Source organism: Nocardia sp. NPDC127526 (assembly GCF_042672265.1).
Taxonomy (GTDB): Bacteria; Actinomycetota; Actinomycetes; order Mycobacteriales; family Mycobacteriaceae; genus Nocardia.
The window spans coordinates 392,140-449,810 of sequence record NZ_JBHXVO010000002.1 but is presented as its reverse complement, the minus strand read 5'-3'; the positions used below and the strand labels follow the sequence as shown (position 1 = coordinate 449,810).

Here is a 57,671-nt window from a genome sequence, read left to right as displayed (position 1 = left end):
CTCGCTGTCCGAGGCGGCGGCCGCGCCGCTCACCGCCGTGGTGCTCTCCGGTCCGGCCGACCACATTCCGGAGCTGGCGACGCGCGCGCACGAACTGCTCGATCTCGTGCGCGCCCTGGACCGTTCACCCGGGGTCTACCGCATGGCGGATCTGGCGGTCGAGTATCAGCTGACCACGCCCGGCCCCGCCCGTGATCACCTGGCGGGGCTGCTCACCCCGATCCAGGCGGCTCCGCGCCTGTTCAGCACGCTGCGCGCCTTCCTGGCCAGCGGCCTGGACCGCATGGAGACCGCGCGCCGGCTCGGCGTGCACCCCAATAGCGTCACGCACCGCCTGCGCCGCATCCACCGGCTCACCGGACTGGATCTCGGCTGCCCCGAAGGGATCTCCCTGGCCCGCGCGGCCCTGCTGATGCGCACGCTCGACCTTCCCGGAGCCTGATCCGGCGCCAACCTTGCGACAGCGGCGGGGGGTCGCCGCGAAACTCATTTCGGCGCTTGCGTAGCCGAAGAGATTGCGCCCCGGTCGGCAAGATACTGGTTATTGTCGCGTCCTTTCGGCGTAGTCGGTCAATGATCGATCGGATTTGCCGACGGTCCGGGTTGTTCATTCTCGGCTCTGTATTTCTCACCGTATGCCCGAGGCGAATTGGTTAGGTCTGCCAGAGTCCCCGGACCTCGGCCTCGAGCCACGCGCCCATCATCTGTGCGGTCATGGCGATGGCCTCCCGGCGTTCCGGATCGCCGACCTCCGGCACCGAAGCCCGCAGCACCGCGGCGAAGCCGGTATTGACCAGCACGAAGGTCATCATGTCGTAGCGATGATCGTCTCCGGGGCCGAGGATCTGGATGAGCAGGACCTTGACCAGCAGCCGCAGCCGCGGCTCGAATTCGGGGATGCCGCTGCTGTAGAACTGCACGCCCGCGATCAGCGCGCGCACCAGCTTCGCATTGGCGACCAGTTCCTCGGTGAACACCTCCAAGATCTCGGTGACCAGCTCCGGCACCCGGTCGAGCAATTCCGGGATCGATTGCTGCGGGCGGGTCGACATCCAGTGGGTGAAGCGCTGTTCGGCGCTGACCAGCATGCGTTCGAGCAGTTCGTCCACAATGACCGCGCGGTCCGGGAAATACCGGTAGACCGTGCCGATGCTCACGCCCGCCTCGGCCGCGATCCGGTTGGTGGAGGTCTCGGCGATGCCGCGCTCGCCGAACACCCGGGCCGCGGTGTCGAGGACGTGGTCGCGGGTCGCCTGCGCGCGCTGCTGGGTCGGGCGACGGCGGCGCGTTCTCGGCGGCATCACGGCCTCCTGCGGTGAAACGAGCGGTGCGAATCTGAGGTGCCGACGATCGTCGCACTGCCGCGTGTCGCCGCGCCACGGAATACGGGCGGAGCCGCGTATGGTCGCTGGCCGGGCCGCCCGCCGTCGGCCATGCGGCCGCGCCGCCGGTCCGCGCATCGACCCCGGCGAGCGGCCGCATTCGCCGTGACCGCGGCGACGGGCGCCGCGGCCGCGACTGTCTGTGCCGCCCGCCTGATTCGAGCAGCCTCGACGACGATCGATCGTAATTGTCCCGCAAGGGATTTCGATCAACGGGAGCGAAGACTCGCACCTTCCACAAACGCGGGCCCGCGCGCCTGTGAAGCTCACCAAATCGTGCTATCCGGCCAGCAGCGCCGCGGCGAGTGTGATCGCGCCGGGCAGGGCCTGCGCCACCAGAATCCGGCGGCTCGCGGTCGCCGCGCCGTACAACCCGGCGACCACCACGCACGCGGAGAAGAAGATCTGCGCGGCGCGGCCGACCGGATCGGCGGCGATCAAACCCCAGATCAGGCCCGCCGCGAGAAATCCGTTGTAGAGGCCCTGATTGGCCGCCATCGTCTTGGACTCCTCGGCGAATTCCACCGTGGTGCCGAAGGTGGCCCGCACCCGCGGCGTGGTCCACAGGAACATCTCCATCACCAGGATGTAGAGGTGAAGCGCGGCAAGCAGCCCGACCAGTATTTCGGCAACGACTCGCATGATCGCGCACCTTTCGTCTCGGCCCGGCTCGCAGGGCCGCTGGTTGATCTCGACAGCTTGGCCGATTGGTCCGCGGATCGCAGTCAGGCGCGCGGGGAGTAGGGGCGCGCGGGGCAGAGTGGAGGCGCGGAGCGGGCGGCTCAGCGTTTTCAATCAATGATTGAATCATTGATTAGGGCGTGGTTCACTGAACGGCATGCCGGACCGGATCTCCCTCGATACCCGTGAGCGGCTGCTGGCCGCGGCCGAGCGGCTGCTGCTGACGCGCTCCTACGACGAGGTCTCGGTGCGCGGCGTGTGCACCGAGGCCGGGGCGAATCCCGCTGCGGTGCACTATCACTTCGGGTCGAAGGATGCCCTGGTCGGCGCCCTGCTGGAGGACCGCCTCGGACCGCTGTGGGCCGAGCGGCTCGCGGCGGTGACGACCGAGCGGGCGGGGGTGCCCGCGCTCGTCGACGCGGTGATCGAACCGTTCGTGGAACTGGCCGGCGACCCGATCGGGCGGCTGCATCTGCGGCTGCTGGCCGGTTTCGTGCTCGGCCGGCACGCGACCACCTGGCAGCAGCCGTGGTTCCGCATGGCTTCCTGGGTGCCGCTGCTGCCGGAGCTGAGCAAACAGGAGAGCCGGCGGCGCTGGCAGCTGGCCTTCGACCTGATCATCATGCGGTTCGGCGGCGCCGGCACCGCGGAGCGGGAGCTGTCGGAGCACGCGGTCGAATCGCTGAAGGCGTTCGTGATCGCCGGTCTCTCCGCGCCCGAACGAGAGTAGGAAACCCATGAACGACGATGTCTTCGCACCCGCGCGGCTGGGCCCGATCACCTTGCGCAACAGGGTGATCAAGGCGGCGACCTTCGAAGGCCGCACTCCCGGCGCACTGGTCACCGAGGAGCTCATTCACTTCCACCGCGAGGTGGCGGCGGGCGGCGTCGGCATGACCACGCTGGCCTACTGCGCCGTCGCCCCCGGCGGCCGCACCGACCGCCATCAAATCTGGATGCGCCCGGAAGTCGTACCGGGACTGCGCAAACTGACCGACGCCGTGCACGCCGAAGGCGCGGCCGCCAGCGCCCAGATCGGCCATGCCGGACCGGTCGCCAACGCGGCCTCCAATCGTCTTCCCGCCCTTGCCCCGAGCCGCATGTTCAGCCCACTCGGCCTGCGCCCCATGCGAGTTCCCACCGAACCCGAAATCGCCGGCCTCGTCGAAGCGCACGCCGAGGCCGCCCGCCTGGCCGCCGACAGCGGCTTCGACGCCATCGAAATCCATTTCGGCCACAACTATCTGGCCAGCTCGTTCCTGAGCCCGCTGCTCAACCGCCGCACCGACGGCTACGGCGGCTCACCCGCCGCCCGCGCCCGCTTTCCCCGCGAAATCGCCCGCGCCGTCCGCGACGCGGTAGGGGACCGCCTGGCGGTCATCGCGAAACTCAATATGGAAGACGGCATCCGAGGCGGCCTGACCATCCCCGAATCCCTGCGCGTAGCCGCCTGGCTGGAGTCCGACGGCGCCCTCGACGCCCTCGAACTCACCGCCGGCAGCTCCCTGCTCAACCCGATGCTGCTCTTCCACGGCGACGCCCCCCGCCGCGAATTCGCGAAAGTCCTTCCCCCCGCGGCCCGCTGGGGCTTCCGCGCCGCCGGCCGCGCCTTCCTGAAGGAATACCCCTACCGCGACGCCTACCTCCTCGAGCGCGCCCGCCACTTCCGCCGCGAACTATCCATGCCCCTGATCCTCCTCGGCGGCATCACCGATCTGGACGGCATGCGCCTGGCCCGCACCGAAGGTTTCGACTTCGTAGCCATGGGCCGCGCCCTCCTCCGCGAACCGAACCTCCTGCACCGCATCCGATCCGACGCGACCACGCGCTCCGCCTGCGTCCACTGCAACCGGTGCATGCCCACCATCTACACCGGCACCCGCTGCGTCTTCCGCCTGGATCAAATGCCCCCCGTGGCCAGCAGCCCACCATCCACCCGCACCGTCTCCCCGGTAATCCACGCCGCCGCGTCCGAAGCCAAGAACCCCACCAACGCCGCCACATCCTCCGGCGACCCCAACCGCTTCATCGGATAAGCATTCGCCGCCGCCTCCTCATCCGCCGAATAGAGCGCATCCGCGAACTTGGTCTTGATAACCCCCGGCGCCACAGCATTGACCCGGATCGTGGGCCCCAACTGCCAGGCAAGCTCCTCGGTCAGCCGAATAAGCGCAGCCTTCGACGCACCATAGGCGGCAATCACCCCCGTGGACCGAATCCCCGCAACGCTGGCCAGATTGACGACGGCCCCACCGTTATCCCGCATCCAAGCCTTGTAAGCCTCCTGGATATACCCCAGTGCCGCAACAACATTCACATCAAAGATTTTCCGAACCGCATCCAGATCGGCATCCATCAACGACCCGTAGACCGGATTGATCCCCGTGTTGTTGATCAAAATATCCAACGACCCGAACTCCGCCACCGCCGTCCCCACCTGCTCGGCCCGAGCCCCCGCATCCCCCGAATTCCCCGCCACCGCGACGACCTTCCCCGCATGCCCCAGCCCCCGCAGCCGCTCAGCCGCCTCCTCCAACGGCTCCGCCTTCCGGGCGGTAATCAACACACTGGCCCCCCGTCCCAGCAGCTCCGCCGCCACCGCAAACCCGATACCCCGGCTCGCCCCACTGACCAGCGCACCCTTGCCCTTCAGATCATCGCTCATGTGACGGCACACTACTTCAGTCACCTGAGCTGCGCGAATCTGATCTGTTTGGGGGTTCATGCCGTCACAGTAGCCCGCCGCTGCAATCACATGGAAGACCGCGATCGGTGCGGTCACATGCGACTTTGGTGCAGTCACATCAGTGGGGTGAAACCGCGTGGCAACCCGGGTGGCGAGTGGTCCTGGCGAGGGGATGGGGCTGGTCCGTGATGGCCGTCAGAGCTTCGGCCACTTCGGGCAGCGTCGCTCGAACATAGGGGTAGGTGGCGCCGTCCGACCGTGCGGGTTCGCTGTGCCCGGCATAGGCGCGGGCGACCGCGTAGCCGAATTCGCGCTCGACAAAGGTGAGCGTGGTGTAGCGGAGCCAGTGCGCGCTCACCTGCATCACCGCCGCCCACAGCAGGTGCTCGCGGATGCGTTCGGTCAGATAGTCGTACCGCCTGCGGCCGACCGGGTCTTCCATCGTGATAGCGGAGGACCTGAGTGGTTGCCTCGACTCCTCCGTGCCTGCGGACATGTTCGACGAGCCTGGCCATCAGCAGCGGAGACACCGGCTGCCAGCGTTTGGTCCCTCCCTTCTCACAGGCGTCTATGCCATGGGAGCTTGCTGATTGTTGTCGGAGGCGGGTAGGGGATCTTAACGCTCGGATTGCTGTGTGGCGCGGCTCGAGTCGTTTATCCGATGCTTATCGGATTCAAATTCGTGCAGCTCGTTCGACGGTACCCTCGCTCGGTACGGAAGGAAGCACGGTGAAGAAGGCGTGGGCGATTCTGCGGGCGATACTGCTTGCGATCGTGGAGTTATTCCGGAACCGGTTCCGAATCCCGTGGCAGGGACCGGTTTTCTGGTTGGTGTACCGCTGCACTCCACAGTGGAGTTGGCGTTGCGTGCCGCTGGGGCGCAGACCGCGCCGCGGCCGGTCGACACCCAGCACCTATTGGTCACGCTGATGCGAGCAGATTCTTCTGGTCAGTGGTATCGGTTGTGGTTGCACGCCGGTGGCATCAAGACGATCACGGGGAAGATCGTGCTGGATCCCAGCAATTACACCGCGGCAACCTGGGAGGGCGTTCCGCTCACCTATGCGTGCGCCCGAGCCCTCGACATCGGCGCCCGCCTCTCCCGCCGCTACGATATCTGGCCTCTCACCGTCGGCGTCCTCACCATCGCACTGGTGGCGGACCAATCATCCGGAGCAGCACAAGCCCTCGCTGATGGAATAGATCGCGACACTCTGCTCGACATTCTGCAGACGGACGTTTTGGGAGTCGGCCTCGGCAGCCTCGCCGACACCCTGAATGCCGTACTGTCCGAGACTGCATCGTGACCGTACCAACCCGGCATGGTATGTCCCGTATGAGATTGTCGGCCGCTCGGCTGGCAGAATTGAGCTCGTTGAACAGCCGGTAGTGAATTCAGCGGTGGGGCTTCCGCAGGAGATCGCCCAGGTTCTTCATTGCCTCGGTGTCACCCGCATCCGCTGCTAGGCGGAACCATCGCTCAGCTGCGGCAGTATCACCGCGACAGAGCATGATGAGGCCGTTCTGATTCATTGCCCAGGTGTTTCCGGCTTCGGCCGCCCTAGCATGGTCGCGGGGACGACGGCTAGTTGGCCTGCGCTGTATGCAGTTCCGTTTATCCGCCATTTATTCCGCGGCGTCGCAGCCTCCGTCTCGGGAGGTACTGTCGACCGGTGACGTACGGCTTCAACCAATCGACGCAGGCAGCGGGTGCTTCTGAATCCGACGAAGACCGGTGTCGTCGTGACGCTGTTGCCGGCAAGGTCGATGCGATGCTCGAACTCGGCCGTAACCTGTTGGAGCGGGGCGACCTCATAGAGGCCGAGCATTGGTATCGCCTCGCATGTGACCACGGAATGATCACAGCGGCAACCAATCTCGGAAATATTCTGGTCGGCAAGGGAGAGCTGACCGAAGCCGAGACCTGGTACCGGCGCGCCATCGCAGCAGGGGACACGACAGCTCTGGTCTGTTTGGGTGTGTTACTCGAAAAGCACGGAAAGTTGACGGAGGCCGAGACTTGTTACCGTCGTGCCGCTGCGGGCGGACATGTCACCGGAATGCTGAATCTGGGCACGATTCTCGTCAAGCTTGGGGATACAGCTGAGGCGGAGAAGTGGTTTCGGAGCGCCGCGGCGGCGGGTGAGGCCGCAGCGATGCACAATCTCGGCAGCCTCCTGTCCGAACGTGAACTGTGGGACGAGGCAGAATCCTGGTGGCAAAGAGCCGCTGATGCAGGTGAAGCCCTGGCGATCGGCACACTCCAGCGATGGAATGCGGCGAAAGCAGAGTTGGTCGAGGCCGAAAAACGGTACCGCACTGCCGCTTCGGCTGGCGACGTCGACGCCATGTGCGAATTCGGTGTTTATCTTCGAGGGAAGGGGCTCCTCGCCGAAGCAGAAGTGTGGCTACGCCGTGCGGCGGAATCCGGCCGCCTGGATGCCATGAACGACTTGTCCACTCTGCTCTCGCGGTCGGGTCAGGACAACGAGGCCGAGATCTGGCTATGGCGAGCCGCCGACAAAGGGCTGGCAGCGGCGATGTTCAACCTTGGCGTGACATTCTACGATCGTGACCAGATAGCAGAAGCCGAAACCTGGTTTCGGCGAGCCGCCGAACACGGCATGCCTCAGGCGATGGCTGCACTCCACGAACTGCTGGATAAGCGAGGCGACAAGGCGGAGGCCGAGAGTTGGTGTAGGCAAGCCGCAGAAGGCGGTCACACCGATTCCATGGTCCGTCTCGGTTCGATGCTCGCAGTCCATGGCAGCGACGCGGAATCCGAGGAATCGGAGCGTTGGTTTCGCAGGGCTGCGGATGCGGGCGATACGACAGGGATGCATCGACTCGGCGTGGCGCTGCGCGATCGCAATGAATTGACCGAGGCCGAGACCTGGTTCCGGAAGGCGGCCGCCGACGGCGAGGTCGGTGCGATGAACGATCTGGGAGTCCTGCTCTATTTCTTGGGTGAGCGAGTCGAAGCCGAGGTCTGGTATCGAAAGGCAGCGGCCCGCGGCCTGCCCATTGCGATGTGGAATCTAGCTCGCGCACAACGGGATCGAGGTGAGTTGAGCGAAGCTGAAACCTGGTTCCGGCGAAGCGCCGAGCGCGGCAACCCGCACGCGCTACGGGACCTCAATGACTTGTTGCAGCAGCGCTGCGTCCATCCGGGAAGCCTGCTCGTGTCCTCACCCGACCTCACCGAGCCCGAGTTCCTGAACACGGTCCTCTACATCATCGCTCACAACGACGCCGGCACCCTGGGCGTCGTGCTCAACAGACCGGGCGACGTCGCCGTGCAGGAAGTGTTGCCGCAATGGGCCGATCTGGTGGCCTCGCCTCGAGTGTTCTTCCATGGCGGCCCGGTGAAACGAGAGTCCGCTCTGTGCTTGGCCATCCTCCGAAGCGGCGCCAACATCGAAGGCATCCCAGGGTTGCGCCACGTCGACGGGCGCGTCGCAGTCCTCGATCTCGACGCCGATCCCGAATCGATCGCCCCAGCAGTAGAGACGATCCGCATCTTCCTCGGCTACTCCGGATGGCAGCCCCAGGCGCTCAACATCGAACTCGAGCGAAACGACTGGACCGTCCAATGCCTCTCGGCCACCGACCTCGTCGCCACCGTACCCGCCGAACAGTGGGGTCGGCTCGCGCAATCCGGCACGCCGGCTGAGACCGAGCAGCGGTACCGGACTGCGGCCGCAGACGGGAGCGTCGCCGCCATGGCGATGCTGGCCGGCTTGCTCGACCAGAGGGGTGACCAGGCCGAAAGCGACCATTGGTACCGCAGGGCAACCCTCGACACCCCTGCATAAGAGCTCCAGTCGGCGGAACCCTGTTAATCCCTTAACGTGCCGCGGATCGTGGGCGCTGCTGCTAGTGTCGCCCAATTGCCGGCACTCTCCGGCGCCCAATTGCCGGTCTCCTCGCACTCCGCACTGGTGATGCTCGGCGCAACCCCCACAGGCACAGTTGCGAGAAACCCTGAGACCAGGGCGGATGCGATCCACCGCAAACGATGGCGGCGCTGTGTGTACGGTCGACCCCGAAACGGCACCGCCGATCGACGCTCATGTCTGCGGGGACCCGGTTACGATGCTGCTCCTGAATTACGGCCGTGTCGGCCAATGGCGCCCGGCGTTGACCGGACAAGTCCTGGTCTGGGGCCGAAAGCCCTGGCTTGCCTTCAACTTCAGACAACGTTTTCTGTCGGCGTGACCAATCCGACGAGCAGGGTTGAGAGACATTGGTGCGTGCGAGGATTGGAGGGTGAGTCCTTCCGGCCCCTCGGTTATTCGGTATCTGCTGCACGATGCTCTGGTCCTGCTGGGTGCCGACGCTGCGGTTCAGGCAGCCTGGCTCGACAAGCACAGTGTCTCGGCGGACGAGATCGCTTTGGTCTTCGACGACGCATTCCGTCTGGTGCAGGATCGGGATATCGACAAGGGCATCACGACCACGTTGCGTGAGATCGATACGCTGCTCGGTGAAATGAGCGGCCAGGAACACGCCGAGCGGTGGACCCGGGCTGGGCTCGCTGTTGACGAGGGGTGGAGCCGAGCCCGGCAGCTGGCCCGTGAAGCCCTAGTGGAGCTGACTGGCAGTTGGGACGATCCCCCCGCCGAGCATCCAGCCGACTCGCCACGATAGACGGGTTCGGCGACGAGGTCCCGCTGGTGATGTTCGACGGGACCAGTGCATACGCTCCGATCGTGCACGTGGAACCTTCCTGGGAGTACTGATCGTTCACGACGATGACCGCGCAGATGCTCGGCCACGATCTGCGGCCGCGCGGATTCAACCGCGACACCTACGCTTGCCGCGACGGCGTGCCAGGGAATGCGAGGTCCGGAGACTCCCGTAGTGCATGAGTGGTCAACAGGTCACTCGCTTGGGGTCCAACGATCAGACGAACCGCCGCCGGGTGCGCTGTGGCCGGCAAAAGCGCGGGCCACCGCGTAACCGAACTCTCGCTCAACGAATGTGAGGGTTGTGTGGCGTATCCGGCGTGAGATGCGCGACCTGCACACTCTCGGCGGTTACATCCGCCGCGCCGGACGAGAGCGTTGGATGCCGGTGGTGATAGATCGATCCGACGCTCGCACCGCTGCGGTGGCGAATCTCTTCGATGGACGTCGACGCGCCGCAATGTTCTTCGTGGTTCCGGCCGCGCAGAACAGCGCGCACGCGAGTGCGACCGCACCCGCGACATACCAGTTCAGGCCCGGAATTCCGGCCCGCAGCGCCACTTCGAACAGCAGCCCGGCGGTCAGGCTGCCGACCATATTGCCGAAGCTGCGGAAGAAGTGCATTGCGCCCATGGCCTTCGCGAGGCGTTCGGCGGCCATCTTTCCCGACACCCACACGTCGAACGACGGGGTGAACAAGATGTCGCCGAGAACCACCACGATCGCGCCGATGACCACCCACAGGGCGGTTCGCCCCGCACCGAAGAGCAGGTCGGCGACGCATATCGCACCGAATCCGATGGCCATGAGCAGGGCGGGCGCGAATCGCCGATTCATGAATCCGAACAGGGGATATTGCAGGATCAGCAGCGTGAGACCGGCGATCCAGAACGGCACGGATGGCGACCAGTGCGGCACGTATGCCGCCATGTGCAGCGGCATGCTCACGAAGAAGGTGGCCGCGAGCATCCAGTACACGCTGGACAGCAGAAAGTATCGAGTACCTCCGCCGATCCGGAGACCCCGGAGCACGGCGATGCTGAAAAGCGGTGTGCCCGTGCGGGGAATGCGCTCGGCCGGATCCGCGGGGATCAACGAGAAGGCCACCAGGCAGTAGCCCAGGAACAGAGCGAACACCACGGAGAACAACACGCGCAGGTCGACGCCGACGAACAGGCCGCCGAGCATGGCGCCGCCGAGCAGGCCGAGCTGATAGGCCATTTGGAAGGAGGAGAAGGCTTTCGGCCGGTCCTGCTCCGGGAATTTGCCGAGGATGTTCTTCAGCCCGGGAAACGACATTCCGGAGCCGAACCCCACGAAGAAGGCCAGGACGCTGAATATCGGTATGCCCGAGGCGAATCCCATCAGGCCGATCGCGACGGCCTCGACGAGTACTCCGGCGATCACGGTATTGCGATTGGCGAACCGTGCGATGAGGCCCTCGTAGAAGAATGTCGACAGCAAGCGCCCGACGTAGGTCAGGAAGATCACGAATCCTGCCCAGAAACCGCCGAAATCGGCGCCCAGGATGGGAATCAGAATGGGGAGGTAGATATAGCTGCCGATCTGAGCCAGCGTGATCCCGGCATTGACGCCGATCAGCGTCGTTCCGTCGCGGCCGGTCATAGCGACACCTTTCCTTTGGACTCGGAGGAACGAAGGGCGCCGATGCCGCGTTCGATCGCCGCGCGGTCGAGCGAGACTCCGTTGACGACAGTCGTTTCGGGCAACGCGGACAGTGGCGCGCCCGGGGCGGCGGGGGTCAGCAGGTTGAAGGTCGCCGGATTGCCGATGGCGATGGGGTGCCCGTCGCCGGCGCGCCCGGAGAGTTTCTGGAAGAAACGCCAGCCGTCCACGGTTGCCGCGTGCCGAAGCCGCGGCGGCAGGTCGGACGGGCCGGTGCCCGCGCCGAGCAGCAGGTCGAGTTCCCCCAGCAGGCTGTAGCCGTGGAAGGCGCCGGTATTGCCGCAATCGGTCCCGACAAGAAGCGCTTGCCGCTCCAATGCGGCCAATGCGTTGCGGCGCATGACTTCCAGCGCGGCGGTTCGGGTGTCCTGGAGGCCGTATTCGATGCCGTAGGGCTGGTTCCGCCGGGCCACGAAGTCGAGGTTGGCCACATCCTGGGTTTCGCGGAAACCCGGTCTTGCGTACTCGCGGAGGAACTCCGCCGGGTACATGATCATCGGGCGCAGGCCGCTGAGCGTGGAGACGAACGTCGCCCCGGCCAGCGCTCGCCAGTCGTCCTCGGTCAGCACGTAGTCGCGCACGGAATGGGCGAACAGCCGGAAACCGCATGCGTAGGAACGCATTACCTCCTCGCGGGTGTTGCAATCGATGACGGCGGGAATCCCGCGCGCCGCGGTGGTGCGGGCGACGTCGGTGAGGACCCGTTCGGTCAGTTTCGAGAACCGGCGGGCCGCCCCCGGTTGTTCGGTGCCATCGGTGAACATCACCTTGAGAAAGGTCGCGCCCCGGGCCGCGTTCGCCGCCAGCACCTGTTCGACATCGCCTTCGACGCCGAGCATGTATACGGGGGCGGGGAATTCGACCCCGTGGCCGGTGCGCCCGGCGATGTCGCGCATCGAGGTCGCCGCGTAACCGCAGTGGACCAGTTCCGGGTAGGGCAGCGGGCTTTCCTCGCGCCCCCGGTCCCACAAGGCCTGCACCAGAGGGAAACCGAACATGTCCACCACGTGCGTGACCCCGTGGTAGAGGTACTGCAGCGCGAGCACCCGTGGATCGTCGAGCGAATCGTCGAAGTTCTGCGGCAGCCCGAGATGGCCGTGGGTCTCCACGTATCCGGGCCACAGTTCGAGATCCCGCGGGGACGTCGCGTCGCCGATCGGCTCGATGCTCGCGAAGACGCCGTCCTCGATGCCGACCTCGAACAGCGTGCCGGTGTCGAGACTGGGAATGGCGACCTCGTGCACGGTCCGGCCGCGGCTGATCATGGTCGTCATCGCGCGACCTCGACGGCGATATCCAGGCCGACCAGGTCCAGCGCCCGTTCCGCACGGCCCGCGGCCTCGTCCCGGTTGGCGCCGGTGAAAATGAGGTGCCCGAGCCAGTCGAAATTGCTGGTCGACAACGCGGTGATGGAGGCGCCCGGCCTGCGGTAACTCTGCGCCTCGTGGAAACCGGGAAGATCGTCGAGCCGCGTGAAGTCCAGGGCTTTCACCGTGCCCGCGACCGGTGAACCGAACCAGCGTCCCGAGGCGATGACCGCGCCGGGGAAGGGCAGTTCCGGTTCTTCGCCGAGGGCCTGCCGGATGACCTCGAGGTAGGGGTCGACACCGCCGCTGGTGATCTTCATGAGGCTGGGCACCACGCCGCCGGTGAGACGGCCGTTGACCTCGCACAGCACCGGGCCGTCCGGACCGAGAATGTATTCGACGTGGACGAAGCCGAAGTCGATACCCAGCTGTGCGAGGACGTTCTTGTTCAGCTCGTACAGTTCCTCGCGCAGGGGATGATCGCCGAAGAAGGTCAGCCCCATCTCCAGGAAATACGGGAAGCCGCTCATGACCCGGTCGGTCACACCGAGATTGACGACCTTGCCGCCCTGCAACACGCAGGCCTCGACCGAGACGAGCTCGCCGGGCACGAACTCCTCGATCAACAGGTCGGGGATGCGCAGCACGCCTCTGCCGTAGTCGGTGACCCCGGCGACGGTGGCCAGGTACCGCGCGAGATCGTCCTCGCTGCCGAGGTGCACTACGTGCAGGCTGGCGGTGCCGTCGGAAGGCTTTATCACACAAGGGAATCCGATCCGGCGGACCGCTGCTTCGACATCGGCGAGATGCTCGATATGCGCGAACCTCGGCTGCCTGATACCGGTGTTCTCCAGAGCGCGGCGGGTGCGATGCTTGTGTCGTGCGTTGCGGGCGCCCTCGACACTCATCGCGGGCAGTCCCAGCGCGCCGGCCGCGGCCGCGGCGTGGACGGTGTGGTACTCGCTGTAGGTCATCACCCCGTGCACCGGATGGTGTGTGTGGAGGTCGGCGACGATCCGCTCGAGCACCTCGAGGGAGAATGCCGTATCGCTCTGCAGGACACGGCATCTCGGATGCGTGAAGGCGTCTTCGGCCAGTGGTGACACGGCGCGGTAGAAGTCCGGGTCGGCGCTGATCAGGGTGACGTCGTGGCCCAGTTCGAGGGCGGCGGCGATGCCTGCGATCCCATTGGGATTGCACTCGATCATGAGAATGTGCATGGTCTGTTTCCTTCTGTATCAGGGGGTTGGTTCGAATCGGTCGACGGCGGCCAGGACGGCATTCGGATCGAGTCCGAGCTGGGCCATGACCTCGCGATGGTCGCCGCCCAGCGAGGGCCAGCCGTGCCCGGCGTTGACGCCCAGCACCGTGGCGGTGGGCAACAGCAGTGCCAGGGCCTCGGCAATGCCGCCCTCGGCGCGGTGCTCCTCGACGACGACGTAGCGGGAATGCCTGCCCGCCAACGACTTCGCCGCCTCGATGAGGTGCGCGTGGTCGAGGTAGCACAGGTGCGCGTGACCGAGATCGGTACGCATCGCACAGGCTTCCAGGCTCAGCCGGGTGCCCTCCTCGCCGACGGAGACCAGGCACACCGAGTCGGCGTCGGTTTCCTTGTCCCAGTGCACGATCGGCGGACGATCTCCCTGCCGGGGCAGGCTTTCGTACGCCGCGTTGCGCCCGGTGCGGATGTAATAGGGCCGATCGCATGCGGCGGCAGCGCGGACCACGGCGCGCATCTCCCGCTCGCCGTAGGGCGCGGCGATCACCACACCCGGGATGCTGCGCAGCACGGCGAGATCTTCCAGGCAGTGATGCGTGGTGCCGAACCACGCGCCGGACACTCCCGCGTAGGGGGCCACCACGGTCACGTCCATCGCGAGGTAGCCCAGCGTCAGCTTCAGGCTCTCCGCCGCCCGCAGGGCCGCGAACGGGGCGAACGTGCTGACGAACGGTTTGTATCCGCCGGCGGCGAGACCGGCGGCCATATCGACCATGGCCGCTTCGGCGATCCCGAAATTGAAGAATCGATCGGGGTGAGCGAGGGCGAACGGATGGTTGCGGCCACCCAAATCTGCTTCGAGACACAGGATTCGGTCGTCGTGCGCGGCGAGGCGGGTCAGCTCGTCGCGATAGGCGTCGCGTCCGGACAGGGTCATCGCATCGACCGCTTCCACTGCTCGGCGCGGTTCCGGTCGATGCTCACATAGTGTGATCCGGGACTGCCCTGCACGGCGGGCACGCCCTTGCCCTTGACCGTCGTGGCAATGACCGCCAGCGGCCGCTCGGCGCCGTCGCATTTCGCATCGAACAACTCCGCGAGCCCGTCCAGGTCATGGCCGTCCACTTCGGACACGTCGAAACCGAACGCGGCGAACCGCCGCGCGAGATCGGGCAGCGGCGAGATGTCTGCCACCGGCCCGTCGTTCTGGCCGCCGTTGCGATCGACGACGAGGATGAAGTTCCCGAGCTTGCGGGCGGCCGCGACCTGCGCGGTCTCCCATACCAGGCCCTCCTGCAATTCGCCGTCACCGGCGATCGCGATGCCCGAACCCGTGTGCCCGCTGAGCTTTCGAGCCATCGCCCAGCCCGCCGCATAGGGGACGCCGTGGCCGAGGCTGCCGGTCGGGAAGGTCACGCCGGGCACCTTGGGCCCGGGATGGCCGGTGTACGGGCTGCCCCGCAGACCGTAGGCCGGTGCGGGATTCTCGGCGATGATCCCGCTGACGTGCAGCGCCGCATACAGTCCGGCGGCCGCGTGGCCCTTGCTCAAGACCACGCGGGTGCCCTCGTCCCGATTCGCCCGGTCCAGCGCGGCGATCAGGATGTCGAGCACCGACAGGCTGCCGCCGAGATGGCAGCCGCGCGGGCTCGCGGCCATATCGACCACCAGCCTGCGCGCGCGATGCGCCCGCTCGGCGAGCATCGCGGCGGTATCCGGTTCGGGCGTCATGGCCGTTCTCCAGTGATCAGGAACCACGCCGCGACAGCATCGGCCAGGATGGCATTGGCACGCCGGTAGTCCTCGGCGTCGATGTGCTCGATATCGGTGTGGTCCAATGCGGAATCCCCGGGCCCGTACGCCACCATCGGCACGGTGTGCCAGGTGGTCGCCAGGGTGTTCATATCGGATGTCCCCTTCTTCACCGCGAACCGCGGGCGGATCCGCGCCGCGGTGAACGCCCGATTGAAGGCCTTGGCCAGCGATGTCGCCCGGCCACCGGCGAAACCCGGTGTGGCCCGCAATACGTCGATCGACACCCCGGCATCGCCGTGGTCGTGCGCGATCTTCTCCAGCCCGGCGAGATCCACACCCGGTGGCACCCGGACGTTCAGCACGCCGAACGCCCGATTCGCCTCGCGGCCCGATTCGCTGCGCACGTCGATCACGGTGGTCAGTGCGTGCGGCGCCAGCGCGAGGATGGCGGCGCGCAGGTCTGTCAGTGCGCGAATCAGCCTGTCGGGCGCGGATATCGCGCCCATGCCCGCCGAATGTCCGCTGGCGACGGTCACGGTGAGGCCGAGCTTGAACAAACCGAAGTAGCCCACCGTCAGCCGGTCCGATCCGCTCGGTTCCCCGACGATCACCGCATCCGCCGGATAGTGCTCACGCACGTGGAACGCGCCCTTGGCCGAGGAGATCTCCTCCTCCACGGCGCCCACCACCCGTAGCCGGCCATCGACCGGTACGTCGACCTTGGCGAGTACGTCGAGGAAGTTGACCAGGCAGCCCTTGGCGTCCACCGAACCTCGCCCCGACAGGATGCGGTCGTGTTTCCAGCGCACCGGCCAGTGGTGCGGCACCGTGTCCAGGTGGCCGAGCAGTAGCAGTCGTCGCGCCCCGTTTCCCTTGACCGCCACCAGATTTCCGGCTTCGTCGCGCCAGGCGTCGATGCCCCGCGCGGCGCACCACTGCAGCAGGTACCGCACGAGCTCGTGCTCGTCGCGCGACACCGACGGGATGGTCACCGCGTGACTGAGCAGGCTCAGGTCGTCGGCGGGCGGGCGCTGTGGCCAGAATCGGGTCCAGCCGCTGTCCTCGGCGAGGGTATGCGGACCGGTAATGGCCACGTCCGCGCTACCCGCCATGGCCATTTCGGCGGCCCGGACCTTCTGCCGCATGCGCCCGAGCGCGAACTGCTCGCCCGCACCGGGATACAGCTCGGGCAGCGTCGACGACGGGTCGGACAGCTCGCGCAGCAGCCCGGGTGTGCCGGTGACCAGGCGCAGATGGTCGGCGCCCAGCGCGGTGGCCAGCGTCGCGGCCAGGACGTCGGCGTCGACATTGAGCGCACCGTCGCCGGCCGCATCGGCGACAGGCGGCGACAATGCCACCACGTCGTGGATATCGAGCAACGCGTGCAACCGATCGGATTGCACGGTATCCGGCACCCCCGCGCGATGATCACGCACCACCACCGAGCGGCCGGTCGCCGAGACGATCCTCAGCGGTTTGTTCGCGGTGGCCGACACCAGATCACCCCGGTTCGTCACCGTGGTGAAGGCGGCCAATCCGTGTGCGGCCAAACCCTTCTCGACGGTAGGCAGGGCAATGCGTTCGTAGGCGGCGATCACGAACGGCATCTCCTCGGGCGGGCAGTACCGGAACAGCTCGCCCTTGACCGTCCGGCGCATCGGCACGGCACGCGGCAACGAGTCGTAGTAGCGCTCGATGAACAACGCGCCGCCGACGACCAGCAATACCCGCGCACCGCGTGCGCGCAGTGCCGCGATCTCGGTGAAGAAGGATCCGCGGTCGAGGGTCGCACTGCCCGCCTTGATGACGTACAGCGGTCTCATGGCGCCACCGCCGTCAACGGCAGGCCCAGTGTCTCGTCGAAGCCGTGCGTCAGATTCAGTGCTTGAATCGCTTGTCCGGCAGCGCCTTTGATCAGATTGTCCAAAGCGGCGACCGCCACGACATGCCGGCCGCGCACGCTCACCGCGACCTCGGCGACATTGGATCCGACGACCGCCTTGAGCATGGGGTAGTCCTGTGGGCGCCGCGGCGCCGTGCGCACCCGCACGAACGGCTTGCCCGCATACGCCCGGGCGAAGGCGCGCTTGACCTCCAGCGGCGAAATATCCGGCAGCAGCGTGGCATACGCCGTGACCATGATGCCGCGTGAGACGTCGAGGCTGTAGGTGGAGAATCGCAACTGGGGCGCCGTGCCGGTGGCATCGTGCACGGCCTGCCGGATCTCGGGCGCGTGCCGATGACCGAACAGCTTGTGCACGCGGAAGTTTCCCGCGCGACCCGCGTGCGAGTCGGCGTTTCGCCGCCCGCCGCCGGTGGACCCGGTCTTCGCGTCCACGATGACCTGCGGCTGCACCAACGGCCCGGCGAACAGCGGATACAACGCGTAGACCGTGGTGACCGCCATGCAGCCCGGGAGATTCACCAGCTGCGTGTCCGGCGCCGACGCCGCGAGTTCCGGTATGTAGTAGTCGAATCGCGCCGGATTGTCCGCCGAGGCCGGGTAGTGCTCACGCAACTCGGCCGCATCGTGTAGCCGATAGTCCCCGGCCACGTTGAACACCCGCTGCGCCCGCGCCCGGATCTGCCCGAGCACCGACGGCAGCGTGCCCGAGGGCAGGCAGGTGAACGCGACGTCGACGGGGTCCACCGTGGAAAGTTCGGCCAGCGGACGGAATTTCGAGCCGGCGACTCCGGTGTGGTTGCGCAGCCACGGATGGACCACGCCCACCATCGAGCCCGCATTGCGCTCGGCCGACAGGAACGCCAGATCGACACCCGGATGATCGAGCAACAGCCGGACCAGCTCACCGCCGGCGTGGCCGCTCGCGCCGATGACCGCGACGCGGATTCTGTCCTTGCGCGACTCAGCCAAGACGCGCCGCCTTCTCCCAGGGACGGCGATATTCGCCGGCGGCCGCAATCTTGCGGATCGCATCGGGTCGCCGTGCGACCTTGTGGAATGCGTCCGCATAACGCAGCACGCGCTCGTACTCGACGGGGGATCGCAGCTCACGGCACAGTGTCAGCGTGGTCTCCAGCATGTGCAGGGTCGCCGGGAAGTCCTCGGGCCGGTAGTCGCGGGCCGCGGCGGGATTCAGCGAGAACGGGTAGCCATTGCCGAATCCGGTCCGATGCCGGAAGGGCAGATGGCATGCGACGGGGGTGTTCTGCCATTCCCGGGCAGGAACGCCCTCGGCGATCAGCAGCTCGCGCACCGCTTCCTTGACCGCGTGGCGGGGCATGTCCCCCAACCCGATGGCCTCGGGCACCAGGGTGAGGCGGTACATGTTGTACGCGTGCACGTGGCCCGGTGGCACATACGGCGGGCGGAAGAGTCCCGTCCGGGAGAGCGATTCGGAGAGCAGCCGCGCATTGCGCGCGCGGATCGCGTCGTAGTACGGCAGCCGCGCGAGTTGACTGGCGCCGAATGCCGCTGCGATCCAGGACATCTCGTAGTCGATTCCGTATCGGCGCAGGAAGTCGGTCGCGCGTCGCAGGGCGGTCTCGGTGGCGAAGAAGGCGATGCCGCCCTCACCGCCGAGTGGGAAGTTCTTGTCCGCCATCAGACTTTGGCCCGCGGTGGCACCCAGTGATCCGGCGACCGCGTCGCCGATCCTGGCCGAGTGGGCGTGCGACGCATCCTCGACCAATGCCAGACCATGCCGGTCGGCCAGCGCGCGCAGTGCGGGGATGTCGGCGGGCAGCCCGTGTACGTGGACGGGCATGATCGCTCGGGTGCGCGGGGTGACCGCCGCCGCGGCGGCGGCCGGGTCCATGCAGTACGTGCGGGGATCGATATCGACGAATACCGGGACCGCGTGTGCCGCCACCACCGCCTGGGCCGTGGCGATGAAGGTGAAGGCGGGGACGATGACCTCGTCTCCGGGCTCGACACCCGCACCGATGAGCGCCAGGTGCAGGCTTGCCGTGCCGCTGGCCGTCGGCAGCGCGGCATCGGCGCCGACATACCGGCGGTAGGCCTCGGCGAAGTCGTTGACGACCCGCTCCGCGGGCTTTCGCTGCGCCAGCAGCATCGTGAAGACGTCCTCCTTGGTGATGAGGGGAAACAACGTGCGGCGCAGTGTTTTCGGGATGATGGGGTGACCGCCGAGCGCGGCCAGTTCGGTGTCGATCTCCCCCGGGTCGGGTTCTGGTAGCGGGGAGGCGGGGAAATCTGTGATCACGGTGCGGCTCCGGCGGATCGGACGGTCCGGCTCAGCGCCATTCGCAGGCAGGCCGCGACCATCGGGCTGAGTCGATAGTTGAACTGGACGCCCGGAACGAGGTGGGGGTCCGCCTCCTCTTGCGTCCACATTGTTCGTAGATCGAACGCACCGAATATCTTCAGGCGTTCGCCCCTGGCCCATGCGGTCGCGTCGTCTCCGAGCACGGCTGCGGCGGGGCCGAAGCCGAGGCCGGTCATATCCACGATCAGCGCCGGAGCGCGTGCGGCGGAGGCCAATTCCGGTAGTCGGTCCAGGTTGGCGTGGTCGAGGCCGATCTGTGCGAATGTCGCCGGATCGGTATCGCGAACCGAAATCCCCAGCCAGGCAAGGAAGGCGGTGGTCTTCTGGTCGAGGCCGGGTTGGGTGATCTCGTCACCGTGGCCGACGCCCTGTCCGGCCAGCGCGGTGTGCACCGCGGCCGTGCGGCTGTTGACCAGTACCGAATGAGGTCTCCGGGTGAGCTTTTCGAGTATCCGTTGCAACCCTGGCAGTTCTCGGTCGTTCTTCTCGATGCTCATCAACACTCCGGATGTGAGAACCCGGGTGAGCACCGCGGCTGTGTCGTGCAGCTCCATGAGTCTTGTCTCCGTGTTCAGCCGGCGATGGCCGCGGATTCGGCCCGGACCCTGCCGGCGAGGTACGCGGCCAGCTGTCCGGCCACGTCGACGCCGTGGATCAGTGCCGACCTGGTGAATTCGGGGTTGGCATTGACCTCGAGCACCTTCATGTGGCCGGTTGTCCTGTCCGCCAGCAGATCCACGCCGTAGAAGCCCGCCCCGAGGACGGCGACGGTCCGGTCGCAGAGGTCGGCGATCTCCGGCGTGATGTCGACCCGCTTGACCTCGGCGCCGAGGTGGGTATTGGTGCGCCAGTGGTCCGAGATCCGCTGGATGGCCACGACCGGACTGCGTCCCACCACGATCACACGCAGGTCGTAACCGGGTTTGTCGATATATTCCTGAACCAGTACCGGGAAGAGTTTGCCTGCGGCGTCGGCGGATTCGCGGCCGCCTATCCAGGCTTCGAGGGAATCGGCGTCCAATAGCCGGGACACCCCTCTTCCCCAGGAACCGCTGATCGGTTTGACCACGGCGCGATAGCCGGTATCGGCGACCGCGGAACGCACCTGTTCGTAGCTGAATGCATGGCGCGACAATGGATGTGGCACACCGTGGCGGTCGAATACCAAGGCTTGCAATCCCTTGTCGTTGCACACCTCGATTGCCGACGGGCGGTTGACCACCCGCACCCCGAGAATTTCCAGTCGGCGGGCCACGCTGACCGCGTCGCGATGCGAAAGATTGCGGATCACGGCCAGACCGGGAAGGCCGGTTCGCTGCGACACCACCTCGGCGAGGTCTTCATTGCGTGCGATCCGGACGGGCAGGTCGTGGTCTCGAAAGGCCTGCACCAGTGCGGCCTCGTCCGGGCGGAGCATGGTGATGGACAGCAGCACTTCGGGCTCGCTGATCACTCGCCCCAGTCCTCTTCGATCTCGGGAGCCAACTCGACTCGGACGATGGCGTCGTTCTTCTCCGATATCTCGTGCTCCTGGCCGCAGCCGGAGCATTCGATGATCTCGCCCTTTTCCCAATCCGCCGATACGTCGAAAACGCTGTCGCATACCAGGCATCTCGGGGCGGATACAGTCGCACTCACGTCAAATCCTTTACAGTTGGCATGATTTGTTCGGGTGACGTAGTCAATGGTGAATTCCGCCCTTGCCCACCGGCATCGGTCGATCGACCTATCTCTCGGGCGGAATCGACGACATGCGAACGCAGGCAATATGTTCCATCAGTTCAACTGAGGAATAGCGAGAAAGGCGAAGGCGGAGAACGGAACCAGGCTCTCCGCGTGAAAACGCGCCCGTCGCCGGGGATCTCATGCCCCCGCAGCATCTGTTCAGACGGTAGGGGCGGCGGATGCGGTGCGGGCTTCGGCGACGGCGCCGGGCAGCCAGTCAACGGTGGGGGAGAAGGCGAAGCCGAGTTCCTGCGCGCGGGCATTGCTCATGGCGTAGTAGCGGTCCAAGGAGAACGGCGAGGCCGTCTCGCCCGCGGCGACGGTCCGGAACAATGGCTTCCGGCCGAGCTGTGCGGCGATGATCGAGGCCAGGTCGTGGACGTCGAGCAGGCCGTCGGAACAGGCATTGAGCGGCCCGGTGACGTGGGTGGCGGTGGCCGCCCACAGCAGCAGGTCCGCCAGCTCCTCGTAGTGGATGAACACCGTGGGCAGCGTCCTCGCGTGCACGGCCAGCTCCCTGCCCTGGGCGATGCGCTCGACGTAATGCGCCAGCCGGCCGGTGAACTCCCGTGCGCCGCCGCCGAGTACGTGCGCGCTGCGCACGGCGGCGAACGCGAAATCGCCGGCGCGGGTGAAGACGGCCTCGGCCTGGCGCTTGCCCTCGGCGTAGTGCGCGTCCAGGTACGCCTCGTCGTGCCAGGGCAGAGCCAGCGACACCGGCCAGGCGGCCGGGTCCACGGTTTCCTCCGGCAGCGGGGTGCCCGCGGGCCCGGCCGACAGCACGCCGGTTGCGGGGTCGTAGACCTCGAGGGTGGAGGTCATGAGGTAGCGGCGGCTGCGGCCCTTGAACACGCGAGCGGCGACCGCGGCCTGTACGGGGGTGTAGCAGACCTGATCGACAACCACGTCGAAGGTGCGGGAGCCGAGCGCGGCGGTGAGAGCGGCCTCGTCGTTGCGGTCGGCGACGAGGTGCTCGACATCGGCGGGCGGCCGGGTGGAGCCCCGGTTGATCACAGTGACCCGGTGGCCGGTGGCCCGCAGGCGTTTCACCAATAGCTTTCCGAAGTACCGGCTTCCGCCGATGACGCAGACCTTGTGCATGCCCCCATCCTGGAGATCTGCCGCCATCAACAGAAGTGCGGACATACTGGAAACGTATGAAGGAAAACTATTGATCGATGTGCAGCGTCTCCGTGTCCTGCGGGCGGTAGCGAAACACGGCAGCTTCAACCAGGCGGCCGCCGCCCTGCGTCTCACCCCCTCGGCCGTCTCCCAGCATGTGGCCGCCCTGGAGCGCAGCCTCGGCGCCCGGGTCGTCGCCCGCAGCACCCGCGGCGTCACCCTGACCCGAGCCGGCCAGATCATGGTCGCCACCGCCGAATCGGTTGCCGCCGAACTGGAACACGCCCAGCAGCAGGTCGACCAGCTCAGCACCGGCCGCACCCAGCTCACCATCGCCACCTTCACCAGCGGCGGCAGACGCCTCGTCCCCGGCGCGCTCGCCCGCCTCACCGCCGCTCACCCCGACACCGTGCTCCACATCCGGGAGGGCGAACCCGAGGCCACCCTGCCTCTCGTTCGCCAGGGCGTCGTAGACCTCGCAATCGCCTACCACTTCGACGGCCCACTACCGGTCGGGCCGGCCACGAACTCCAGACTGCACTGGACCTCCCTCTTGGAAGACCCCCTGCACGTCGTCATCCCGGAAGGCCACGGGCTAGCCGGCCGCCGGTCACTCGACCTCGCCGAGCTGGCGACCGAGCCCTGGGTGCTCGGCTGCCTCCAAACCGAGGCCTACCTACATCGCTACGCCACTCGCGCAGGCTTCGAACCAGAAGTGCGCGCCACCACCACCGACTACTTCTTCGCCCGCTCCCTCGTCGCCGCCGGCATGGGCATCTCCCTGATCCCCTCCATCGCCCTCACCCCGAAAGTGCCCGGCCTGCACACGGTCCCGATCACCCCGCCAACCCCAACCCGCCACATCGGCATCGCCACGCTCACCCGCCGCCCCAACCGCCCGCAAGTCACCACCTTCATCCAGGCCCTCCAAGAACAGGCGGCACAACAGCACTAGGGCCTAGGTGGTCGTGCCACCGACCGGGCCGAACTGTTGACAGTTCAAGATCCGAACAATACTGTTCAGTAACCATGAATCCTGTGCTGGCGTACGAGAATCCGAGAGGGATCGTTGTGCAAATCCACATCGGCTTCGCGTCTGGCATGAACCGGTAGCGCCGGGGCTGTCGGCATGACCTGCTGAGCAATTGCGCTTCCGATCCCCGGCGGCATCACCGCAGCCCTGTCTGGCCTGGTCCTTCGGGGTGTATTGGCGATCCTTTATGGCGTAGAAATCTATTGAGCCGGAACGGAATTGTCTGAGTCGGTTCAACCTACCAAATCTGTACTTCAACGAAATTTAACGAAATCGCAAGTTTAGAACTGCGAATTTGACGTCAGTTGGTGACGGGGGGAGCACGGCGTGCGCTGAGGAAGGGTGTTCAGGGGTGTCAGAGGTGACTGGGTCGGCTTTTGCCGTAGCTGTTGTCGGCATGTCTCGCAGAATGCCGGATGCGGCCGATCTCGACCTCGCGGACACCGGGACGTTCGACGCGGACTTCTTCGGAATCACGCCCGAAGAGGCTCGGGGCATCGATTCGCGGGAGCTGCTGGCACTGGAGTTGAGCTGGGAGGCGGTCGAGGACGCGGGCTTGGCCGGGGCGGTGCACGATGCCCGGAGGTTCGGGGTGTTCCTCGGCGGCATCGGCGGTGACGGCTCCGAAAGCAGTGCAGCCCAGCGCATCTCGAACTTCTTCCGTTTAGACGGCCCGAGCGTCGTGGTCGGCGGTGCGGGGGATTCCACACCCGCCGCAGTTCAGCTGGCATACGAGAGTCTGCGCAGCGGCGCCAGTGATCTGGCGTTGGCCGGGCAAATCGCGCACAGCGCGGGCGGCGATGTGATGGTGCTGAAACCATTGACCCGGGCGGTCGCCGACGGTGACCGGATTCGTGGCGTGATCCGCCGCAGCGTGGGCGATTCGAATACCGGCCTGATCGTGGCGGAAGTGCCCGCCGTCGAGACCGCCGCACCCACGGGCGAAGACACCGCCGGTGCGGTGCCATGGGTGGTGTCGGCGCGCACCGAGAGCGGTGTCGCCGCGCAGGCGGCCCGGCTGCGCGAGTGGGTGCAGCGCCATCCGCGGCTGAATGTGGTCGACGTGGCGCATTCCCTGCTCACCACACGGGCCCAAATGCAGTGGCGCGGAGGCAGTGTCGGGCGGAATCGGGACGAGCTGCTGGCGGGTCTGGCGGCCCTGGCCGACCCGGCCGCGCCCGCCCCGGCGATCGAGCCGGTCACCGGCCGGGCCGAACGGCGGCGGGTCGCGTTCGTCTTCCCGGGCAATGGCGGCCAGTGGGAGGGCATGGCGCTCGGACTGCTGGACGCGGGTGGGGAATTCGCGGAGTCCATCGCGGAATGCGAAGCGGCGCTCGCGCCGTACGTCGACTGGTCGCTGACGGCGGTGCTGCGTCGCGAAGGCGGCGCGCCCGCGCTGGAGCGCGTGGATGTGGTGCAGCCGGCGCTGTTCTCGGTCATGGTGTCCCTGGCGCGGATGTGGCGCGCGGCCGGGGTGGAACCGGATGCGGTGATCGGCCATTCGCATGGCGAGATCGCCGCCGCCCATGTGGCCGGTGGGCTGTCGCTGGCCGATGCGGCGCGCGTGGTGGCGTTGCGATCCCGGGCGCTCGCCGATGGGCCGGCCGGACACGGCGGCATGGTCTCCGTCGGTCTCGCCCCGGATGCGGTGCGCGAACGTCTTGCGGCGCACGGGGATCGGCTGTCGCTGGCGGCGGTGAACGGACCGGCGCAGACCGTCGTCTCAGGTGACGTTTCGGCGCTGGAGGACTTCCTCGCCGACTGTGCCCGCGATGGCGTGTGGGCGCGCCGGGTCGCCATTGACTACGCATCGCATTCCCGGGCGATCGAGCGGATCCGCGACCGGCTGCTCGAGGAACTCGAGCCGATCCGCCCGCGGTCCGGGACGGTGCCGTTCTTCTCCGCGGTGGTCGCCGACCGCGTGGATACGGCGGAGCTGGACGCCGAGTACTGGTATCGGTCGGAGCGGGAACCGATCCGCTTCGCCGATGCCGTGTCGGGGCTGATCGCGGACGGAATCACCGGATTCGTCGAAGTCGGCCCGCATCCGGTGCTCGCGATGGGCATTGGGCTGACCGCCGAGGCGGCCGGGGCTGGAGAGCGCGTCACGGTGGTCGGATCGCTGCGGCGCGGCGAGGGCGGCCCGGAGCGGTTCCTGGCGTCGCTGACGCAGGCCCATTGCGCCGGCTTCCCGGTGGAGCCGGGTGCGCTGGTACGCGGTGGGGCGCGAGTCGACCTGCCGCCGTACGCATTCCAGCGCCACAGTCCCGCGGCGGGTGTCCCCGAGAACGGGAATCGGACCGGAGCATGGGGCGACGGCCCACTGGCTCGCAAACTTCTGGAAACACCTGAATTCCAGCGTGGCACAGTAGTTCTCGATATCGTGCGCGAGCACGCCGCCGCCGTACTGGGCCACGAGTCGGCCCGATCGATTCACCCCGAACTCCCGTTCACCGAATTCGGCATCGATTCCGTCAGCGGGGTGGAGCTGCGGAACCGCCTGATCCGCGCCACCGGTCTGCCGCTGCCCGCATCGCTCATCTTCGATCATCCGACCGCGAATGCCGTTGCGGCACTGCTGCAAGCCCGCGCTTCCGGCGCCGACGGGACCAAGCGCCGGGCATCGCGGCGCACGACCGTGGACGAACCCATTGCCATTGTCGGCATCGGCGCCCGATTCCCCGGCGGTGTGCGCTCCGCAGAGGACCTGTGGGACCTGGTCGACGCGGGCCGCGACGTGATCGGCGAATTCCCCACCGACCGCGGCTGGGACCTGGACCGGCTGTTCGACCCGGACCCCGACAAACCCGGCACGGTCTACACCCGCGACGGTGGATTCCTCAGCGATGCAGGCGATTTCGACCCTGGCTTCTTCGGTATCAGCCCGCGTGAAGCCCTGGCGATGGATCCGCAGCAGCGGCTGCTGCTCGAGACCTCCTGGGAAGCCCTGGAAGACGCGGGCATCGACCCGACGACGTTGCGCGGCAGCGATACCGCCGTATTCGCCGGCGCCTGCTCCTCGGGCTACTCGCGGCGGGTGACCGGCGACCTGGAGGGTTACCGGCTGACCGGCACCTCGCACAGCGTCATCTCGGGCCGCATCGCGTACGTGTTCGGCCTGGAGGGCCCGGCCGTCACCGTGGATACGGCGTGCTCGTCGTCGCTGGTGGCCCTGCACCTGGCCTGCCAGGCGCTGCGCCAGGGCGACAGCTCGCTCGTGCTCGCCGGCGGCGTGACCATCGCCGCGAGCCCGTACCTGTTCGTGGACTTCGCCCGCCAGCGCGGCCTGTCTCCCGACGGTCGCTGCAAGCCGTTCTCCGCCGCCGCCGATGGGGTGACCTGGTCGGAGGGCTCGGGTGTCCTTGTCCTCGAACGGCTTTCGGACGCCCAGCGGCTCGGCCACAATATCCTGGCCGTCATCCGCGGCAGCGCGGTGAATCAGGACGGCGCGAGCAACGGCCTGAGCGCGCCCAACGGTCCGTCGCAGGAGCGGGTGATCGCGCAGGCCCTGGCCAATGCGGGGATCGCGGCGGCCGAGGTGGACGCGGTGGAGGCGCACGGCACCGGTACGAAGCTCGGCGATCCGATCGAGGCGCAGGCATTGATCGCCGCCTACGGGCAGGATCGCGGCGATCGGGACCCGGTGCGGATCGGTTCCTTGAAGTCGAATATCGGCCATGCCGTGGCCGCCGCCGGTGTGGCCGGGGTGATCAAGATGGTGCAGGCCATGCGGCACGAGCGGCTGCCGCGCACGCTGCACGCGGAAACGCCGTCACCGCATGTGGATTGGTCCGCCGGCGCGGTGCGGCTGCTGACCGAAGCCGAACCCTGGAGCGCGGGGGAGCGGGTGCGGCGTGCGGGCGTGTCCTCCTTCGGCATCAGCGGCACCAACGCGCATGTGATCCTTGAGGAAGCTCCGGTCGCGTCGGTGGCAGCCGTCGGCGGCCGCATCGGAGACGGCGGCACGGAAGACGGCCGCGAGGGAGACGGCGGCACAGGAGACGGCGGCACCGGGGTCGACGCGGGGCAGCCGACTGTTTCTGTGCCCGTCACTCCATTGCTGGTCTCGGGCAAGGGCGAAGCTGGTCTACGCGCGCAAGCCGCCAGGCTGCACATGTGGCTGTCGGAGCGGTCGGAGATCGAGATCGCGGCGGTGGCCCATGCGCTGGCGACGTCGCGGGCGCAGCTGGATTCGCGGAGCGTGATCCTCGGCCGCGATCGAGACGAGCTACTCGATCGGCTGGCGAAACTCGCCGAGTCGGGGACCGGCGCCGGTGTGATCGAAGGCGTCGTGGGCACGGGCCGGACGGCCTTTCTGTTCACAGGTCAGGGCGCTCAGCGCATCGGCATGGGCGCCGGGCTGTACGAGGCGTTCCCGGTGTTCGCGGACGCGCTGGATTCGGTGTGCGCCCAGTTCGATTCGCTGCTGGGATGCTCGCTGAAGGCTGTCATGTTCAGCGGCGCCGGCGGCGCCACGGTGCTGGACCGGACGGAGTTCACCCAGCCCGCATTGTTCGCCTACGAGGTGGCGCTGTATCGCCTCCTGGAATCGTTCGGCATCACCCCGGATGTGCTGATCGGCCATTCGATCGGCGAGGTCGCGGCCGCGTACATCGCGGGCCTGTGGTCGCTCGAGGATGCCTGCCGATTGGTGGCGGCGCGCGGCCGTCTCATAGGTGCGCTGCCCGAGGGCGGAGCGATGCTGGCCATCGGAGCATCCGAAGCCGATGTGAACGCTGCCATTGCCCGGTACTCGGACCGCGTGTCGGTCGCCGCGGTGAACGCGCCCGAGGGACTGGTCATCTCGGGCGACGAGGACGCCATAGCCGAGATCGAGACCGCGTTCGCCGAGCGCGGCCGGAAGACATCTCGGCTGCGCGTCAGCCATGCCTTCCACTCGCATCGCATGGAACCGATGCTGGCCGAATTCGAGGCTGTCGCACGGGAATTGACCTACAACCGGCTTCTCCTGCCGGTGGTGTCCAATGTGTCGGGCCGGCTTGCCGGGGACGAAGTGCTCGAACCCGCGTACTGGGTCCGGCAAGTACGGGCCGCGGTGCGATTCGCCCCTGGCATCGAAACCTTGCTCGCATCGGGTGTGCGCCGGTTCCTGGAAGTGGGACCCGACGCGGTACTGACCGCGATGACCCGGCAGACCCTTCCGGAGGGCACGGAGTCCATCGTCGCCGCGGCCGCGCGCCGGGATCACGATGAGCCCCAACAGTTCCTGACGATGCTGGCGCAGGCTCACACCGCGGGTGTCCGCGTGGATTGGACGCCGCTGTTCAGTCCCGGGCCGGCACCACGAATTCCCCTGCCCACCTATGCCTTCCAGCGCCAGCGCTTCTGGCTGCCGCCGCGTCCCGAAGCCGCCGGCGACAACCGGGCCCACCCGCTGCTGACCGGCGTGGTACCGGTCGCCGGTAAGGACGAGTTCGTCTGCACCGGCCGGTTCTCGCCGGCCACCGACCCGTGGGTCGCCGATCACACGACCTACGGCACCGTCGTGCTGCCCAGCGCGGCCCTCGTCGAGTTCCTGCTCACCGCGGGCAGCCGAATCGATTGCGGAGTCGTCGAGGAACTGACCCTGGAAGCCCCGATCGCGCCATCACAGGAGGACGAGGTCGAACTCCAGGTCTCGGTGGGGGAGCCCGACCACACCGGGCGTCGGCAGTTCGGGTTCTACTTCCGTGCGGCGGGCGGAATCAGCGAATGGGCGCGCAACGCCAGCGGCGTCCTCGCCCCCTCCTGGCACGGCGACGACGCCCTGCTGGATCAGCTGCGAGACGAACCCTGGCCGCCGATCGACGCCGAAACCCTCGATGCCGCAGCGATTCCCGAGCGCATCGCCGCAGGATCCGGCCTCGAATACGGTCCGGCCTTCACCGGCGTCACCGCCGCATGGCGGCGCGGCGACACCGTGTTCTCCGAGATCGCCCTGGATACGACCGCCGCACCCGACTCCGAGCGTTTCGTCCTGCATCCGGCCCTGCTCGACCTCGTGCTGCACGCCGGACTCGCAGGGCTCCTCTGGCGTGGTCAGGACAGCGACCCGGACACCGGCCGGTTGTTGTTCCGCTGGGGCGGAGCGCGATTGCATCGGCCGCTTCCCAAGGCGACGACGCTGCGAGTCATTGCGACCTCCACCGGACCCGAGACCATTTCCGTTGCGGCCGTCGACGATTCGGGGCAGCCCGTGGTCTCCGTCGACGCGGTCGTCATGCGGCCCTACGACGTCGGGCAACTCCGCGCCGCACTGGCCGGGAGCGACACCGACCTCTACGAGATCCAGTGGACGCCCGCACCGGCCGCGGCCGCGAGCGTGTCCCCGGACCGCATGGCCGTACTCGGTTCCGAGCCGATCGCCGGAATCGGAACCTTCCGCCCGAGCCCATCGGAACTCGCTGCCCTCCAAGAGATCCCGGATGTCGTCGTATGGCGTCCGGAGGACGGAGCCGTCGATCCGGCGGCCGTGCGCGCCCACCTGGAAACGGTCCTGGCGACGGTACAGGACTGGCTGGCCGAGGACCGCGTTGCCGACACTCGACTGGTCGTCCTGACCAGGAACGGTGCCGCACTACCGGACGAGACACCGAACCTCGCCGCAGCGGCCGTCTGGGGCCTGATGCGCAGCGCCCAATCCGAGTACCCGGGCCGATTCATCCTGATCGACACCGATCTCTCGGCCATTGCGCCCCTGGGTGATCCGACGCTGATCGGCGCGGTGATCGCGGCAGGCGAATCGCAGGCCGCTGTGCGCGGCGGGACCTTGCTCCTGCCGCGACTGGTGCGAGCACGATCCGACCGCAATGCCGAGCGGGCAGCGCACCAGCGCGATGGGTCCGCCATCGACCGGATCAGCGGCCCCTCGGACGGGCACGTCGAGCCGACTGGCGCGCTGCTGTCGGACGGTCGGGTCAATCCGGCTGGCGCGCCGCAATCGGACGGTCGGGTCGTTCAGGCTGATGCGTCGCAGTCGGACGGCGTCGTTGAGCAGGCCGGCGCGTCGCAGTCGGGCGCTCACCTGGCGCCCGACCGCCATCGCCCATCGGGACGCGGCTCGGCGGTGCCCCTCGGTGAGGGCACCGTCCTGATCACGGGCGGTACCGGCGGCCTGGGCGCGCTGACGGCACGGCATCTGGTCGCCGCGCACGGCGTCCGCGATCTGTTGCTGGTGTCCAGGCGTGGTGAAGCAGCCGACGGTGCACAAGGACTGGTGTCCGAGTTGACAGCAGCCGGAGCCGCCGTCCGGGTGGCGGCCTGCGATGTCGGCGATCGGGAAGCCCTGCGTGCGCTGCTGGAGTCGATCGCGGCCGGGCGTCCGCTGACCGGCGTGGTCCATGCGGCGGGTGTCCTCGACGACGGCACCCTTGCGGGCCTCACCGCCGAGCAGCTGCGGCGAGTCTTCAGCGCCAAGGCAGAGGCCGCGTGGCACCTGCACGAGCTCACTCGCGGCCATCACTTGTCCGCCTTCGTCCTGTTCTCGTCGGTTGCGGCCACGATCGGATCGGCGGGTCAGGCCAATTACGCCGCGGCCAATGCCTTCCTGGACGCGCTGGCGCACCGCCGTCGCACCGAAGGACTGTCGGCGCTGTCACTGGCTTGGGGCCCGTGGAATTCCGCGACCGGAATGACGGGTCGCCTGGACCGCAGCGCCGTCGCCCGCTGGGAGCGGCTCGGTCTGCACCCGATCGAGAACGACGAAGGTCTGCGGCTGTTCGATGCGGCCATCGGCCGTAGCGCCGCGCACCTGACGGCGATCCGGTTCGACCCGGCGCAGCTGCGGCGCGAAGCGCGCGACGGCGTCGCGCCCGCCGTGCTGCGCGGCTTCCTGCCCCGCACCACGGATCGCACCGCGGCCGCGTCGAGTTCGCTGGGCGCCCGGCTGAGTCGGCTGCCGGAGGCGCAGCGCGCCGACGTGGTGCTCGGCCTGGTCCGGGAGCACGCGGCAGCCGTGCTGGGGCACGCCTCCGCCGAAGACATCGGTCCCGGTGAGCGTTTCGACGCCTTGGGCTTCGACTCGCTCGGCGGCGTCGAATTCCGCAACCGGCTGTCGAAGGCCACCGGTGTCCAGCTGCCGTCCACCCTGGTCTTCGACCACCCCACCGCCGCGGCGGTCGCCACCCTGCTGCTCTCCAAGATCGAGGGCACGGAGTCGGCCGCCAAACCGGCGCGGGTGTCGCGCCGGGTCCGCGTGGACGAGCCCATCGCCATCGTCGGCATGGCCTGCCGATTCCCCGGCGGCGTCGAATCGCCGGATGGGCTATGGGATCTGGTCGCCAGCGGAACGGACGCGACCGGCGAGTTCCCGCCGGACCGCGGCTGGGACCTGGAGCGACTCTTCGATCCGGATGCCGGCCAGCCGGGGACGGTCTACACCCGTCGCGGCGGATTCCTCTACGACGCAGGCGATTTCGATCCGGCGTTCTTCGGTATCGGCCCGCGCGAGGCGACGGCGATGGACCCGCAGCAGCGATTGCTGCTCGAGGTGTCCTGGGAAGCGCTGGAGCATGCGGGCATCGACCCGACCTCGTTGCGCGGCAGCGACACCGGCGTCTACACGGGCGTGATGTACCAGGACTACGAGGCAGTGATCGGAAAGGCCGGTCCCGAGGTCGAAGGCTATGTCCTGACCGGCGGTCTGGGCAGCGTGGCCTCGGGACGGGTGTCCTACGCGCTGGGCTTCGAAGGCCCGGCAATGACGATCGACACCGCCTGCTCGTCTTCCCTGGTGGCGCTGCACCTGGCCTGCCAGGCGCTACGCCAGGGCGAGAGCTCGCTGGCCTTGGTCGGCGGCGCGACCGTGATGACGACACCCATGGTGTTCCAAGAGTTCTCACGGCAGCGCGGTCTGGCCCGCGACGGCCGATGCAAGTCGTTCTCGGCCGCGGCCGACGGTGTCGCCTGGTCCGAGGGCGCGGCCGTACTGGTCGTGGAACGGCTGTCGGACGCCCGCCGCCTCGGCCACGACGTCCTCGCGGTGGTGCGCGGCAGCGCCATCAACCAGGACGGCGCGAGTAATGGCCTGACCGCACCGAACGGCCCCTCGCAGCAGCGGGTGATCGCCTCGGCATTGGCGAATGCCGGCCTGGGCCCGGAAGACGTGGATGTGGTCGAAGCCCACGGCACGGGAACGGCATTGGGCGACCCCATCGAAGCGCAGGCATTGATCGCCACCTACGGACGGGACCGTGCGGGGACACCGCTGCGCATCGGTTCGCTCAAATCGAATATCGGTCACTCGCAGGCTGCGGCCGGTGTCGGCGGCGTGATCAAGATGGTGCAGGCCTTGCGGCACGAGATGCTGCCGAAGACCCTGCACGTGGACGAGCTGTCGCCGCACGTGGATTGGTCCGCGGGAACGGTCGAGGTGCTGACCGAGGCGCAGTCGTGGTCGGCGGGCGGCACGGTGCGCCGGGCCGGGGTGTCCTCGTTCGGCATCAGCGGCACCAATGCGCACGTGATCATCGAGGAAGCGCCCGCCCCGACGGTATCGACCGAGAACGGCTCGGGCGGGCCGGATATCGATCTCGCCGTCGTGCCGTGGCCGGTGTCGGCCAAGTCCGAGGATAGCCTGCGCCGGCAAGCAGAGCGGTTGCGGGCGTGGCTGACCGATCATCCGGACGCCGATATCTGGTCTGTGGCACGGTCATTGGTGGACTCGCGGGCTTTGCTGGACCGCCGGGCGGTCGTCATCGGCCGGGATCGGGACGAGTTGCTGTCGGGTCTGGCCGATCTGGCGACGGGTTCGCCGAATGTCATCCAGGCAACGGTAGGTTCGGGGAAGACCGCGTTCTTGTTCACCGGTCAGGGTGCGCAGCGAATCGGTCTGGGCGCGGGCCTGTATCAAGCGTTCCCGGTCTTCGCGGCCGCCCTGGACGAGGTCTGCGCGCAGATCGATCCGTTGCTCGGTCGCTCGCTGCGGGACGTGATGTTCACCGACGCCGACGGCGTACTGGACCGGACCGAATTCACCCAGCCGGCGTTGTTCGCGTTCGAGGTGGCGCTCTTCCGTTTGATCGAATCCTTCGGCATCACACCGGATCTGCTGATCGGCCATTCGATCGGTGAACTGACCGCCGCATACCTGGCGGGCGTGTGGTCGCTGGCGGATGCGTGCGCGCTCGTCGTCGCGCGCGGTCGGCTGATGGGCGCATTGCCGCAGGGCGGGGCCATGCTCGCGGTCGCGATGCCGGAAGCCGAGACCACGGAGTTGCTCGCCGCCTTCGACGGTCGAGTATCGCTGGCGGCGGTGAACGGCCCATTCTCGATGGTGCTGTCCGGGGAAGCCGCCGCGATCGACGAGATCGGTGAACGGCTTGCCGGTCAGGGAGTCAAGACCTTCCGTCTACGGGTCAGCCATGCGTTCCACTCGGTCCTGATGGAGCCGATGCTCGACGAGTTCCGTGCCGTCGCCGCCGGATTGACCTACCGAGAGCCGTTGCTCCCGATCGTGTCCAACCTCTCGGCGACCATGGTCGCCACCGAACTGACCGATCCCGAATACTGGGTCGCGCAGGTGCGAGGATGCGTCCGATTCGCACCGGGAATCGACACCCTGATCGAGGCGGGCGCCCGGCGATTCGTGGAGATCGGCCCGGATTCCGTACTGACCGCCATGACTCGGCAATGCCTGCTCGAAACGCCTTCCGTCGAAGCCAAGTCGACAGTGATCGCGGCCGCCCGCCGCTCGGTCGACGAGCCGACGCAGTTCGTCACCGCACTCGCGCAGGCCGCTGTCACCGGCATCGGGGTGGACTGGACACCGCTGTACGCGGGCCGCTCCACACAGCGAACGGCTTTGCCCACCTACGCGTTCGAGCATCGACGCTACTGGGCCCAACCGGCCGAAGCTCCGGACCTGTGGCAGTCGGGCCTGGACGAGGCGAGTCATCCGCTCCTGAGCGCGATGGTGCGACTGCCGGACTCCCCGGACGTGGTGTTCACCGGAAGACTGTCGCGATCCGCGCACCCATGGCTGGCCGATCACGCCGTGGCCGGAGTGGTGCTGCTCCCCGGCGCGGCCCTCGTGGATCTGGCTCTGCACGTGGGAACCACGATGGATTGCCCACGCCTGGCAGAACTGGTGATCGAAGCACCCCTGCCTATCCCGGCCACCGCTCCGGTCGACCTGCGCGTGGTCGCGGGCGCGCCGGACGACACAGGCGCGCGAACAGTGTCGGTGCACTCGCGCTCGACCACCGCCGATGCGGAAACGCCCAACGACGATGCGGACCAGTGGATTCGCCACGCAGTCGCGACAGTCACCGACGATCCGGACACGCCTCCTGTCGATGGTTCGACTACCCGGATGCTCGCCGGTTCTCCTGATTCGTCTGGTCGGGCTGCTGTCGAGCAGCTGAGCTGGCCGCCCGCAGGTGCGACAGCGATCGATCTGGACAATGCCTACGCGAATCTGGCCGAGCGTGGCTACGAGTACGGCCCGGCGTTCCAGGGACTGACTGCCTTGTGGGTACGCGACGGTGAGGTCTTCGCCGAGGTCGTCCTCCCGGAGTCCGCGGGATCGAACGACACGAGATTCGGTGTACACCCGGCATTGCTGGACGCCGCCCTCCACGCCATCCTGCTCGGCGGCCTCGCTCCCGCCACCGAGCCCGGCCAGATCGGCGTCCCATTCTCCTGGGAGAACGTCACGCTGCACGCGACAGCTGGGACCACCCTGCGAGTCCGTATCGCCGAGACCGGCTCCGGCCCGGGCGGCGAGCGGATAGCCCTCACCCTGGCCGATCCCGAGGGCATGACGGTGGCCGTGGTGGAAGCCCTGACACTGCGCAGCCTGTCGGCCGCTGCCCTCGGCGCGGCGCAACGCCGCACCGAAGGCGTTGGCTACGAAGTGAACTGGATCGCGCTACCCGAGCCCGCAGGCGAGCTCACAGCGGCCGGCGTAGCAAGCGTTGCCGACGCCCCGGGCTGGAGTCCTGACTTCGACGGTGAGGCGCTCACGATCGCGGATTGCGACGTGACGGTGCTGCGGCTCGACGTGCGGCAGTGGAACGCACTGTCACCCGTCGAGCGCGCGTCCACCGATCCGACGGCCGCCGAGGGCGATCTTCCCGCGGCGATACGGGATCTGGTCACGAGCGTTGCCGCGCGGGTGCAACGGATGCTGGCGCAGGACCGGCCTATTGTCGTGGTGACGCGGCAGGCGGTGGCGGTGCATGCCCACGAGTCGGTTGACCTGGGCACGGCAGCGGCGTGGGGTCTGCTGCGGACCGCGCAGAGTGAGAACCCTGATCGAATTCTCCTTGTGGATGTCGACGACTGGGCGGACCTGCGACCGGCGGTGGCCCTGGCTTTGGCTACGGGCGAGGAACCCCAGCAGGCCGTCCGGCGCGGGAAGGCATATGCGCCGCGCGTGAATCGCGGTGCATCGAGTGCTCTCGATCGCGGGGCGTCGAAGTCCCCGGCATGGGCGCTGACGCTGCGGGACAAGGGCACGCTGAGTGCGGAGAACTTCGTGTTCAGTGAGCATCCGAATGCGCTGGAACCGCTTGCGCCGGGGCAGGTTCGGGTGAGTGTGCGGGCGGTCGGGCTCAATTTCCGGGATGTGCTGATGGCGCTCGGGACCTACCCGGACAAGGCCGGCCGGCCCGGTGGTGAGGGGGCCGGAGTTGTTGTGGAGGTCGCGGCGGATGTGACCGAATTCGCGCCTGGCGACCGGGTTTTCGGGTTGATTCCGGGTGTGGGATCAATGGCCGTGGTCGATCGGCGACTGCTCGCGCCCATGCCGAGGGACTGGTCGTTCAGCCAGGCCGCGGCGATTCCGATCGTCTATGCGACCGCCTATTACGGCTTGGTCGACCTGGCCGCTGCGCAACCGGGCGAGACGCTGCTGCTGCATGCGGCGACCGGCGGCGTCGGCCTGGCGGCGGTGCAGATCGCGCGGCACCTGGGTTTGCGGTTGCTGGTCACCGCCAGCGAGCCGAAGTGGAATGTGCTGCGTGACTTGGGGTTCGATGACTCCGTCATCGGGAACTCGCGCACCCTGGATTTCGAGCAGAAGTTCCTCGACGTCACCGCTGGTCGCGGCGTGGACATCGTCTTGGATTCGCTGGCAGGTGAATTCGTGGACGCGTCCTTGCGGCTGCTGCCGCGTGGCGGCCGGTTCGTCGAGATGGGCATGATCGACCGGCGTGATCCGGCCGAGGTGGCCGTCGAGTATCCGGGGGTGAACTACTTCAGCTTCATGCTGATGGAGGCGGGGCCGGATCGGCTGCACGAGATTCTGATCGCGCTGGTCGAGCTGTTCGAGGCCGGTGCGCTGGCGCCGTATCCGACCGTCGCGTGGGACATGCGGCAGGCGCCCGAGGCTTATCGGTACCTGAGCCAGGCCAGGCATATCGGCAAGAACGTGCTCACCGTGCCGACGCCCTTGCGGCTCGAGGGGACCGTTCTCATTACCGGCGGCACAGGCGGATTGGGTGCGGTCGCAGCACGGCATCTGATCACCGTGCACGGTGTGCGCAGGCTGGTCCTGGCGAGCAGGCGGGGTCCGGGCACGCCCGGCGCGACCGAGCTCGCCGACGAGTTGACCGCGCTCGGCGCGCACGTCGATGTGGTCGCGTGCGATGCGGCCGATCGAGCCGCAGTGGATGCGGTGCTGGCGGCGATCCCGGCGCAGCACCCGCTGACCGCCGTCGTGCATGCGGCGGGTGTCCTGGACGACGGCCTGTTTGCCACCATGACCCCGGAGCAGATCGCGAAGGTGTTGCGGCCCAAGGTGGATGCGGCCTGGAACCTGCACGAGGCGACCAAGGACATGGATCTGTCGGCATTCGTGCTGTACTCCTCGATCGCCGGTGTGATCGGCAATCCGGGCCAGGCGAACTATGCGGCCGCCAATGTCTTCCTGGATGCGCTGGCCCGACATCGGCACGTGAGCGGGCTGCCCGCGACGTCCATCGCCTGGGGACCGTGGGAGCAGAGCGGCGGTATGACCAGCGGGCTCGGTGCGGCCGATATCGCCCGGCTGCGGCGCGAAGGTCTGCTCCCGGTGGGTGACGCGGACGGTATGGCGATGTTCGATGCCGCGCTGGCGGGCGGTCGCTCGGAATTCGTGGCGATCCGGGTCGACCGGAGCGCGCTCGGCGAGGCGCAACCCGGCGAGGTGCGCGCGGTCATGCGCGGGCTGGCGCGGCCGTCGAGCCGGCGGTCGGTCGAAACGAGTGCGTCGCCGACCTCGAACGGCAGCCCGGCCGGCTCCGCGTCCTTGGTGGCGCAGCTGCTCGGCCTCCCAGCGGCCGAACAGGATCGCGTGATCCTCGACGTGATCCGCGCGCAGGCCGCGCTCGTCCTGGGCCACGCCAGTGCGGACGCGACCCCTCCGGACAAGCCGTTCAGCGATATCGGCTTCGATTCCCTCGGCGTCATGGAATTCCGCAACCGCCTGAAATCGGCTGTGGGCGTGCAGTTGTCGGCGACCGCGATGTTCGACTACCCCACCCCGGAAGCCCTGGCCGGATACCTGCGCCAGGAGATCGTTCCGGCCGATGATCCGGCGGAACGCATTGCGGCCGAGATCGAGTCGCTGGCGCGCAGTTGCGCCGCGGCGGAGCTGTCGGCGGCGGAGCGGTCCGATATCGCCGCCAGGCTGACCGCATTGTTGCGCGAGCTCGAAGGCAAGGACGACGGGCTCGACGTGGGCGGTGTCGACGGTCTCGACGATGCCGATGATCGCGAGCTGTTCGACTTCATCGACCAAATCAGTTGACGCAGTTCAACACCCCTCTCAGCTGAGCACACACAATCTGGAGTTCCACCCATGGCTGATAACGATGAGCTACGCCGGTATCTGAAGAAGACCGCGAAAGAGCTCTACGAGACCAAACAGCAACTGCGTGTGCTCACCGACCGATCGCGGGAGCCGATCGCGATCGTCGGCATGGCGTGCCGCTATCCCGGTGGTGTGCGCTCGGCGGAGGATTTGTGGCGCACTACCGCCGAGGGCGTGGATGCCATCGGGGGTTACCCGACCGATCGAGGGTGGGATCTGGATCGGCTGTTCAACCCGGATCCGGATGTGCCGGGCGGCATCTACACCCGTGACGGCGGATTCCTCGACGCCATCGGCGAATTCGACGCGGCCTTCTTCGGGATCGGCCCGCGCGAGGCCGCGGCCATGGATCCGCAGCAGCGGCTGATGCTGGAGGCGACCTGGCAGGCGCTCGAGGACGCGGGCATCGACCCGGTGTCGTTGCGCGGCAGCGATACCGGCGTCTTCGCCGGAGTCATCCATCAGAACTACGGTCCCCGCATCGGCGGGCCGAATATCAGTGCCGAGACCGAAGGCCATGCCTACCTGGGCGTGTCGAACGCCGTGCTGTCGGGCCGGATCGCCTACAGCTTCGGTTTCCAGGGCCCGGCCCTGTCGGTCGACACCGCCTGCTCGTCGTCGCTGGTGGCGCTGCATCTGGCGTGTCACGCACTGCGACAAGGCGATACGTCCCTCGCACTCGCGGGTGGCGTCACCATCATGTCGGATCCGTCGTTGCTGATCGCTTTCGCCCGGCAGCGCGCGTTGTCTCCGGATGCGCGCTGTAAGGCGTTCGCGGCGGCGGCGGACGGGACCGGATTCTCCGAGGGTCTCGGCGTGCTGGTGCTGGAGCGGTTGTCCGACGCCCAGCGGCTGGGCCACACCGTGCTGGCGGTGATTCGTGGCAGCGCGGTCAATCAGGATGGTGCGAGCAACGGCCTGACCGCGCCCAACGGCCCGTCACAGGAGCGCGTGATCGCGGCCGCGCTGGCGAACGCCGGTCTGGCCCCGTCGGATATCGACGCGGTGGAGGCGCACGGGACCGGCACCATGCTCGGCGATCCCATCGAGGCGCGGGCGCTGATCAGCGCCTACGGCACGCGGCGGGAGAGCGGCCCGCTGCGGGTGGGGTCGTTGAAGTCGAACATCGGCCACACCTCGGCCGCCGCGGGTGTCGGCGGTGTGATCAAGATGGTGCAGGCCATGCGCCACGGCGTGCTGCCCAAAACCCTGCACGTGGATGCGCCGACCCCGCATGTGGATTGGTCGGCGGGCACGGTGCGGCTGCTGCGGGACAACGAGCCGTGGCCGGCGGGGGAGCGGGTCCGGCGAGCCGGGGTGTCGTCATTCGGAGCCAGCGGCACCAATGCCCACCTCATCCTGGAGGAAGCACCCGCCCCATCAGCCACCGAAGCGCCCTCCGCGCCGGTGGCGGGAGCGCTCGCCGCGCCGGTGACTGGAACGCCCGCCTCGCCGGTGATTGGAGCGCCCGCCGCGTCAGTGGTTGGAGCGCCTGTCACGTCGGTGGCCGGTGCGCCCGCCACGCCGGTCGTCGAAGCGGCCACACCGGTGGCCGGTGCGCACACCGCGCCTGTCGCCGGTGCGCACGCCGCGCCTGTCGATGGAGCACACGCACTGCCTCTCGCCGAGCCTGTAGCCGGGGGCGAGCCGCCGTCGGTTACGAAAACCGGTGCTGCCGATATCATTCCGCTGCTGATATCGGCCAAATCCGAGGAAGCGCTGCGTGCCCAGGCCGATCGACTGCGGCAGTGGTTGCTCGCCGATCCCGAGGCCGATGCGTGGGATACCGCCTACTCGCTGGCGACTTCGCGGGCACAGTTGGAGCGGCGCGGTGCGGTTCTCGGGCGCGACCGGGACGAACTGCTGGCGGGGTTGGCCGATCTGGCCGCGGGCGCGCGCGGCGCGATCGAGGGGCAGGCCGGTTCCGATCGGACGGCGTTCCTGTTCACGGGTCAAGGTGCGCAGCGGACGGGTATGGGGGCGGGCCTGTACGAGGCGTTCCCGGTGTTCGCGACCGCGCTGGACGAGGTGTGCGCACAGTTCGACCCGCTGCTGGGCCGGTCGCTGAAGGACTTGATGTTCACCGACGCCGAGGGCGTACTGGATCGGACCGAGTTCACTCAGCCGGCATTGTTCGCGTTCGAGGTGGCGCTGTACCGGCTGCTCGAATCCTTCGGTGTCACACCGGATGTGGTGGTCGGTCATTCGATCGGCGAGCTGGCGGCGGCGTTTGTGGCGGGGGTGTGGTCACTCCCGGACGCCTGCACGCTGGTGGCCGCTCGCGGCCGGTTGATGGGTGCGCTGCCGGTGGGCGGTGCCATGCTCGCGGCGGCGATCGGTGCGGACCGAGCCGCCGCGATCTTGGCGATGAACAGCAAGCGCGGCCCGTCGGGAGTCGCCGATTTCGTCGACCGCGTGTCGATCGCGGCGGTGAACGGCCCGTCGTCGACGGTGCTGTCCGGCGACGCCGACGCCATCGACGAGATCGAGCGGCAGCTGACCGCCGAGGGCGTGCAGACGCATCGCTTGCGCGTCAGCCATGCATTCCACTCGGCGCGCATGGATCCCATGCTGGCCGAGTTCCGTGCGGTGGCCCGCGGCATCGAGTTCCAGCCGCCGCGGATGCCGATCGTGTCCAACGTGACCGGTGAGCTCGCGGGAAACGCGGTGACCGATCCGGAGTACTGGGTGCGGCAGCTGCGCGGTTGCGTCCGATTCGCGCCGGGCGTGGACACCCTGGTCGCCAGCGGCGTGCGACGGTTCGTCGAGGTCGGCCCCGATGCGGTCCTGGCGGCGATGACGCGTGGTGTGCTGGCCGAGAACCCGGAGATCGAGTCGGCGTCCTCGGTGGCGGCGGCCTCCCGGCGGTCGGCCGACGAGATCGAGCAGTTCGCCACGTCGCTGGCGCAGGTGCATGTCGCGGGTGCGCGAGTGGACTGGGGTACGTGGTTCACGGGCCGTGCAGCGCGCCGGGTTCCATTGCCCACCTATGCTTTCCAGCGTCGCCGCTTCTGGCTGGCGGGCGCGTCGGATGCATCGCCGTCATCCGCCGATCACCCGATCCTGACCGGTGTGGTCGGGCTGGCTGCCAGCGACGAGTGGTTGCTGACCGGCCGATTCTCGCTGCGGACTCATCCGTGGATCGCCGATCACATGACCCACGGCGTGGTGGTCGTGCCCAGCGCGACCTTCGTCGAGTTCCTCCTCGTCGCCGGCCGCCGGATCGGTTGCGGTGCGGTCGAGGAACTCACCCTGCAAGCGCCGATCCTGCCGACCGCCGACGACGAGATCGAGCTCCAGGTGCTGGTGCAGGCGGCCGACGAGTCCGGGCGGCGTCCGTTCGAGTTCTACTTCCGCACCTCCTCCGGCACCGAATGGATCCACAACGCCACCGGTGTGCTCGCGGCCGGACCCCAGGGTGATTCGGCGCTGCTGACGCGGTTGCGCGCCGAGCAATGGCCGCCGCTCGACGCCGAAGTCCTCGACAGCGAACGACTTCCGGAGCGGATCGCCGGCCTCGCCGGGCTGGAGTACGGTCCGGCGTTCATCGGCGTGCACGCCGCGTGGCAGCGCGAGGACGCGGTCTTCTCCGAGATCGTGCTGAACACCGAGGCCGCGCCCGAGCCGGGCCGGCACGACCTGCACCCGGCCCTGCTGGATATGGTCATGCACGCGGGATTCGCCGGATTGCTGTGGCGCGATGCGGATTCCGATCCCGACAGCGGCAGACTGCTGTTCCGCTGGGGCGGCGCACGATTCCACGAACCGGCAGCCGAGGACGGGCAGTGGCCGTCCGAGGTGACGGCGCTGCGAGTCATCGCGGTCGCGTCCGGACCCGAGACGATTTCGGTCGCGGCCGTCGATCCGGACGGCAATCCGATCGTGTCGGTCGACGCGGTGGTGATGCGCCGCTACGACGTGAAGGAATTCCGGAACAGCCTCGGCGGTGACACGGCGAGCCTCTACCAAGTGCGCTGGGAAGCCACCACGGAGTCGATGACGGGTGTCGGCCCCGCGCTGTCCCTGGCGGTACTCGGAGACACGACGGTGGCCGGGATCGCCACGAACTATGCGTCGGCCGCTGATGTCGGTGCGGCCGAGGGTATTCCCGATGTCTTGGTGTGGCGGGCGACCGAACCTTTCGCAGCAGGTTCGGCCGTCGCAGGCCCGGAAGCGGTGCGGGCCGGAGTGCACGGCGCGTTGGCGAGGGTGCAATCCCTGCTTGCCGAGGAACGGTTGTCCGACATCCGTTTTGCCGTGGTGACAACCGGCGCCGCCGGACTTCCCGATGAGGCTCCGAACCCGGCCGCGGCAGCGGTCTCGGGCTTGTTGCGCAGTGCCCAATCCGAGCATCCGGACCGGTTCGTCCTGATCGACGAGGACCCGAAACAACCGCTGGACACCGACCGAATCGCGGCGGTCCTGCGCTCGGGTGAGCCGCAGACCGCCGTCCGCGGCACGCGGATTCTGGTTCCCCGGATGGTGCGCGCCTCGGCCGACTCGGGCTCGAGGAAACCGACGTCAGTAGCGGACCCTGAGTCGCAGGCGTCGCCCGCGGACTCGAGGACGCGGCCGTCGCTCGCGGACGGGACCGTGCTGATCACTGGCGGTACCGGCGGATTGGGCGCCCGGTTCGCCCGTCATCTCGTCGCCGAACACGGCGTGCGCAATCTGGTGCTGACCTCGCGCCGAGGGCCGGAGTCGCCCGGAGCCGCCGAGCTGGTCGCCGACCTGGCGCAGGCCGGAGCCGAGGCGTGGATCGTCGCATGCGATGTCACCGACCGCACGGCGGTCCGAAACCTCTTGGAGACAATCGATCCCGACGCCCCGCTGACCGCGGTCGTGCACACCGCGGGAATCCTGGACGACGGCACCATCGCGGCGCTGACCGCCGATCAGCTGGATCGCGTTCTCGCGCCGAAGGTCGACGGAGCCTGGCATCTGGACGAGCTGACCCGCGGTCTGAATCTGTCCGCGTTCGTGGTGTTCTCGTCGATCGCGACGGTGCTGGGGTCCTCGGGGCAGGGCAATTACGCCGCCGCGAACGCTTTCCTGGACGCGCTGGCGCAACGACGCCGGATCGCCGGGGAGGCCGCCACGTCGCTGGCGTGGGGGCCGTGGAACCAGGGCAGCGGTATGACCGGTGGCCTGAACCGCGCCGCTCTCGCCCGATGGGAACGCCTGGGCTTGAGCCCGCTCGAGAACGCCGAAGGCACAAGACTGTTCGACGAGGCACTCACGCACCCGGACGCCCGCCTGGCGCCCATCAGGTTCGACGCGAGCGTCCTGCGCCGCGAGTCCGCCGCCGACGCCGTCCCGGCGGTCCTGCGCGGATTCGTACGCCGCTCGCCCCGCCCGGCCCAATCCACGGCCGCCGCCCCGGCGACAGGCTCGCTGGCCGCCCGGTTGGCGGGCGTGCCGGAAGCCCGGCGCGGCGAGCTGGTGCTCGAGGTCGTGCTCACCGAGGCCGCGGCGGTGCTCGGCCACGATTCGGCCGCCGATATCCGGCCCGGCCGGCGCTTCGACGAAATCGGCTTCGACTCCCTCGGCGGCGTGGAGTTCCGCAACCGGCTCGGCAAGGCCACCGGCCTGCAGCTGCCGTCGACGCTCGTATTCGACTACCCGACCCCGGCAGCGGTATCGAAGCTGGTGCAGTCCCGCGTCCAGCCGACAGCGGGCGAACCCGTCAAGAAGACCACCCGCCGAATCCGAGCCGACGAGCCGATCGCCATCGTGGGCATGGCCTGCAAATTCCCCGGCGGCGTCGAATCGCCGGACCAGCTCTGGGATCTCGTCGCCTCCGGAACCGACGCCACCGGCGACTTCCCCTCCGATCGAGGCTGGGACCTGGAGCGGCTGTTCGACGAGAACCCGGACAAGCCCGGTACCGTCTACACCCGCCGCGGCGGATTCCTCTACAACGCAGGCGATTTCGACCCGGCCTTCTTCGGGATCGGCCCCCGCGAAGCCTCCGCCATGGACCCGCAGCAACGGCTGCTGCTGGAGGTGTCGTGGGAAGCCTTGGAAGACGCGGGCATCGATCCCGCGTCCCTGCGCGGCAGCGACGCCGGGGTGTACGTCGGAGCGGGTTACTCGGGCTATGTCGACCGGGTCGCCGGTGACCTGGAGGGCTACCGGCTCACCGGCACCACCAGCAGCGTCATGTCGGGTCGCGTGGCCTATGTCCTGGGCCTCGAAGGCCCGGCGGTCACCGTCGACACCGCCTGCTCGTCCTCGCTGGTCTCCCTGCACCTGGCCTGCCAAGCGCTGCGCCAAGGGGAGAGCTCGCTCGCACTGGCCAGCGGTGTGACCGTCGCGGCCAGTCCCTACCTGTACGTGGATTTCGCACGGCAGCGCGGTCTTTCACCCGATGGGCGGTGCAAGGCGTTCTCCGCCTCGGCCGACGGCGTCGCCTTCGCCGAGGGCGTCGGCGTGCTGGTGCTCGAGCGGCTCTCCGACGCCCGCCGCCTGGGCCACAACATCCTCGCCCTGGTGCGCGGCACCGCCGTGAACCAGGACGGCGCGAGCAATGGCCTGACCGCGCCCAACGGTCCGTCCCAGGAGCGGGTGATCGCGGCCGCGCTGGCCAATGCCGGGCTGGAGCCGGCGGACATCGACGCGGTGGAAGCCCACGGCACCGGCACGACACTGGGCGATCCCATCGAAGCCCAGGCGCTCATCGCGATGTACGGGCAGGACCGGGCGGACCGGCCGCTGCGCATCGGATCGATCAAGTCGAATATCGGCCACACCGTGGCCGCGGCCGGTGTCGGCGGCGTGATCAAGATGGTGCAGGCGCTGCGCCACGAAACCCTGCCCAAGACACTGCATGCGGACGAACCGAGCCCGCACGTGGACTGGTCCGCGGGTGCTGTCGAGCTGCTGACCCAGGCGCAGCCGTGGCCGGCCGGCGGACGGGTCCGCCGCGCGGGCGTGTCCTCGTTCGGCGTGAGCGGCACCAATGCGCACGCGATCCTCGAGGAAGCGCCGGCTCCGGTCGTCTCGGCTCCGACCGCCGATCTCCCGCACACGGTCGTGCCGCTGCTGGTGTCGGCCAAGAACGAGACCGCCCTGCGGGCGCAGGCGGCGAACCTGCGGCAGTGGCTCGCCGTGCGCCCCGACGCCGATCCGGCGGATGTGGCGTACTCGCTCATGACGACCCGTGCGCAGCACGAGTCGCGGGCGGCCGTGCTGGGCGGTGATCGCGACGAACTGCTGGCGCGCTTGGCGCAGCTGGCCGCCGGATCCGCCGCCGCCGGAGTGGTTTCCGGCACGGTCGGGTCGGGGAAGACCGCCTTCCTGTTCACCGGTCAGGGCGCACAGCGGGTGGGAATGGGCGCGGGCCTGTCCGAGTCCTTCCCGGTATTCGCCGCGGCGCTGGACGAGGTGTGCGCGCAATTCGATCCGCTGCTCGAATGCTCGCTGCGGCAGGCCATGTTCACCGGACATCTGATCGATGATCAGGGCGTCGCCGCGGACACCGGGATGCTGGATCGGACGCGACTGACCCAGCCCGCGCTGTTCGCTTTCGAAGTGGCGCTGTACCGGCTGCTGGAGTCGTTCGGCATCGTCCCGGATGTGGTGATCGGGCATTCGATCGGTGAACTGGCCGCCGCGCACGTGGCCGGTGTGTGGTCGCTCGAAGATGCCTGCACGCTGGTCGCGGCCCGCGGGCGGCTGATGGAGGCGCTGCCGGCGGGCGGTGCGATGCTCGCGGTCGCCGCGTCCGAGGCCGACATCGAGGCGGCGATCGCCGGATTCGGTGCACGCGTGTCGGTGGCCGCGGTGAATGCTCCCGGGGCCGTGGTGGTCTCGGGAGACGAGGACGCCGTCGACGAGATCGAGCGGCAGTTCACCGAGCAGGGTCGCAAGACGAGCCGGTTGCGGGTGTCGCACGCCTTCCATTCCCATCGGATGGAGCCTATGCTCGCCGAATTCGAGACCGTGGCGGCGGGCGTGACCTACAACGCCCCGCGGATTCCCTTGGTGTCCAATGTTTCCGGGCGGATCGCCGAGAACGAGATCCTGGAGCCGGCGTACTGGGTGTCGCAGGTGCGCGGTACGGTGCGCTTCGCGCCCGGCGTCGAGTCGCTGGTGGCCTCGGGCGTGCGCCGGTTCCTCGAGATCGGACCCGATGCGGTGCTGGCCGCACTGACCCGGCAGACCCTGCCCGCGGACATCGAGACGCGATCGGTGGTCGCCGCGGCGGCCCGGCGCGATCACGACGAGGTCGAACAGCTCCTGACCATGCTCGCCCAGGCGCACACCGCCGGTCTGGCCGTCGACTGGTCTCCGTTGTTCGCCGGCCGTCGAATGACACGAGTCGCCTTGCCCACCTATGCCTTCGAGCATCGGCGGTACTGGCTGGAACCCGCGGTCGCCGACTCCGGGCAGTCCGGCTCGGACCACGCGCTGCTCACCGACGTGGTGCGGGTGGCCGACCGCGACGAGTGGTTGTTCACCGGGCGGCTCGCGCTGCGCACCCATCCCTGGATCGCCGACCACACCACCTACGGCGTGGTGGTCGTCCCGAGCGCCGCGCTCATGGAGATGCTGCTCGTTGCGGGCCGGCGGATCGGCTGCGATGTCGTCGACGAGCTCATTCTCGAAGCGCCGATCCTGCCGCCGGCGGACGGCGCCGTCGAACTCCAGGTCCTGGTGCGCGAACCGGATGCCGCGGGACGCCGAGCGTTCACGTTCTACTATCGCCGCACCGGCGACGGCATCGACTGGACGCGCAATGCCAGCGGCGTGCTGAGCGGCCGGCCCTTGGCCGACATCGGTCTCCTGGACATGCTGCGCACCACGCCGTGGCCGCCGGTCGAGGGCGAACCGGTGGACACCGACTGGATTCCGGCCCACGCGACGCGCGTCTCCGGACTGGCCTACGGGCCTTCGTTCCTCGGCGTCGACGCCGCCTGGCACAGCGGCGACACGACGTTCTCCGAGATCACCCTGAAGCCGGATGTCCCGGCCGACGGGTTCCAGCTGCATCCCGGGCTGTTCGACATGGTGATGCACGCCGGGCTCGTCACCTTGATCTGGCCGGACCTCGGGAGCAATCCGGCCGAGGGCAAGCTCTTGTTCCGCTGGGGCGCAACGCAATTCCACACCACAGCGAAGGTCACCCGCCTGCGGGTGATGGCCGTCCAGCGCAGCAGCGAAGCCATCGCCGTCGTGGCCGTCGACCAGCACGGAAATCCGGTGGTGTCCATCGACGAAGTGATCATGCGCTCCTACGACGTCCGGCAGTTCCGTGCCACGCTCTCGGGCGGACGCGCGGCACGGTACGGGTTGCGCTGGGCCACGGTCGATATGCCGGGTGGACTCATGCCGGCGGTGAGCATGGCCGTGCTCGGAACCGCGCACGTGGCCGGAATCGACCTGCGGTACCCGGATCTGGCGGCGATCGCCGCGGCTTCGACCGTTCCGGACGTCGTGGTGTGGACCGAACCCGGTGCACCGCAGGATGGTTCGCGGCCGTCGGCGAGTGATCGGGTGAAGGACGCGCTGCGCACGGTGCGGGAGTGGCTCGCCGACGACCGATTCGCACAGTCGCAGCTGGTCATGGTGACCGCGCGGGCGGCGGCACTGCCCGATGAAGCGCCGGATACCGCCGCGGCCGCGGTCGCGGGACTGATCAAGAGCGCTCAAACCGAGTATCCGGGCCGAATCGTGTTGCTCGACCGCGAATCCGACGCAGCGCGCATCTCCGCCGACTCGATCCGAGCGGCGATCGCCACCGGAGAACCGCAGCTCGCGCTGCGGGGCGACCGCGTCCTGACGCCACGACTGGAGGCGGCGGCATCCACTGCCGCGGAACAGGTCTCGTTCGGGTCCGGAACCGTGCTGATCACCGGCGGGACCGGGGGATTGGGCTCGCTCATGGCCCGGCACCTGGTCACCCGGCACGATGTGCGGCGGCTGCTGCTGGTGTCGCGTCGTGGTGAGAAAGCGGACGGCGCACAGGAACTCGCGGCGGAGCTATCCGGTCTCGGGACCGAGGTGAGCATTGCCGCCTGCGATGTCACCGACCGAGATGCACTCCGCGATCTGCTGTCGGGCCTCCCCGCCGAGTATCCGCTCACCGCTGTCGTGCACACCGCGGGCGTGCTCGACGACGGCACCTTCCGCACGCTCACCGACGAGCAGCTCGATCGGGTGTTCGCGCCCAAGGCCGATGCGGCCCGGCATCTGCACGAGCTCACCCGCGATATGACGCTGTCCGCGTTCGTGATGTTCTCGTCGATCGCCGGATTGATCGGTTCGGCCGGACAGGCGAATTACGCTGCCGCCAACAGCTTCCTGGATGCCCTCGCCCAGCAGCGCCGGGCCGAAGGGCTGCCGGGTCTGGCGCTCGCCTGGGGTCCGTGGCAGCAGGACCTGGGCATGACCGGTGCGCTGGATCGCACCGCCATGAGCCGGCTGGAGCGACTGGGTTTGGCCCCGCTCGACCGCGCCGAGGGCCTGCGGTTGTTCGACGAATCGCTGACCACGGCGGAACCGGTGTCGGCGCTGCTGCACCTGGACACCGACAAGCTGCGCATGGAAGCACACGGCGGCCTGGTCCCGGCGGTCCTGCGCGGATTCGTTCGCACACCCGGCCGCTCGGCCACGACAGCGGCCGCTGAACCGTCCCTCGGGGAGCGGCTGCACGGCGTGGCGGCGGCCGAGCGCCGGGGAGCGGTCCTGGATCTGGTGCGCGAGCACGTGGCGGCGGTGCTGGGCTACGAGTCGATCGACGACATCGGACCCGACCGCGGCTTCGACGAACTCGGCTTCGATTCCCTTGGCGGAGTGGAGTTCCGGAACCGGCTGGCGAAGGCGACGGGCCTGTCGCTGCCCTCGACCCTGGTGTTCGACTACCCCAATGCTGGCGAGGTCGCCGACTACCTGCTGGCACAAGCCGTGGTGACGGAGCCCGCGCGATCCGCGCCGGCAGCATCGGGGCCCGCCGACATCGCGCAGCTCGAGGCACTGCTCGAACGCATCATCGCCAATGCCGGACACGACGACGAGACCGTCGCCGGACTGCGGGGCGTCAACGAGCGCCTGCGCACCTACCTGGGGGGCCAATGGTCGGAAGGCGAATTCGACGATCTCGAATTCACCTCCGACAGCGAGCTTTTGGATCTGATCGACGAGGAGTTCGGCCCAGCATGAGCCCATAGGATGCCACGACCGCCACGAGTCCGAGCCGCACACCGAGATCTGCGAAATGACGGGTACCGCTTGATGGACAGGACAGAAGCCTGCCTCGAAGACGTGAGCAACATCTTGGTCTCGCCCGCGGTGTTGCGGGACAACGAGGTGAGCCGGGACTTCTTCGGGTCCACGATCACACCGGAGGAGTTTGCTTCCGGTGCGGTCGATCTCGCGCAGAAGACCGTCTATCTGTGCGGTGATGTGTCGGGGGTCGGTGACCGCCGATTACGGGCGGCTGCCCGGGTTTTCGTCATTCGGGAGCTGTCCCACGGTTACCGCGAGGACGTCGACGCGCCGTGGACCGTCATCGGCCTGGGCCGGGTTCCGGTTCGCGTGCACGGCGTCGGCGTGTACTACCGCCGCTTTTTCGACCCCGGCGACGACTACTTCGCACGGATCCGCGCGGAGCACGCGTTCCAATCCCTGACCGAATCCACCAAGCCCGGGACAGCCCATCGCCGCGGTATCTACTTGACGCCCGTGACGCGAAGTGGCGATGAACTGCATTTCCGCCTACTCCGCTGCTCCACGAATCTGTCGGGCCCGACCGAGAACTTCCGTCCGACCGACACGAGCATCGTCGAGGCCCTGAACCGCGAGGCCGCCACCGTATTCCGGGACCACGCACCGCTCAATCACGTCCTCGCCCAGATCTACCACAACACCCTCGCCACACCCGAGCGCAAGCAGTCCAAGGCCAAGATCTCGGCTCACGCCGACAAGACCAAGGACATGCCCGCCAACGGCATCATGGCCTTCTGCACCTTCTACGACGGCCTCGACAAGCTGCAGCCCTTGCCCGAAGACTCCTTCGACGTCGGGGTGAAGCGCGCCAGCGGGCTGACCGAACTCCGCTTCCGCCTCAAGGATTCGGCCGCAGAGCGCGACGGCGTCCCGGCGCAGTTCGGCCTGACCCTCTATCCCGGCTCCGTCTTCTTCATGCCCCTGTCCACCAACCGTCTGTACACCCACGAGATCCGGCCCTCGACATTGGCCGCCGAGCTGCTGCCGACCCGGCTGGGATACGTCGTGCGCTGCTCGAAAACCGAAGCCGTGCACAAGAACGGCCAAACATTTCTCGAGCGCGACGGAAATCTGGTGCAGCTCGGGCCGCCCACACCGGAAGGCATGAACGAACTGCGCAGGCTGTACGCCGAGGAGAACAGAACCTCGTCCGTCATCGACTACAGCGACCGTTTCGACTTCAGCATGAACACGGGAGACTACGTTGCCCCCCGCCCCTAGGGTCTCGCACGAGATCATCTCGTACGCATTGCCATTCGAGCAGAACCTCTTCGCGGAGCTCTCCACATCCGCCGTCTTGGAGGATGTGGGAAAGGGTCGCCGAGGCGCCACTCTCACCAAGCCCGACGAGGCGGGCCGCGTCCCTCTGGTCCGCACCACCACCCGATACCGCAACCCAACCCAGCACTTCCGCCCGGTGCACGACCGCCTGGCTCAGCGAATCCGAACGCAGACAGGGCTCCAGGTCGCCTTCAACAACGCCCTCATCGAGACCTACACGAACGCCTACACCACCATGGGCGGCCATTCCGACCAAGCCCTCGACCTGGCCGACGATTCGTTCATCGCCGTCTTCTCCTGCTACCGGCACCCCGAAGGGCTCCCACCAAGAAAACTGATCTTCGAACCAAAGGTTTCCGCCGAAAAGTTCGAGATCCCCCTCACCCACAACAGCGTCGTCGCATTCTCCATCGCAGCGAACCGCCGACTCAAGCACAAGATCGTCCTGGACACCCCCGCCCGACCAGCGGACAACCAATGGCTGGGCATAACCTTCCGAACATCGAAGACCTTCCTCCACTTCCGCGAAGGACACCCCTACCTCCCCCAGGGCGCGCGCCTCATGCCGGCCGACGACGACCAACAGCGCGAGTTCTACCAACTACGGCGACGCGAGAACAACGAAACTGACTTCGTCTACCCCCCACTGACATACACCGTCAACGAGCCCGACCTGCTGCCACCCCTCTGACCTCGACTGCCGGCGCCTCAGCTCAGCGCGAATCCGGATGTGTGGCACGTACTGACTGATCCAACACGGCGTCAGGCTCTCGAACAGCATGCGTTGTCGACCGGATCTCGATTTGAAACATCATCGACCGGGAACTGGTGGCGGACCCTTCTCGGGCTTTGCCGCCACCTGTTCCCGGTCGACGTCCTTTCACATGTCTGAGGACGTGAGATTCGGCCGGTAACCATCGATTCGAATCCCACGCCGGGTGGACGCGGCTCGTGCCGGCGTATGCGCGGTGAACGGGTGGTCGGTTCTCGCGGCGCTCCGGATAGAGGCGTCCGGGGGCGGCCTCAGCTTGCTGCCGCTAGTACTCTCCACACTTTTCTGGAACGTGAGCGGGGTTGGGGGGCCGCGTATTCGATTCGGCGGCGTGCTTCGTGGGTGCTGATCCGCAGGAGGTCGGTCAATAGGTCTACGGTGTCGCGGTAGCCGGTGTCGGCGGCGAGGCCGCGGCGTTCGGCTTCGGCGACGGCGGCGCGCATGGCGGCATCCAGGCGCCTTCGGCGGCGTTCGGTTTCGACGAGGGTGCGGAGCAAGTCGACATCGGCCAGGTCCGGCCATCCTGGTGCTGGAGCATTCGGCGCCAGCGCGGTCGAATGTGTGTTCACGCGAGGCAGCCTACCTCAGGATAGAACATATGTTCGACAATTCGTCTGGGTCGGCATGGCGGGGATGACGTCGGCGTCGGTGCGCTGCTGGTGGCGATGACGGGGCGTTGGCTGCGCCACCGCTATCGAGGCAGGGCTTGTCCTCGATAGCGGTGGCCCGGCCGCCGGCTCTATTGTCTGCGGCCGGGACTCATTTCAGGTGCCGGGCGAAGAACCGGCCCGCTGCCTCCCCTGCGTGTTGCGGGACGCCGGTGTGTCCGCCCAGATTGGCGTTGAGGGTCTTCTCCTTGGAGCCGAAGGCGTCGAACAGGTCCAGTGACCGCTGCCGGTCGTTTCCGTCGTCGTCCCACTGCAACAGGACATACAGCGGAATGGTGACCTGCCGGGCTTCCTCGAGGATGGCGCGGGGCACGAAGCTGCCCGCGAACAGGACGGCGGCCGAGATGCGCGGCTCGACCACCGCCAGCCGGGTGGCGATGGAGATGACCCCGCCGGAATATCCGACCGGGCCGCCGATTTCGGGCAGCGCGAGCAGGGCGTCGAGGGCGGCCTGCCATTCCGGGACCGCCTGGTCGACCAATGGGAGGATGAGCCGGTCGATGATGTCGTCGGTGACCGATTCGCCGGCGGCCAGCGCTCGGCGCAGGTCGGCGCCGACCCGGTCGGCGGCAGCGGAACGGGGCCGCTCACCGCTGCCGGGGAGTTCGATGGCGGCCGCGGCGAAACCTTCCGCCACGGTGTACCGGGCCCTGGCCAGCAATCGCGGATACATCTGTCGTAGTCCGAAACCGCCGGGCTGACCGAGCAGGATCAGCGGCAGCGGTGCGGGTGTGGATGCGGGTGTCCACAAGATGCCGGGGATCTCACCGAGTGTGAATTCGCGCTCGAGAACGCTGTCATCGAGGCGCTTTTCGGAAGTGAAGTGCATGGTCGTGCCTTTCGGGAGTGCTGTTGAACGGCGCTCCCGGACGACCTACCGCCCGACCGTGACCCCGAAGGGGAGCACCCATGTCGATACTGCGTTCACGGGTACCACCTCCTCGTTCTCTTGCACGGCCTCCCGGACGCTAGCAGCGGCTGTGGTTGTTCGCCAACAGGTTTTGCAGCCTGCGCGATGACATAGATTCCGGTTTCACCTGCTTGCGTGCGATTCGCGGCGTCAAGAGGGGCACGAGGCCGGATCGGCGAGCAATTCGGCGAGCAGGACCTCACCCTCGGGCCATGGCCCGTGTGCTCCGGTGAGATGTCCGACCGCGCCGATATCGACCAGGCGCGCGCCCCAGGCCGCCGCGAAGGAGGCCGCCCGGGCGGGAGTCATCCACCGGTCATCGCGACTGGCCGCCAGGATCGATGGGAATGGCAGTGCCACACGGGGAATGGGATCGAAGCCGCGAACCTCCGGCTCGGGATTCTCCTCGACATCCGCCGGTGTCACCAGCAATGCGCCCCGCACCGGCCTATTGCCGCCGGCGCCGACCCAGTGCGCGACCGTCAGGCAGCCGAGGCTGTGGCCAACCAGCACCGGGGGCCGGCGACACCGCCCGATCGCCTCGTCCAACCGAGCTACCCACGCCGCGCACCGGGGCCTGTCCCAGTCGTCCTGCGCCACGCGAATCGCATCGGGAAGGCGCTCGCACCAGATCGACTGCCAATCCTGGGGCTCCGGCCCATACCAGCCGTCCACGAACAACACCGTCATGAACGCCAGTGTGGCACTCCGAGTTTGGGGCCGCACTCAACTCGACGAGCTCGGCACTCCAGCCGAAGTCGGGCAGTTGCGGGCCTTCCGAACCGGCGAGTCGCAGCGTCCGCGCAGCCGTCCGCGCTGCCTCCGGTGGGCGAGGCCTGTCGCGGCACGGAAGCGCCGCTCGATTGTGCGCGCGGTGGCCGCTGGGAGGCTTCGCAGGGCAGCCGCTCGCAGCCGGGGGAATGCGAGCTCATCTGTTCGCGGGGAGGAGTTCTTTGATGAGATGTTCTACGCGGGTGCGGATTTCGTCGCGGATGGGGCGTACGGCGGCGAGGTCTTTGCCTGCTGGATCGTCGAGTTGCCAGTCTCGGTAGTCGACGCCGGGGAAGTAGGGGCAGGTGTCGCCGCAGCCCATGGTGATGACGACGGTGGAGGATTCGACGGTGTCGGGGGTGAGGATTTTCGGGGTTTGGGCGGTGATGTCGATGCCGAGTTCGGCCATGGCTTCGACTGCGGCGGGGTTGAGGGTGTCGGCGGGGGCGGATCCGGCGGAGCGGACGTCGATGGCGTCGCCGGCGAGGTGGGTCAGGAAACCGTGGGCCATTTGGGAGCGACCGGCGTTGTGGACGCAGACGAACAGGACGCTGGGCTTGGAGTCCATGGGTGGGTGAACGCCTTTCCGGGGATGGGGGACGACGACCTGGTCGGCGATTTCGCCGGGGTGGGGGTAGAGGACGGCGATCAATGCGAGTCCAGCTGTGGCGCCGAGGATTTGGGCTGCGATGAAGGCGGGCGCGGAGGTCGGGGCGATGCCGGCGAAGGTGTCGGAGAAGATGCGGCCGAGGGTGACGGCGGGGTTGGCGAAGCTGGTGGAGCTGGTGAACCAGTAGGCGGCGCCGATGTAGGCGGCGACCGCGGCGGCGGAGAGCGCGGCTCGGCCGCTGCGGGCCAGGGCGAAGATGACCGCGATCAGACCGGCGGTGGCGACGACCTCGCCGATGAGGTGACCGGTGGTGATGCGGTCGTGGGTGGAGATCTGCCGAGCGGGCAGATCGAACATCGCATTGGCCAGGATCGCGCCGGTGATGCCGCCGCCGATCTGGGCGCAGGCGTACGCGGCCACCTCGCGCACGGTGAGCCCGGTGCCGTGACGGCGGCCGGCCCACCAGTCGGCCGCGGAGACAACGGGATTGAAATGCGCGCCGGAGACCGGGCCGAACACCAGGATCAGCACACCGAGACCGAGCACGGTGGCGGTGGAGTTCTCCAGCAACTGCACCCCGGTGTCGCCGGGCGAGAGCTGCTGAGCGGCAATGCCGGAGCCGACTACAATCGCGACCAGGGCCGCCGTGCCGACGAATTCGGCCAGCAGGCGGCGAGCGAGGGCGATCACGAGATCGACTCGACGGCAGCGTAATCCAGCAGCGGCCGCAAGCTCGCGAGGGCGGTGGGCGCGAGCCGGTAGTACACCCAGGAGCCCCGGCGCTCACTGGTCAGCAACCCGGCTTCGCGCAGCACCTTCAAGTGGTGGGAGATGGTCGGCTGGGAGACGTCGAAGCCCGCGGAGACGTCGCACACGCAGGCTTCCTGCCCGGCCCGGCCGGCAATCGAGGAGAGCAGCCGCAACCGGACCGGATCGGCCAGCGCCTTGAGCGTGGCCGCCATGGCGATCGCTTGCGGCTCGGTCAACGGCTCACCGACCACCGAGGCGGGCTCGCAATCCCGCACCGTCAACGGCAGCTCTGATTTCGACACACATCGATATTGATGGTTATCGAATCCATGAGCAAGCAAACATTCGGTGAACGGCTGGGCGAGTGGGCCGAGCCCCGGAAATCAAGCGCAGCCCACGCCCCGGCGTTCCAGCAGCACGGTGTCACGCCATTGCCCGCCGAGCTGGGCGATGCGTTCGCGCACGCCGACGGTGCGGAACCCGGCCGAGTGATGCAGCGCGATGCTCGCCCGGTTCTCCGGGAAGATCGAATTCTGCAGCGTCCACAGCCCGTCCTGATCGGCCGCGAGGACCTGGGTGCGCAGCAGGGCCCTGCCGACTCCGCGGCCACGCATGCCATCGGCGACATAGACCGAGGTCTCGGCGACGCCGCGATAGCACTCGCGCGTGGAAACCGCTGTGGCGGCGGCCCATCCGGCGACCCGGCCGTCGATCTCGGCGACCCACCGGTGCCCGGCCAGCCATTTGGCGTCGAGTTCGTCGCGGGCGGGGACCTCGGTTTCGAAGGTGGCGTTACCGGTGGCGATGCCCTCACCGTAGATGCGCAGCACCGCCTCCCAGTCGCTGTCGGTCAGCGCCCGGACGGTGACATCGTCGGGAATGTCGGTGGGGCAGCACGGCTGCGGCGGCAGCACTCCCATGACGACGTCCGCCGCGTGCGGCAGTCCCGTGCAGCAGGCGGGGTTGATTGCGACGATCGTGCTGGTGCGGTCCTTGTGGATCTTCACGAATCCGACGTCGGCCAGCTTGCGCACATGGTGGGACACGGTCGGCTGCCCGACGCCGAGCGCCTCGGCGATCTCGCCGATGGTCGTCCCGGCGGGCTGGGCGGCGACGTGGTGCAGCAACCGCACCCGGGTGGGGTCGGCCAGGCAGGCGAACCAGCTCGCGTAGGTGGTCGCGTCCGCGATCGGGAGTGCGTTCACGCGGTGCTCGGTCCGGACGACCGGCATGTCCAGCGACGTCATGGATCCACTATATCGATATCCATCGATGGTTGCTTTAATCGACGTTCGTCGATACAGTTCTGGTCATTAAATCGATGAGTATCGATGAAAGGATTTCCGATGAACGAGTTGCCCGTCGTCGTGATCGGTGCCGGACCGATCGGCCTGGCCGCCGCGACCGAACTGCGCGAACGCGGCCTGACGCCATTGGTGTTCGAGCGCGGCGACACCGCGGGTGCCGCAGTCGCGGAATGGAATCACGTGCGGCTGTTCTCGCGCTGGGGCGAGCTGATCGCACCCGCCGCGCGACGGCTGCTCGAATCCTCCGGATGGATTGCGCCCCAGGCAGATTCGTACCCGACCGGCCGCGAGTGGGCCGCAGACTACCTGGTTCCGCTGGCGAAGGCCCTGGGCGAGGACGTCGTGCGCCTCGGGGCGGAGGTCACCGGCATCTCGCGGCGCGGCCGAGACCGGGTCGTCGATGCCGGGCGGGAGAGCGAACCGTTCACCGTGCGCGTGCGCTACGCCGACGGCAGCGAGGAACGCCTGCTCGCCCGCGCGGTCATCGACGCCTCGGGCACCTGGGGCGGCCCCAATCCGCTCGGCGGCGACGGGCTGCCTGCACTCGGCGAAATCGCTGCGGCACAGGCGATCTCCTATCGCGTACCCGATCTCGACGACGAGCGGATCCGTGCCCGTTACGCCGGAGTGCACACCGTGATCGCGGGCAGCGGGCATTCGGCGCTCACCGCGATCGTGGCACTGGCGGGCCTGGCCGAACAGGCGCCCGGCACCCGTATCACCTGGGTGCTGCGGCGCGGCGAGGTCGGCAATACCTTCGGCGGCGGTGATGCCGATCAACTGCCCGCGCGCGGCGCGCTGGGATTGCGTGCGAAGGCAGCGCTCGATCGGGGAATGTTGCGGGTGGTAACCGGATTCCGTACCGCCGCAGTCGAATCCGGTGACAGCGGTCGTGTCGCTCTGGTTTCGGAGGCGGGCGCCCGCATCGAGGGCGTGGATCAGGTGGTGACCCTGACCGGGTTCCGTCCGCAGCTGACGTGGCTGTCCGAGATCCGCCTCGGCCTGGACCCCGTCCTCCAGGCGCCCGTGCGCCTGGCCCCGCTCA

33 protein-coding genes and 2 pseudogenes (2 of these 35 only partly in view) are annotated in these 57,671 nt (G+C 68.1%); 12 read left to right on the top strand and 23 right to left on the bottom strand.

Translation table 11 applies throughout. From position 1 onward, the window contains the following. Window positions 1–442, top strand: partial view of a PucR family transcriptional regulator gene (locus tag ACFVIV_RS05140; RefSeq protein WP_379193493.1) — the 3' end only. Its footprint begins 794 nt before the window's first position; the window shows 442 of its 1,236 coding nt (coding positions 795–1,236); the start codon falls outside the window, past its left edge; the stop codon is at window positions 440–442. A gap of 211 nt (window positions 443–653) precedes the next feature. Here the strand turns inward: ACFVIV_RS05140 and ACFVIV_RS05135 are convergent, their stop codons facing one another. Both ACFVIV_RS05135 and ACFVIV_RS05130 read right to left on the bottom strand, forming a co-directional pair. Beyond that, a complete protein-coding gene (locus ACFVIV_RS05135) occupies window positions 654–1,301 on the bottom strand; it encodes a TetR/AcrR family transcriptional regulator (protein WP_379193492.1) in 648 nt (215 codons plus the stop codon). A gap of 360 nt (window positions 1,302–1,661) precedes the next feature. Further along, complete coding sequence (locus tag ACFVIV_RS05130; protein ID WP_379193491.1) at window positions 1,662–2,024, bottom strand: DUF1304 domain-containing protein; 363 nt, start codon at window positions 2,022–2,024, stop codon at window positions 1,662–1,664. A gap of 196 nt (window positions 2,025–2,220) precedes the next feature. Between ACFVIV_RS05130 and ACFVIV_RS05125 the strand changes: the two genes are divergently transcribed. Together ACFVIV_RS05125 and ACFVIV_RS05120 are read left to right on the top strand one after the other, a co-directional pair. Next, the gene (locus ACFVIV_RS05125) at window positions 2,221–2,793 is read left to right on the top strand and encodes a TetR family transcriptional regulator (RefSeq protein WP_379193490.1); all 573 of its coding nucleotides are present in this window, start codon (window positions 2,221–2,223) and stop codon (window positions 2,791–2,793) included. Between the two features lie 7 nt (window positions 2,794–2,800). Next, window positions 2,801–3,985 (top strand): annotated as a pseudogene (locus ACFVIV_RS05120) (NADH:flavin oxidoreductase); the annotation flags it as partial. On the opposite strand, the gene ACFVIV_RS05115 reads toward ACFVIV_RS05120, so the two are convergent. Beyond that, on the bottom strand, window positions 3,964–4,728 hold the full coding sequence (locus ACFVIV_RS05115; RefSeq protein WP_379193694.1) for an SDR family oxidoreductase: 765 nt from the start codon (window positions 4,726–4,728) through the stop codon (window positions 3,964–3,966). The pseudogene ACFVIV_RS05120 and the gene ACFVIV_RS05115 sit on opposite strands and share 22 nt — an antisense overlap. A gap of 139 nt (window positions 4,729–4,867) precedes the next feature. Continuing rightward, complete coding sequence (locus tag ACFVIV_RS05110; RefSeq protein ID WP_379193489.1) at window positions 4,868–5,191, bottom strand: hypothetical protein; 324 nt, start codon at window positions 5,189–5,191, stop codon at window positions 4,868–4,870. Window positions 5,192–5,489: 298 nt separating this feature from the next. Between ACFVIV_RS05110 and ACFVIV_RS05105 the strand changes: the two genes are divergently transcribed. The 3 genes from ACFVIV_RS05105 to ACFVIV_RS05095 all read left to right on the top strand — a co-directional run bounded on the left by ACFVIV_RS05105 (window position 5,490) and on the right by ACFVIV_RS05095 (window position 9,399). Further along, on the top strand, window positions 5,490–6,056 hold the full coding sequence (locus ACFVIV_RS05105; RefSeq protein ID WP_379193488.1) for a hypothetical protein: 567 nt from the start codon (window positions 5,490–5,492) through the stop codon (window positions 6,054–6,056). 366 nt (window positions 6,057–6,422) lie between these two features. Then, the gene (locus ACFVIV_RS05100) at window positions 6,423–8,564 is read left to right on the top strand and encodes a YqgE/AlgH family protein (RefSeq protein ID WP_379193487.1); all 2,142 of its coding nucleotides are present in this window, start codon (window positions 6,423–6,425) and stop codon (window positions 8,562–8,564) included. A gap of 454 nt (window positions 8,565–9,018) precedes the next feature. Beyond that, window positions 9,019–9,399 (top strand): hypothetical protein, encoded by a 381-nt coding sequence (locus tag ACFVIV_RS05095; RefSeq protein WP_379193486.1) that lies wholly within the window; start codon window positions 9,019–9,021, stop codon window positions 9,397–9,399. Between the two features lie 389 nt (window positions 9,400–9,788). Here the strand turns inward: ACFVIV_RS05095 and ACFVIV_RS05090 are convergent, their stop codons facing one another. The 12 genes from ACFVIV_RS05090 to ACFVIV_RS05035 form a co-directional block, all read right to left on the bottom strand. Then, a complete protein-coding gene (locus ACFVIV_RS05090) occupies window positions 9,789–11,063 on the bottom strand; it encodes an MFS transporter (protein ID WP_379193485.1) in 1,275 nt (424 codons plus the stop codon). Continuing rightward, on the bottom strand, window positions 11,060–12,397 hold the full coding sequence (locus ACFVIV_RS05085) for a hypothetical protein (RefSeq protein WP_379193484.1): 1,338 nt from the start codon (window positions 12,395–12,397) through the stop codon (window positions 11,060–11,062). Before ACFVIV_RS05085 ends, ACFVIV_RS05090 begins: the two co-directional genes overlap by 4 nt. Then, the gene (locus ACFVIV_RS05080; RefSeq protein ID WP_379193483.1) at window positions 12,394–13,650 is read right to left on the bottom strand and encodes an ATP-grasp domain-containing protein; all 1,257 of its coding nucleotides are present in this window, start codon (window positions 13,648–13,650) and stop codon (window positions 12,394–12,396) included. The genes ACFVIV_RS05085 and ACFVIV_RS05080 overlap by 4 nt, the downstream gene beginning before the upstream one ends. Window positions 13,651–13,668: 18 nt before the next feature. Further along, complete coding sequence (locus ACFVIV_RS05075; RefSeq protein ID WP_379193482.1) at window positions 13,669–14,586, bottom strand: transketolase family protein; 918 nt, start codon at window positions 14,584–14,586, stop codon at window positions 13,669–13,671. After that, window positions 14,583–15,380 (bottom strand): 1-deoxy-D-xylulose-5-phosphate synthase N-terminal domain-containing protein, encoded by a 798-nt coding sequence (locus tag ACFVIV_RS05070; protein WP_379193481.1) that lies wholly within the window; start codon window positions 15,378–15,380, stop codon window positions 14,583–14,585. Before ACFVIV_RS05070 ends, ACFVIV_RS05075 begins: the two co-directional genes overlap by 4 nt. Next, window positions 15,377–17,227, bottom strand: a complete 1,851-nt coding sequence (locus tag ACFVIV_RS05065; protein WP_379193480.1) for a M20/M25/M40 family metallo-hydrolase — start codon at window positions 17,225–17,227, stop codon at window positions 15,377–15,379. The genes ACFVIV_RS05070 and ACFVIV_RS05065 overlap by 4 nt, the downstream gene beginning before the upstream one ends. Continuing rightward, entirely contained in the window at window positions 17,224–18,279 is a 1,056-nt protein-coding gene (gene argC / locus ACFVIV_RS05060; protein ID WP_379193479.1) for an N-acetyl-gamma-glutamyl-phosphate reductase, read from the bottom strand. Before argC ends, ACFVIV_RS05065 begins: the two co-directional genes overlap by 4 nt. Continuing rightward, window positions 18,272–19,591, bottom strand: coding sequence for an aminotransferase class I/II-fold pyridoxal phosphate-dependent enzyme (locus ACFVIV_RS05055; protein ID WP_379193478.1), 1,320 nt, complete (start codon window positions 19,589–19,591; stop codon window positions 18,272–18,274). Before ACFVIV_RS05055 ends, argC begins: the two co-directional genes overlap by 8 nt. Continuing rightward, window positions 19,588–20,208: a DegT/DnrJ/EryC1/StrS family aminotransferase gene (locus ACFVIV_RS05050; protein WP_379193477.1), complete on the bottom strand. Its 621-nt coding sequence runs from the start codon at window positions 20,206–20,208 to the stop codon at window positions 19,588–19,590. Before ACFVIV_RS05050 ends, ACFVIV_RS05055 begins: the two co-directional genes overlap by 4 nt. Window positions 20,209–20,225: 17 nt before the next feature. Next, entirely contained in the window at window positions 20,226–21,107 is an 882-nt protein-coding gene (locus ACFVIV_RS05045; protein ID WP_379193476.1) for a RimK family alpha-L-glutamate ligase, read from the bottom strand. Further along, window positions 21,104–21,292 (bottom strand): hypothetical protein, encoded by a 189-nt coding sequence (locus ACFVIV_RS05040; protein WP_379193475.1) that lies wholly within the window; start codon window positions 21,290–21,292, stop codon window positions 21,104–21,106. Before ACFVIV_RS05040 ends, ACFVIV_RS05045 begins: the two co-directional genes overlap by 4 nt. 246 nt (window positions 21,293–21,538) lie before the next feature. Beyond that, window positions 21,539–22,525, bottom strand: a complete 987-nt coding sequence (locus ACFVIV_RS05035) for an NAD-dependent epimerase/dehydratase family protein (protein ID WP_379193474.1) — start codon at window positions 22,523–22,525, stop codon at window positions 21,539–21,541. Between the two features lie 34 nt (window positions 22,526–22,559). Here ACFVIV_RS05035 and ACFVIV_RS05030 point away from each other — a divergent pair, with 34 nt between their 5' ends. From ACFVIV_RS05030 to ACFVIV_RS05010, 5 genes are all read left to right on the top strand, one after another. Further along, window positions 22,560–23,456, top strand: coding sequence for a LysR family transcriptional regulator (locus ACFVIV_RS05030; protein ID WP_379193473.1), 897 nt, complete (start codon window positions 22,560–22,562; stop codon window positions 23,454–23,456). A 475-nt stretch (window positions 23,457–23,931) separates the two neighbouring features. Next, window positions 23,932–38,265, top strand: a complete 14,334-nt coding sequence (locus ACFVIV_RS05025) for an SDR family NAD(P)-dependent oxidoreductase (protein WP_379193472.1) — start codon at window positions 23,932–23,934, stop codon at window positions 38,263–38,265. A gap of 51 nt (window positions 38,266–38,316) precedes the next feature. Then, on the top strand, window positions 38,317–49,491 hold the full coding sequence (locus tag ACFVIV_RS05020; protein ID WP_379193471.1) for an SDR family NAD(P)-dependent oxidoreductase: 11,175 nt from the start codon (window positions 38,317–38,319) through the stop codon (window positions 49,489–49,491). A gap of 102 nt (window positions 49,492–49,593) precedes the next feature. Then, window positions 49,594–50,778, top strand: a complete 1,185-nt coding sequence (locus tag ACFVIV_RS05015) for a hypothetical protein (protein WP_379193470.1) — start codon at window positions 49,594–49,596, stop codon at window positions 50,776–50,778. Window positions 50,779–50,806: 28 nt separating this feature from the next. Continuing rightward, window positions 50,807–51,529 (top strand): hypothetical protein, encoded by a 723-nt coding sequence (locus ACFVIV_RS05010; protein WP_379193469.1) that lies wholly within the window; start codon window positions 50,807–50,809, stop codon window positions 51,527–51,529. 332 nt (window positions 51,530–51,861) lie between these two features. On the opposite strand, the gene ACFVIV_RS05005 is transcribed toward ACFVIV_RS05010, so the two are convergent. From ACFVIV_RS05005 to ACFVIV_RS04975, 7 genes and pseudogenes are all read right to left on the bottom strand, one after another. Then, complete coding sequence (locus ACFVIV_RS05005) at window positions 51,862–52,179, bottom strand: DUF222 domain-containing protein (protein WP_379193468.1); 318 nt, start codon at window positions 52,177–52,179, stop codon at window positions 51,862–51,864. A 190-nt stretch (window positions 52,180–52,369) separates the two neighbouring features. Further along, window positions 52,370–53,107 (bottom strand): alpha/beta hydrolase, encoded by a 738-nt coding sequence (locus ACFVIV_RS05000; RefSeq protein WP_379193467.1) that lies wholly within the window; start codon window positions 53,105–53,107, stop codon window positions 52,370–52,372. 231 nt (window positions 53,108–53,338) lie between these two features. Then, window positions 53,339–53,878, bottom strand: a complete 540-nt coding sequence (locus ACFVIV_RS04995; RefSeq protein WP_379193466.1) for an RBBP9/YdeN family alpha/beta hydrolase — start codon at window positions 53,876–53,878, stop codon at window positions 53,339–53,341. A gap of 238 nt (window positions 53,879–54,116) precedes the next feature. Further along, complete coding sequence (locus tag ACFVIV_RS04990) at window positions 54,117–54,527, bottom strand: arsenate reductase ArsC (RefSeq protein ID WP_379193693.1); 411 nt, start codon at window positions 54,525–54,527, stop codon at window positions 54,117–54,119. A gap of 24 nt (window positions 54,528–54,551) precedes the next feature. Then, window positions 54,552–55,259 (bottom strand): annotated as a pseudogene (locus tag ACFVIV_RS04985) (aquaporin); the annotation flags it as partial. Next, window positions 55,256–55,621: an ArsR/SmtB family transcription factor gene (locus ACFVIV_RS04980; RefSeq protein WP_379193465.1), complete on the bottom strand. Its 366-nt coding sequence runs from the start codon at window positions 55,619–55,621 to the stop codon at window positions 55,256–55,258. The pseudogene ACFVIV_RS04985 and the gene ACFVIV_RS04980, both read right to left, overlap by 4 nt. An 81-nt stretch (window positions 55,622–55,702) precedes the next feature. Continuing rightward, window positions 55,703–56,566 (bottom strand): helix-turn-helix domain-containing GNAT family N-acetyltransferase, encoded by an 864-nt coding sequence (locus ACFVIV_RS04975; RefSeq protein WP_379193464.1) that lies wholly within the window; start codon window positions 56,564–56,566, stop codon window positions 55,703–55,705. Between the two features lie 99 nt (window positions 56,567–56,665). On the opposite strand from ACFVIV_RS04975, the gene ACFVIV_RS04970 reads away from it, so the two are divergent. Then, window positions 56,666–57,671: the 5' portion of an FAD-dependent oxidoreductase gene (locus tag ACFVIV_RS04970; RefSeq protein WP_379193463.1), read on the top strand. It continues 344 nt past the right edge of the window; the window shows 1,006 of its 1,350 coding nt (coding positions 1–1,006); the start codon lies at window positions 56,666–56,668; the stop codon falls past the right edge of the window.

Coding starts and splice junctions, on each gene's coding strand:
- ACFVIV_RS05070 (WP_379193481.1), bottom strand. CDS start 15,380: ATGACGCCCGAACCGGATACCGCCGCGATGCTCGCCGAGCGGGCGCAT.
- ACFVIV_RS05020 (WP_379193471.1), top strand. CDS start 38,317: ATGGCTGATAACGATGAGCTACGCCGGTATCTGAAGAAGACCGCGAAA.
- ACFVIV_RS05130 (WP_379193491.1), bottom strand. CDS start 2,024: ATGCGAGTCGTTGCCGAAATACTGGTCGGGCTGCTTGCCGCGCTTCAC.
- ACFVIV_RS04975 (WP_379193464.1), bottom strand. CDS start 56,566: ATGACGTCGCTGGACATGCCGGTCGTCCGGACCGAGCACCGCGTGAAC.
- ACFVIV_RS05115 (WP_379193694.1), bottom strand. CDS start 4,728: ATGAGCGATGATCTGAAGGGCAAGGGTGCGCTGGTCAGTGGGGCGAGC.
- ACFVIV_RS05080 (WP_379193483.1), bottom strand. CDS start 13,650: ATGCACATTCTCATGATCGAGTGCAATCCCAATGGGATCGCAGGCATC.
- ACFVIV_RS05075 (WP_379193482.1), bottom strand. CDS start 14,586: ATGACCCTGTCCGGACGCGACGCCTATCGCGACGAGCTGACCCGCCTC.
- ACFVIV_RS05110 (WP_379193489.1), bottom strand. CDS start 5,191: ATGGAAGACCCGGTCGGCCGCAGGCGGTACGACTATCTGACCGAACGC.
- ACFVIV_RS05025 (WP_379193472.1), top strand. CDS start 23,932: ATGTCTCGCAGAATGCCGGATGCGGCCGATCTCGACCTCGCGGACACC.
- ACFVIV_RS05000 (WP_379193467.1), bottom strand. CDS start 53,107: ATGCACTTCACTTCCGAAAAGCGCCTCGATGACAGCGTTCTCGAGCGC.
- ACFVIV_RS04995 (WP_379193466.1), bottom strand. CDS start 53,878: ATGACGGTGTTGTTCGTGGACGGCTGGTATGGGCCGGAGCCCCAGGAT.
- ACFVIV_RS05085 (WP_379193484.1), bottom strand. CDS start 12,397: ATGACGACCATGATCAGCCGCGGCCGGACCGTGCACGAGGTCGCCATT.
- ACFVIV_RS04990 (WP_379193693.1), bottom strand. CDS start 54,527: ATGGACTCCAAGCCCAGCGTCCTGTTCGTCTGCGTCCACAACGCCGGT.
- ACFVIV_RS05125 (WP_379193490.1), top strand. CDS start 2,221: ATGCCGGACCGGATCTCCCTCGATACCCGTGAGCGGCTGCTGGCCGCG.
- ACFVIV_RS05135 (WP_379193492.1), bottom strand. CDS start 1,301: ATGCCGCCGAGAACGCGCCGCCGTCGCCCGACCCAGCAGCGCGCGCAG.
- ACFVIV_RS05050 (WP_379193477.1), bottom strand. CDS start 20,208: ATGGAGCTGCACGACACAGCCGCGGTGCTCACCCGGGTTCTCACATCC.
- ACFVIV_RS05035 (WP_379193474.1), bottom strand. CDS start 22,525: ATGTCCGCACTTCTGTTGATGGCGGCAGATCTCCAGGATGGGGGCATG.
- ACFVIV_RS05090 (WP_379193485.1), bottom strand. CDS start 11,063: ATGACCGGCCGCGACGGAACGACGCTGATCGGCGTCAATGCCGGGATC.
- ACFVIV_RS05065 (WP_379193480.1), bottom strand. CDS start 17,227: ATGAGACCGCTGTACGTCATCAAGGCGGGCAGTGCGACCCTCGACCGC.